General features: G+C 61.4%; 44 protein-coding genes, 3 tRNA genes, 3 rRNA genes and 1 riboswitch (2 of these 51 cut by a window edge). Of the genes, 22 read left to right on the top strand and 28 right to left on the bottom strand.

Translation table 11 applies throughout. The annotated features are described in order from the left end of the window. Nucleotides 1–502, bottom strand: the 5' end (the start) of a protein-coding gene (locus HJA_RS05550; protein ID WP_035579309.1) for a cytochrome ubiquinol oxidase subunit I. It extends 1103 nt beyond the left edge of the window; only the first 502 of its 1605 coding nucleotides appear in the window; the start codon lies at nucleotides 500–502; its stop codon lies off the left edge, out of view. 131 nt (nucleotides 503–633) lie between these two features. Between HJA_RS05550 and cydD the strand changes: the two genes are divergently transcribed. After that, complete coding sequence (gene cydD, locus HJA_RS05545; RefSeq protein WP_081814550.1) at nucleotides 634–2325, top strand: thiol reductant ABC exporter subunit CydD; 1692 nt, start codon at nucleotides 634–636, stop codon at nucleotides 2323–2325. Next, nucleotides 2319–3974 carry an ATP-binding cassette domain-containing protein gene (locus tag HJA_RS05540; protein WP_035579307.1) on the top strand — a complete coding sequence of 552 codons (1656 nt, stop codon included), beginning with the start codon at nucleotides 2319–2321 and terminating at the stop codon, nucleotides 3972–3974. The genes cydD and HJA_RS05540 overlap by 7 nt, the downstream gene beginning before the upstream one ends. Nucleotides 3975–3979: 5 nt before the next feature. Here the strand turns inward: HJA_RS05540 and HJA_RS05535 are convergent, their stop codons facing one another. Then, nucleotides 3980–5101, bottom strand: coding sequence for a PepSY-associated TM helix domain-containing protein (locus HJA_RS05535; protein WP_162177032.1), 1122 nt, complete (start codon nucleotides 5099–5101; stop codon nucleotides 3980–3982). A gap of 266 nt (nucleotides 5102–5367) precedes the next feature. Next, nucleotides 5368–5558, top strand: a riboswitch (cobalamin riboswitch). A 167-nt stretch (nucleotides 5559–5725) separates the two neighbouring features. On the opposite strand from HJA_RS05535, the gene HJA_RS05530 reads away from it, so the two are divergent. From HJA_RS05530 to HJA_RS05515, 4 genes are read left to right on the top strand one after another with little or no spacing between them, the layout of a single operon-like run. Continuing rightward, nucleotides 5726–7573 carry a TonB-dependent receptor plug domain-containing protein gene (locus HJA_RS05530; RefSeq protein WP_035579305.1) on the top strand — a complete coding sequence of 616 codons (1848 nt, stop codon included), beginning with the start codon at nucleotides 5726–5728 and terminating at the stop codon, nucleotides 7571–7573. 8 nt (nucleotides 7574–7581) lie between these two features. Continuing rightward, entirely contained in the window at nucleotides 7582–8424 is an 843-nt protein-coding gene (locus HJA_RS05525; RefSeq protein WP_035579302.1) for an ABC transporter substrate-binding protein, read from the top strand. Next, nucleotides 8421–9410, top strand: coding sequence for a FecCD family ABC transporter permease (locus HJA_RS05520; RefSeq protein WP_035579301.1), 990 nt, complete (start codon nucleotides 8421–8423; stop codon nucleotides 9408–9410). The genes HJA_RS05525 and HJA_RS05520 overlap by 4 nt, the downstream gene beginning before the upstream one ends. After that, complete coding sequence (locus tag HJA_RS05515) at nucleotides 9403–10164, top strand: ABC transporter ATP-binding protein (RefSeq protein WP_035579297.1); 762 nt, start codon at nucleotides 9403–9405, stop codon at nucleotides 10162–10164. Before HJA_RS05520 ends, HJA_RS05515 begins: the two co-directional genes overlap by 8 nt. A 135-nt stretch (nucleotides 10165–10299) precedes the next feature. Here HJA_RS05515 and HJA_RS05510 read toward each other — a convergent pair. From HJA_RS05510 to HJA_RS05470, 9 genes are all read right to left on the bottom strand, one after another. Further along, a tRNA-Met gene (locus HJA_RS05510) sits at nucleotides 10300–10376 on the bottom strand. 151 nt (nucleotides 10377–10527) lie between these two features. Continuing rightward, nucleotides 10528–10642: ribosomal RNA gene (rrf, locus tag HJA_RS05505) — 5S ribosomal RNA — on the bottom strand. 97 nt (nucleotides 10643–10739) lie between these two features. Beyond that, nucleotides 10740–13509 (bottom strand): 23S ribosomal RNA (locus HJA_RS05500). Nucleotides 13510–13773: 264 nt separating this feature from the next. Beyond that, nucleotides 13774–13849: transfer RNA gene (locus tag HJA_RS05495), tRNA-Ala, on the bottom strand. A 57-nt stretch (nucleotides 13850–13906) separates the two neighbouring features. Next, nucleotides 13907–13983, bottom strand: a tRNA-Ile gene (locus tag HJA_RS05490). A 224-nt stretch (nucleotides 13984–14207) separates the two neighbouring features. Next, nucleotides 14208–15662 (bottom strand): 16S ribosomal RNA (locus HJA_RS05485). The 16S, 23S and 5S rRNA genes sit together here with 3 tRNA genes alongside, the layout of an rRNA operon. Nucleotides 15663–16367: 705 nt before the next feature. Further along, entirely contained in the window at nucleotides 16368–16994 is a 627-nt protein-coding gene (locus HJA_RS05480) for a CBS domain-containing protein (protein WP_081814548.1), read from the bottom strand. Nucleotides 16995–17077: 83 nt separating this feature from the next. Continuing rightward, nucleotides 17078–17638: a rhomboid family intramembrane serine protease gene (locus tag HJA_RS05475; RefSeq protein ID WP_035579295.1), complete on the bottom strand. Its 561-nt coding sequence runs from the start codon at nucleotides 17636–17638 to the stop codon at nucleotides 17078–17080. Nucleotides 17639–17907: 269 nt separating this feature from the next. Continuing rightward, on the bottom strand, nucleotides 17908–20445 hold the full coding sequence (locus HJA_RS05470; protein ID WP_081814546.1) for a TonB-dependent receptor: 2538 nt from the start codon (nucleotides 20443–20445) through the stop codon (nucleotides 17908–17910). A 533-nt stretch (nucleotides 20446–20978) separates the two neighbouring features. Between HJA_RS05470 and HJA_RS05465 the strand changes: the two genes are divergently transcribed. Next, nucleotides 20979–21530 (top strand): PAS domain-containing protein, encoded by a 552-nt coding sequence (locus HJA_RS05465; protein ID WP_035579293.1) that lies wholly within the window; start codon nucleotides 20979–20981, stop codon nucleotides 21528–21530. On the opposite strand, the gene HJA_RS05460 is transcribed toward HJA_RS05465, so the two are convergent. From HJA_RS05460 to HJA_RS05450, 3 genes are all read right to left on the bottom strand, one after another. Next, nucleotides 21527–23635 (bottom strand): phosphocholine-specific phospholipase C, encoded by a 2109-nt coding sequence (locus HJA_RS05460; RefSeq protein ID WP_035579721.1) that lies wholly within the window; start codon nucleotides 23633–23635, stop codon nucleotides 21527–21529. The two genes, HJA_RS05465 and HJA_RS05460, sit on opposite strands and share 4 nt — an antisense overlap. A 164-nt stretch (nucleotides 23636–23799) precedes the next feature. Beyond that, complete coding sequence (locus HJA_RS05455) at nucleotides 23800–25014, bottom strand: aspartyl protease family protein (protein ID WP_035579291.1); 1215 nt, start codon at nucleotides 25012–25014, stop codon at nucleotides 23800–23802. 146 nt (nucleotides 25015–25160) lie between these two features. Beyond that, entirely contained in the window at nucleotides 25161–26804 is a 1644-nt protein-coding gene (locus HJA_RS05450) for a choline dehydrogenase (RefSeq protein ID WP_035579289.1), read from the bottom strand. Between the two features lie 130 nt (nucleotides 26805–26934). On the opposite strand from HJA_RS05450, the gene HJA_RS05445 reads away from it, so the two are divergent. Next, on the top strand, nucleotides 26935–27546 hold the full coding sequence (locus HJA_RS05445; protein ID WP_035579287.1) for a PilZ domain-containing protein: 612 nt from the start codon (nucleotides 26935–26937) through the stop codon (nucleotides 27544–27546). A 17-nt stretch (nucleotides 27547–27563) separates the two neighbouring features. Here the strand turns inward: HJA_RS05445 and HJA_RS05440 are convergent, their stop codons facing one another. Next, nucleotides 27564–28094, bottom strand: coding sequence for a gamma carbonic anhydrase family protein (locus tag HJA_RS05440; RefSeq protein WP_035579284.1), 531 nt, complete (start codon nucleotides 28092–28094; stop codon nucleotides 27564–27566). Nucleotides 28095–28347: 253 nt separating this feature from the next. Between HJA_RS05440 and HJA_RS05435 the strand changes: the two genes are divergently transcribed. Then, nucleotides 28348–29166 carry a PhoH family protein gene (locus HJA_RS05435; protein WP_035579282.1) on the top strand — a complete coding sequence of 273 codons (819 nt, stop codon included), beginning with the start codon at nucleotides 28348–28350 and terminating at the stop codon, nucleotides 29164–29166. 195 nt (nucleotides 29167–29361) lie between these two features. Here HJA_RS05435 and HJA_RS05430 read toward each other — a convergent pair whose 3' ends face one another. Together HJA_RS05430 and HJA_RS05425 are read right to left on the bottom strand one after the other, a co-directional pair. Continuing rightward, on the bottom strand, nucleotides 29362–30351 hold the full coding sequence (locus HJA_RS05430; protein ID WP_035579280.1) for a zinc-dependent alcohol dehydrogenase family protein: 990 nt from the start codon (nucleotides 30349–30351) through the stop codon (nucleotides 29362–29364). A gap of 88 nt (nucleotides 30352–30439) precedes the next feature. After that, nucleotides 30440–31186, bottom strand: a complete 747-nt coding sequence (locus HJA_RS05425) for an outer membrane protein (RefSeq protein ID WP_035579278.1) — start codon at nucleotides 31184–31186, stop codon at nucleotides 30440–30442. A 249-nt stretch (nucleotides 31187–31435) separates the two neighbouring features. Between HJA_RS05425 and HJA_RS05420 the strand changes: the two genes are divergently transcribed. After that, a complete protein-coding gene (locus HJA_RS05420; protein WP_035579276.1) occupies nucleotides 31436–32029 on the top strand; it encodes a hypothetical protein in 594 nt (197 codons plus the stop codon). Nucleotides 32030–32234: 205 nt separating this feature from the next. Here HJA_RS05420 and prfB read toward each other — a convergent pair. From prfB to HJA_RS05400, 4 genes are all read right to left on the bottom strand, one after another. Continuing rightward, nucleotides 32235–33351 (bottom strand): peptide chain release factor 2 gene (gene prfB, locus HJA_RS05415; protein ID WP_155839872.1). Its coding sequence is split into 2 segments (ribosomal slippage): nucleotides 32235–33281 and nucleotides 33283–33351, totalling 1116 coding nucleotides; the frame shifts between segments, so codons are not numbered across the junction. An 80-nt stretch (nucleotides 33352–33431) separates the two neighbouring features. Then, a complete protein-coding gene (locus HJA_RS05410) occupies nucleotides 33432–36089 on the bottom strand; it encodes a penicillin-binding protein 1A (RefSeq protein WP_081814544.1) in 2658 nt (885 codons plus the stop codon). Nucleotides 36090–36176: 87 nt separating this feature from the next. Further along, nucleotides 36177–38117 (bottom strand): tetratricopeptide repeat protein, encoded by a 1941-nt coding sequence (locus tag HJA_RS05405; RefSeq protein WP_035579271.1) that lies wholly within the window; start codon nucleotides 38115–38117, stop codon nucleotides 36177–36179. Nucleotides 38118–38336: 219 nt separating this feature from the next. Further along, complete coding sequence (locus tag HJA_RS05400) at nucleotides 38337–40019, bottom strand: electron transfer flavoprotein-ubiquinone oxidoreductase (protein WP_035579269.1); 1683 nt, start codon at nucleotides 40017–40019, stop codon at nucleotides 38337–38339. A gap of 93 nt (nucleotides 40020–40112) precedes the next feature. Between HJA_RS05400 and HJA_RS05395 the strand changes: the two genes are divergently transcribed. Both HJA_RS05395 and HJA_RS05390 read left to right on the top strand, forming a co-directional pair. Further along, nucleotides 40113–40898, top strand: a complete 786-nt coding sequence (locus HJA_RS05395; protein WP_035579267.1) for a uracil-DNA glycosylase — start codon at nucleotides 40113–40115, stop codon at nucleotides 40896–40898. Continuing rightward, the gene (locus tag HJA_RS05390; protein ID WP_035579265.1) at nucleotides 40898–41581 is read left to right on the top strand and encodes a TIGR04283 family arsenosugar biosynthesis glycosyltransferase; all 684 of its coding nucleotides are present in this window, start codon (nucleotides 40898–40900) and stop codon (nucleotides 41579–41581) included. Before HJA_RS05395 ends, HJA_RS05390 begins: the two co-directional genes overlap by 1 nt. Here the strand turns inward: HJA_RS05390 and HJA_RS05385 are convergent. Continuing rightward, on the bottom strand, nucleotides 41578–42153 hold the full coding sequence (locus HJA_RS05385) for a hypothetical protein (protein WP_035579262.1): 576 nt from the start codon (nucleotides 42151–42153) through the stop codon (nucleotides 41578–41580). The genes HJA_RS05390 and HJA_RS05385 overlap by 4 nt on opposite strands. 76 nt (nucleotides 42154–42229) lie before the next feature. Here HJA_RS05385 and HJA_RS05380 point away from each other — a divergent pair, with 76 nt between their 5' ends. The 3 genes from HJA_RS05380 (at nucleotide 42230) to HJA_RS05370 (ending at nucleotide 44549) form a co-directional block, all read left to right on the top strand. Next, complete coding sequence (locus HJA_RS05380) at nucleotides 42230–42835, top strand: TIGR04282 family arsenosugar biosynthesis glycosyltransferase (protein ID WP_035579260.1); 606 nt, start codon at nucleotides 42230–42232, stop codon at nucleotides 42833–42835. Nucleotides 42836–42909: 74 nt separating this feature from the next. Further along, nucleotides 42910–43314, top strand: a complete 405-nt coding sequence (locus HJA_RS05375) for a BLUF domain-containing protein (RefSeq protein WP_051597399.1) — start codon at nucleotides 42910–42912, stop codon at nucleotides 43312–43314. Between the two features lie 101 nt (nucleotides 43315–43415). Continuing rightward, the gene (locus tag HJA_RS05370; RefSeq protein WP_035579713.1) at nucleotides 43416–44549 is read left to right on the top strand and encodes a PA0069 family radical SAM protein; all 1134 of its coding nucleotides are present in this window, start codon (nucleotides 43416–43418) and stop codon (nucleotides 44547–44549) included. A 3-nt stretch (nucleotides 44550–44552) separates the two neighbouring features. On the opposite strand, the gene HJA_RS05365 is transcribed toward HJA_RS05370, so the two are convergent. The 4 genes from HJA_RS05365 to HJA_RS05350 all read right to left on the bottom strand — a co-directional run bounded on the left by HJA_RS05365 (nucleotide 44553) and on the right by HJA_RS05350 (nucleotide 48347). Continuing rightward, nucleotides 44553–44936: a DUF779 domain-containing protein gene (locus HJA_RS05365; RefSeq protein ID WP_035579259.1), complete on the bottom strand. Its 384-nt coding sequence runs from the start codon at nucleotides 44934–44936 to the stop codon at nucleotides 44553–44555. Between the two features lie 82 nt (nucleotides 44937–45018). Further along, nucleotides 45019–46542 carry an aldehyde dehydrogenase gene (gene adh / locus HJA_RS05360; protein ID WP_035579257.1) on the bottom strand — a complete coding sequence of 508 codons (1524 nt, stop codon included), beginning with the start codon at nucleotides 46540–46542 and terminating at the stop codon, nucleotides 45019–45021. A 142-nt stretch (nucleotides 46543–46684) separates the two neighbouring features. After that, nucleotides 46685–47551, bottom strand: a complete 867-nt coding sequence (locus HJA_RS05355; RefSeq protein ID WP_206741676.1) for a GAF domain-containing protein — start codon at nucleotides 47549–47551, stop codon at nucleotides 46685–46687. Nucleotides 47552–47732: 181 nt separating this feature from the next. After that, complete coding sequence (locus tag HJA_RS05350; RefSeq protein ID WP_035579253.1) at nucleotides 47733–48347, bottom strand: trimeric intracellular cation channel family protein; 615 nt, start codon at nucleotides 48345–48347, stop codon at nucleotides 47733–47735. A 248-nt stretch (nucleotides 48348–48595) separates the two neighbouring features. Between HJA_RS05350 and HJA_RS05345 the strand changes: the two genes are divergently transcribed. Further along, on the top strand, nucleotides 48596–49678 hold the full coding sequence (locus tag HJA_RS05345; RefSeq protein WP_035579251.1) for a site-specific DNA-methyltransferase: 1083 nt from the start codon (nucleotides 48596–48598) through the stop codon (nucleotides 49676–49678). A 27-nt stretch (nucleotides 49679–49705) separates the two neighbouring features. Here the strand turns inward: HJA_RS05345 and HJA_RS05340 are convergent, their stop codons facing one another. Both HJA_RS05340 and mutY read right to left on the bottom strand, forming a co-directional pair. After that, nucleotides 49706–50302 carry a LysE family translocator gene (locus tag HJA_RS05340; protein WP_035579249.1) on the bottom strand — a complete coding sequence of 199 codons (597 nt, stop codon included), beginning with the start codon at nucleotides 50300–50302 and terminating at the stop codon, nucleotides 49706–49708. A gap of 69 nt (nucleotides 50303–50371) precedes the next feature. Next, entirely contained in the window at nucleotides 50372–51424 is a 1053-nt protein-coding gene (gene mutY, locus HJA_RS05335; protein ID WP_051597398.1) for an A/G-specific adenine glycosylase, read from the bottom strand. 20 nt (nucleotides 51425–51444) lie between these two features. On the opposite strand from mutY, the gene HJA_RS05330 reads away from it, so the two are divergent. The 6 genes from HJA_RS05330 to HJA_RS05305 all read left to right on the top strand — a co-directional run. Continuing rightward, nucleotides 51445–52008, top strand: coding sequence for a DUF721 domain-containing protein (locus HJA_RS05330; RefSeq protein WP_051597397.1), 564 nt, complete (start codon nucleotides 51445–51447; stop codon nucleotides 52006–52008). Beyond that, a complete protein-coding gene (locus tag HJA_RS17895) occupies nucleotides 52005–52661 on the top strand; it encodes a thioredoxin domain-containing protein (protein ID WP_051597396.1) in 657 nt (218 codons plus the stop codon). Before HJA_RS05330 ends, HJA_RS17895 begins: the two co-directional genes overlap by 4 nt. A gap of 82 nt (nucleotides 52662–52743) precedes the next feature. Further along, a complete protein-coding gene (locus HJA_RS05320; protein ID WP_051597395.1) occupies nucleotides 52744–53499 on the top strand; it encodes a thioredoxin domain-containing protein in 756 nt (251 codons plus the stop codon). 15 nt (nucleotides 53500–53514) lie between these two features. Continuing rightward, entirely contained in the window at nucleotides 53515–56976 is a 3462-nt protein-coding gene (gene smc / locus HJA_RS05315; RefSeq protein ID WP_035579247.1) for a chromosome segregation protein SMC, read from the top strand. Between the two features lie 150 nt (nucleotides 56977–57126). After that, a complete protein-coding gene (locus HJA_RS05310; RefSeq protein ID WP_035579244.1) occupies nucleotides 57127–57492 on the top strand; it encodes an AtpZ/AtpI family protein in 366 nt (121 codons plus the stop codon). An 8-nt stretch (nucleotides 57493–57500) separates the two neighbouring features. Further along, nucleotides 57501–57671, top strand: partial view of a F0F1 ATP synthase subunit A gene (locus tag HJA_RS05305; RefSeq protein ID WP_035579699.1) — the 5' portion only. Its footprint extends 588 nt past the window's final position; 171 of the gene's 759 nt are visible here — the first part of the coding sequence; the start codon lies at nucleotides 57501–57503; its stop codon lies beyond the right edge, outside the window.

The raw sequence follows: 57671 nt of genomic DNA, 5'->3' as shown, positions 1-57671 counted from the left end.
TCCGCATCGTGTCGGGATTGAACTCAGAGCCCACCGGGTTCTGCATCCAGCCATTGGCGATGAGGATCCACAGGGCCGACAGGTTCGAGCCGAGCGCGACGAGGAAGGTGACCAGCCAGTGCGCCGGACGGGACAGCTTGTCCCAGCCAAAAAACATCAGGCCGACCAGCGTCGCTTCCAGGAAGAAGGCCATCAGGCCCTCAATGGCCAGCGGCGCCCCGAAAATGTCGCCCACATAGTGAGAGTAATAGGACCAGTTCATCCCGAACTGAAATTCCATCGTGATACCGGTGGCGACACCCAGAACGAAGTTAATTCCGAACAGATTGCCCCAGAACTTGGTGGTGCGTCGCCACACCTCCTTGCCGGTCATCACATAAGCGCCTTCCATGACCACCAGCAGCATGGAAAGCCCAAGCGTCAGTGGCACGAAAAGGAAATGGTACATGGCTGTCAGCGCAAATTGCCAGCGCGACAGGTCAGCAACTAATAATTCAGGCATGGTCGTCTCCTGACCGCATAATCCCGCGGTCTCTCGTCTTCATGTCGGCACATTTATGCCTGGCAGCTTTAACAAACGATAGCGCAAAAAGTCGCATGCAATATAACACTTATAAGACCTAACTGTGCGCTATGCCGGAAACCTCTGATATTTCTGACAAAATACGGACCCGAGCCGCCCTTAAGCGGTGGACAGCGCCGTCGCAGCGCGCTGTCAACTTGGGCCTGCTGTGCCAGCTGGCGGCCATGGCCGGCTGGATCGCGATCGCATGGGGAATTGGACACGGTGTCAGCGCCATGGCCGCAGGCCGCCCGCCAGGGATGGGCCTGCTGGTCGCCGCAATCGGGGTTCTGGTCAGAGGTATCGCCGCGTGGGCCGGGGATATCCTGCTCGCGCGCGCCGGGCAAACCATGGTGAATACGGCGCGGGCCGATCTGTTCGAAACCCTGTCCAACGCCGGAGCCGGCTGGCTGGGCGGCGCCGACACAGGCATCCGGACGGCACAGATCATCGACCGGACGGCGAAACTTGAAGGCTATACCGCACATTGGCTGCCAGGCATGCGTCTGGCGGTGGCCGGACCGGTACTGATCCTGATCGCCGTCGCCACACAGACGTGGCTCTCCGCCGTACTGTTAATGGTGTCGGTCATGGTACTGCCGCTGTTCATCTGGCTGACAGCGAGTGAGACCGCCGCCCGCGCTAGGGCGCAGCAGGCCGCGCTGGACAGTCTCTCCGGTGCATTCCAGTCCCGCGCCGCCCAATCCGGTCTGATCCGCGCCTTTCGCGGCATCCGCCGGGAAACGGCCGCGCTGGAGGAAGCATCCAACCAGTTGCGGGACCGGACCATGGCGATCCTTCGAGTCGCATTTCTCTCCACGGCCGTGCTTGAGTTTTTTGCTTCGGTGTCCATTGCCCTTGTTGCCGTCTATATCGGCTTCAAACTGCTTGGCGTGTTTCCGTTCGGCACCGGCGAAACCCTGACGCTGGCAGAAGGGCTGACTGCGCTGATCCTCGCGCCGGAATTCTTCAGCCCGATCCGCAAACTATCCAGCCTGCATCACGACCGTGCCGATGCTTCCGCTGCAGCAGGAATGCTCTCTGCCTGGCTGGACCGCAGCGATGCGGTCCCGGTGAAGAAGCTTTCACCGCTCCCATCTGCGCCTGCACTTATCTTTGAAGATGTATCGCTTGGCTGGGGCGACGGATCACCCGTGGTCTCCGGTCTCACCTTTGAAGCATATCCGGGCAAGGTCACCGCCCTGAGCGGCCCTTCCGGCTCCGGCAAATCGACCGTCCTGCTGGCCCTGATCGGCCGGGCGCGATTGGTCAGCGGCTCTGTCCGGATTGGGGCGGAGCACCTGAACACCGGCGAAAGCCTCGCAGAGTCCATTGCCTATATCGGCCAGACGCCGTGGCTGATGGAAGGGACCATCCGGGAGAATATCGCGATCGCGCGGCCGGGGGCGACCGATGCCGACATCGCCGATGCTGCGCGTGAGGCAGGCATTCTCGACTTTGCGGACGACAGCCGCGGCGGTCTTGACCAGAAACTCGCACGTTTCGGGGCTGGCCTCTCAGGCGGTCAGCGCCAGCGGATCGCGCTTGCCCGTGCCTTGCTCCGCAGTGCTCCGATCCTGCTGATGGACGAACCTACGGCGCATCTCGACCCCGACGCAGAAGCCGGCTTCCTGCAGAAAATGAAGGCGCTGGCCACTTCCCGCACCGTTCTTGTCGCCACCCACTCAGATGCGCTGATCAGGGCGTGCGATACAGTTGTCCGATTAACGCCTCAAAACGTGCCGGAGGTGAGCGAATGCTGACGCTCTGGCGCCTTCTAGGCCGTCCGGCGAAGCGCCGTTTCGCCCTTGCCCTGCTGCTCTCGGCCCTGGCGGGCGCCTCCAGCATCGTCCTGCTGGGTCTCTCGGGTTGGTTTCTCACCGCTGCCGCCATCGCCGGGTCGGCAGGCGCGGGCTATGTTTTCAATCACCTTTATCCAAGCGCCGGTGTCCGCGCCGCAGCCTTCTCACGTGTGCTGACGAAATATGGCGAGCAGCTGATTGGCCACGACGCGACGCTCAGCCTGTCCGCGCGGCTCCGCCCCCGCCTCTTCGCCGCAAGCGCCGCAACGCAGCGCGGCTTCACTTCCATGCCGGCCAATGAACTCAGTACCCTGATCGATGATGTCGACGCAGCAGAGGCCGGCTTCCTGCGCGTCTACAGCCCTGCCGCCGCTGTTGTGGCAGGCGTGCTCGTCGCGCTCTGCTTTGTATTCGCCAGTGACTGGATCAGCGGCCTGATCGCCCTTGGCGCCTTCCTCTGTACCGGCTGGGCCTTCCCGGCGGCTGCCGTGAGACGGTCACATCAGGCGGCTGAATCACACGCCCGACAGGCGGAACTCGCAAGAGAGCAGACGTCCCGCCTCATAGAAAACGCGATGGAGCTGGACATTCTGGGTGCGATTGGCCGCGAAGCGGCTACGGCACAGAACAAGCTGGAACAGCAAGTCGCAGCGCGCGATGCCATTGAGGCCCCTTACCGCAATCTTGGCACGTTGACCGCAACCGTCGGGCTGGCCCTCGCCCTGCTCGTCCTCTGGCGCGCGGGTGAGGTACAGTCCGGTATCGCGATGGCAACCGGCGCCGCGCTGGCGTTGATGGCCGCCTTTGAATCCATCGGCGCGATGCTGAAGGTTTTCGATGCCCGCGCCCGGTCCGGCGTGGCGGCAGACCGGCTCGCTGCGCGCCTCTATCCGGAGGAAGCCAGCTGGGATCCTCCACTGGAATCGGCCAAAGCTCCCAGCAGTCTTTTCCCTGTTACAGCAGAAGGCCTGATGGCCCAGGCCGCGCCAACGGCTCCCATCGTCGGCCCTCTGCGCTTCTCGATAGAGCCCGGTACGCTGCTGCAGCTGATCGGACCATCGGGTAGCGGCAAAACCACAGTCGCCGAAGCGCTGATGCGCCTGCATCCGGTATCTCCGGGCATGCTCCGCTATGGACAGTCGCCAGCCGAAACCGTGCGCATTGCGAGCGTCCTTGCGCATATAGCAATCAGCCCGCAATTCCCTGCTTTCCTGCCGGGGACACTCGCCGACCAGACGCGCCTCGCCGCACCGGATGCGACAGATGAGCAGATCTGGAACGCCCTGCAGACCGCCTGCGCGGATAGGTTCGTTTCTGCAAAACCGGAAGGCCTGGAGATCCTGTTCGGAGAAAACGACCCGCCATTCTCAGGTGGTGAACTCCGCCGCATCGGACTTGCCCGGGCCCTTCTGGCCAAGCCGGAAATCCTGATCCTGGACGAACCCTTTGCCGGGCTCGAAGCCGAGCTTGCCGGCCGGCTTGCAGGCAACCTCACCGACTGGGCACAGGAAGCACCTCGCGCCCTTGTCGTTCTGGCTCACAAACGCCTCGACATGTCGTTCGATGGCTTACGACAGGAAGTTGTCCGCGTCGGCGGCGAGCCAGCCTAGCCCTTTCACGACCGCGCAGCGTGCTTCATCCGGAGGAGCCGCCGGACCGCCAGCGAAATACCTGTGTAGACCAGAACGATTGCAGCGATCGACGCCAGCCCCGCAAGAGTTTGACCGATGAAGCCATAGACCTCACCGGTGTGCACAAAGCGCAGGTACCGGCGCATTTTCTGGGCCGGGCTGGAAACATCACCGACCGGCGCGCCGATAAGACCGGAACCATCCCGCGCCACGGTCACATTGCGCTTCTTCGATGACTGCGTGCCATTCCCCCAATCGACGGAGACATCCAGCGTCGAAGCATCCGGTTCCGGCAAGGTGATGGTCACCCGGCGCCAGTTTCCGAAGCTTTCCGTCGCCTGTTCGATCAGCGGGTCCAGCGGCAGCACGTCGCCAGCCAGTTCCGGTGGCGGCGCAACAACCACGGCCCGTCCCTTGCCTTGTCCGCCTGGCGTTTCGCCAAAAGCGGCATAGACGAGCTTGTTCGCCCAGCCATAGGAAAAGACCGCGCCCGAAATGATGATGAGAAACAACGGCAAGAAACTCCACGCGGCCAGCACATGGTGCCAGTTATAATGCCGCGCCTTTGCGTTCGGCAGGCCACGGCGGAAGAAGAGCTGGGTCTTGACCAGCGGCCACTTCCACTTGCGCGGCCACCAGAGAACAACGCCTGAGATCAACAAAGCCCCGAAGGTCAGATTGGCCGCCCCATTGATCGCCGCGCCAACATCATTCCGTCCGCCCGTGAAGGCCAGCCAACGGTGGATTCGCATCACTCGCCCGAAGAACGCTTCCGCCCCCTCACCGGCATGCTCCAAGACTTCACCCGTATACGGATCAAGAAGAGAATTGTCCCGGCGGCCTTTCGAAAGCGTCGCGACATGGGTCGGATTGCGCTGGACCGTGAGCGTGTTCCCCGGGGTACCACCAGCGGCAAAGGCTGCTTCGGCGAGCGCTTCAACGGAAAGAGGCTCGGCGCCTGCAGGGGCCTCAACCGCCGCGTTCTGCGCAGCCGAGACCATCTGGCGCTCATATGTTAGCAGCACGCCCGTCACGGACATCAACAGCACGAACACACCAGCCGCGAGCCCCATCGCAAAGTGTGCCCAAAAGAATATACGCCGCATGACTAAAGCCCCTTTTGTCCGTCTGACCATTCCAACGATTCGGAAGGGAATTTCCGTCGGTGCTTTTTCCTGCGCGTCCAGCGCGGGTGAAACCAGAGGACAAATAACCCCGGAGACAAAGCGCCGCGATTTTAGTCGCCAAGCACATCCGACGCATATCTGCACACCGTCCGAACGGCCTTAGCCATGCCGAGTGGACCGGAATTCCTGCACTTTTCCAGTCCCTTACCCAACGCGACACCTATTGACAGGTCTTCGCGCTTGCAACATCAGACACAGTAGATGGTGCCTCTGTAACAGGAGGCTAAGAGGGAAGCCGGTGTAAATCCGGTGCTGTACCCGCAACTGTCAGCCAGGAGCTGATGGCCAATTAAGTCACTGGAGTCTCTGACTCTGGGAAGGCGGCCAGAAGCATTGATCGGTGAGCCAGGAGACCTGCCATCGCGTCGTTCGTCCGGAGACCGGGACCAGTTCTCAGCGGGCGGGAAGGCATAAGCCTCTCCTTTTGTAACGACATCCGAAAATCCGGCCTGGCCGCCCGCATGGTACGTCCATGTGGCCAGTAATTGTCGTTATAAAGCGCACCTGTCTTTCGGGCGGCGGGGTGCCATAAGGGGAATACCCATGTCGTATAAAACGGCTTTACTCGGCGCAGCGGCTGTCTGCCTTGTCCTGCCGGGCGTAGCGCAGGACTCCGATTCGGGGGAAAACAGGCTTGAAGCGATCACTGTCGAAGGCTCCCGCCTAAATCAGACCGAGGCAGAAATCGGCTCCAGCGTCAGCATCATCACCGCGGAAGACCTTGAGAAACTGGACTTCGATTTTGTTCTGGACGCGGTCGCCTCGGCGCCTGGCGTCACGATCAACCAGAATGGCAGCTATGGCGGCGCAGCCAGCGTCCGCATCCGCGGCGCCTCAACCGGCCAGACCCTCGTCCTGATCGACGGCGTGCCTGTCGGCGACCCGTCCCTGACGGACGGCAGCTTCAACTTCGCCTTTCTCGACACGTCGGACATCGAACGCATCGAAGTCCTCAAAGGCCCGCAATCTGTCCTCTGGGGTAGCGATGCAATCGGCGGCGTCGTCTCCGTCACGACGAAGGATGCAGAGGAAAGACTGGGCGGCAGCGCATTCGCTGAATACGGCTCCTTCAACACGCTGCGCGGTGGCGCCTCTGTCGGCAATGCGAACGAAACCGGCGACTTCCGCCTTTCCGCCAGCGGCATCTCGACCGATGGCATCTCCAAGGCGGATGAAGCCAACGGCAACAATGAAGACGATGGCTACGACGCCACCACGCTCTCTGCCAAAGGCGGGCTCAACCTGCCGTCCGATACCCGTCTGGAAGCAAGCCTTCTGTGGAACGATGCCGAGGCAGACTATGACAGCTATGTCTTCGGCGCCCAGGGCAGCGTCGGCGATGGCGACGAAAGCACAAAGAACGAGACACTGTCCGGCAACATCACCCTCAAGGCCCCTCTATTCGACAAGCGGTTCGAAAACCTGCTGATGATCGGCTATTCCGACATCAGCCGTGAGAACTTCACCAATGCCGCATCCAGCTACTCCGCAGACGGCGATCGCCAGATCTACCGCTACCAAGGTACATTTACCGTCGACGACCGGAACAAGCTGTCCTTCGGCGCCGAGCACGAGGACACATCGGCGGATGGGCAAGACTCGTCTATCGACGGATACTTTGCCCTATATGAAGTTAAACCCGTAGAGACGCTGACGCTGACAGGTGGCATCCGGCTGGATGATCACGACAAGTTCGGATCGGAAACGACGGGGCGAATCGCGGCAGCCTACCAGCCGACCGAACAGATCGTGATGCGGGCCAGCTGGAGCCAGGGCTTCAAGGCACCGAGCATCTTCCAGTCGACCTATATCTGTACCTTTTGTGGCCTGACGGAACCGAATGCCGACCTGAAACCGGAAACCTCCGAAGCCTTCGACATCGGCATCGACTGGACATCTGAAGACGGCCGCGCCAGCGCCGGCATTACCTATTTCGACCAGGATACGGAGAACATGATCGATTTCTCCTATACGGCCGGATACGACAATATCGCTCTGGTGAAGTCGAAAGGTGTCGAACTCTTCGGATCCTATGAATTCACCAACTGGCTCGGTATCTCGGCGAATTATGCCTATATCGACGCCGAGGATGGTAACGGGAGCCCGCTTTACCGCCTGCCCGAAAACTCCGGTGACGTCACTGTCTCCCTCGACCCGGAAGGCCCCTTCTCCGGTGCCGTCCTGGTTCGTTACAATGGCGACGAAAGCAATACGGACGGCACCACGCTGGACGGCTGGACGCGTATCGACCTGACCGGCGGCTACGACCTGACCGATAGGATCGAACTGTACGGACGGATCGAAAACCTGTTCGACGAAGACTATCAGCAAGTCCTTGGTTACGGCACTCCCGGCCTGTCCGGGTCTGTCGGCATCCGGTTGCGTTACTAGGTGACGCAATGTCGAGACTGATGATCCTGCTTGTGTTGACCGGCCTGGCGGCCTGCGGCGTCCCCACCCAAACGCAGGCACCAGGCACTGCCCGGCCCATGCGGATCGTCAGTCTCGACTACTGTGCCGACCAATATGTCCTGAAACTCGCCGACCGCGAGCAGATCCTCGCCATCTCTCCCGATGGGGACAAAGAATTTTCCTACATGCACGAAGCGGCTGAAGACGTGCCGACAGTGCGCCCCATCGCAGAGGATGTGCTCGTCCTGAAACCGGACCTCGTTGTCCGCGCCTATGGCGGCGGCCCGAATGCCGAAGCATTTTTTGAGCGTGCCGGCATTCCTGTTCTGACCGTCGGTTGGACATCAAATGTCGATGATGGCGAAGTCGGCTCGATCCCGGCACTGATCCAGCATATGGCCGACGGCCTCGGCCAGAGCGAGCGCGGCCGCCAGCTGATCGCGGAATTCCGCACGCGGCTTGCAGCGATCAGCAAGCGGACGGATCATAAGTCCGCCCTTTATGTCACCCCCGGCGGGGTCACCTCCGGGCCGGGGTCCATGGTCGACGAGATGCTGAAAGCCGCCGGGCTTCAGAATTTCGAGGAGGCCCCCGGCTGGCGCGATATTCCCCTTGAAAAATTGGCCTATGAGCAACCGGACATCATCGCAGCGGCCGTTTTCCGCCGTTTTGAAAACCAGCCCGGATCGTGGAGCCCGATGAATCACCCTATGGCGCGGCATCAGCTGGAACGTCAGAATGTGGTCCAGCTGGAAGGCGCATGGACCGCGTGCAGCGGCTGGTTCATCATGGACGCGATCGAAGCACTGGCGAAAGGCGGTGAAGAGTGACTGGCCGCCTGCTGATCCCGGGCCTGATTGCCGCGTCAGCGTGCGCGATCTTCACCGCCTGCCTGCTGGGGTCGACCCTAATGCCAGCTGACCGGGTCCTCTCGGCCTTTTTTGGCGGCGCAGACGCCGGCGACCGTCTTGTCATCTGGCAGATCCGCCTGCCGCGCGCGCTGGCAGCCTATCTGACCGGAGCGGCCCTCGGCATCAGCGGTGCGGCGCTTCAGGGCCTTTTGCGGAACCCACTCGCAGAGCCTGGTGTGCTGGGCGTTTCAGCCTCAGCCTCCCTCTTCGCAACCTTTTCACTTTATTATGGTCTGACGGCACTTTCTCCATGGGCCCTGCCGGTTTCTGCGATACTCGGAGCATTAGCGGCAACGGCGCTCATCGCGCTCGCAGCGATTCGCACCCGCTCCGTTGTGACGCTGATCCTGATCGGCGTCGGCCTGTCCAGTTTCGCCGGGGCAGCGATGAGCCTTCTGATGAACCTTGCGCCCAACCCGTTTTCCCTGTCCGACATGATCAACTGGATGTTGGGCTCTGTCGCGAACCGCAGTTTCGAGGATCTGGCCTTCGCTTTTCCGTTCCTGCTCGCCGGAGGGGGTATTCTGCTGGCGTCCCGGCGCGGGCTTTCGGCGCTGACGCTTGGCGAAGAGGCCGCCAGCGGGATCGGCCTCAACCTTCGCAACCAGAGAATCCTGACCGTCCTCGGCGCGGGCCTGGCAACCGGCGGATCGGTTGCCCTTGCCGGCGCCATTGGCTTTGTCGGTATTGTCGCCCCGCATGTCATCCGGCCTTTCGTAAAACATGATCCGGCACGGTCGCTTGTTCCTTCCGCCCTGCTGGCCGGGCTTTTCCTGGTTGTCGCGGACATTGGTGTCCGCATCCTGCCCACGCCGTTTGAATTGAAGCTTGGTGTTGTTGCTGCGCTGTTCGGTGCGCCGGCCTTCGTCTGGATTGCTATGCGGAGGCGCGCCCTCAATGGCTGAACTCCTGACCAAGGATCTCTCTGTAAAGGCAGGCGCCACCACGCTGGTGAACGGAGCCAATCTGCGTCTTGTCCCGGGAGAACTCGTCGCCCTGCTCGGCCCGAATGGCGCCGGCAAGACCAGCCTGCTGAAGGCAGCGCTCGGGCTGGAGAAGCGCTCTGCGGGTTTTGCGAGGCTTGACGGATCCGACAGCGCGAAACTCTCCCCAATTGAACGGGCGCGCCGCGTAGCCTACTTGCCCCAGCAACGTCCGCTGGCCTGGCCCAATACAGTCCGCGATGTCGTCGCCCTTGGCCGGTACGCCTATGGCGCTGCGCCGGGCCATTTGAGCCCGGAAGATGCTGCCGCAGTCGACCAGGCCATAAAGCGATGCGACCTGACAGAGCTGACAGACCGCCAAACAGACACACTATCCGGCGGCGAACTGGCTCGCGTTCATTGTGCCCGTGCCTTTGCGGCCGATGCCCCACTGCTTGTGGCAGACGAGCCCGTGGCGGCGCTCGATCCCCGGCATCAGTTCCGGATCATGGATATTGTCAGGGAATATGTGGACGGCGGGTGCGGTGCCCTCGTTGTGCTACACGACATCTCACTCGCCGCCCGTTACGCGACGCGCATCGTATGGATGAAGGATTCCCGCATCGTCGCTGATGGTGCGCCGGAAGATACGCTTACGCCAGAGCGGCTCGCCGACATATACGGCGTACGAGCGACCGTGTCCGGTCGTGCCGTGGAAATCCGGGGAACGTTCTGAGTAAGAGACTGCCTGATAGGCGCTCAGCAGGCTGATATTCCTGCAGCAATACGCAAGCACTCAGCATCCTCCGGGTTGGCTCCAGAGCCCAAACACAAAAAACCCCCGAATTCCGCGAGGAAATCGAGGGTTCAATGGGTGCGGGAGTAGGATTTGAACCTACGACCTTCAGGTTATGAGCCTGACGAGCTACCGGGCTGCTCCATCCCGCGTCAAACTGGTGTCTGCACTCTAGGCGTTGCCCCCTAAAATGCAAATCCGGCCCGCCAGAGGCTGAGGCCGGAGCAACTGCCGGCTTGCGGCAGATGTCGTCGTAAAGGAAAGAAATGTCTGCAAGATGCTTGCGTTGTCTGGGCTCTGCGGACCCGGCAGCGACCTACTCTCCCACGCCTTAAGACGTAGTACCATTGGCGCAAGGGGACTTAACGACTGAGTTCGGGATGGGATCAGGTGGGGATCCCCTGCCATAACCACCGGGTCGGCGGAAACCAGACTGTTGCAAGTTTTGAAACCAATATGTCTTGTTGAGATCAGTGGAGTTGAAGCGGATGCGCTTTCAACTACACACGAGTTTCTCGATCAAGCCGATCGAGCAATTAGTACCGGTTAGCTTCACGCCTCGCAGCGCTTCCACACCCGGCCTATCGACGTGCTGGTCTTGCACGGCTCTCAGGGATACCTGGTTTTGAGGTGGGTTTCCCGCTTAGATGCTTTCAGCGGTTATCCCGTCCACACATAGCTACCCTGCAATGCGGCTGGCGCCACAACAGGTCCACCAGAGGTGTGTTCATCCCGGTCCTCTCGTACTAGGGACAAATCCTCTCAAGTATCCAACACCCACGGCAGATAGGGACCAAACTGTCTCGCGACGTTCTGAACCCAGCTCACGTACCACTTTAATCGGCGAACAGCCGAACCCTTGGGACCTGCTCCAGCCCCAGGATGTGATGAGCCGACATCGAGGTGCCAAACGATGCCGTCGATATGGACTCTTGGGCATCATCAGCCTGTTATCCCCGGAGTACCTTTTATCCGTTGAGCGATGGCCCTTCCATTCGGGACCACCGGATCACTATGACCGACTTTCGTCTCTGCTCGCTCCGTCGAGCTCGCAGTCAGGCAGGCTTATGCCATTGCACTCATCGAGCGATGTCCGACCGCTCTGAGCCTACCATCGCGCGCCTCCGTTACTCTTTAGGAGGCGACCGCCCCAGTCAAACTACCCGCCACACAGGGTCCCGGCCCCATCCAGGGGCGCGGTTAGACATCAAAGAAATTAAGGGTGGTATTTCAAGGTTGGCTCCACTCCGGCTGGCGCCAAAGCTTCAAAGCCTCCCACCTATCCTACACATAAGTTCTTTAATGCCACTGTGAAGCTGTAGTAAAGGTTCACGGGGTCTTTCCGTCTGACCGCGGGTACCCCGCATCTTCACGGGGAATTCAATTTCGCTGAGTCTATGTTGGAGACAGTGGGGAAGTCGTTACGCCATTCGTGCAGGTCGGAACTTACCCGACAAGGAATTTCGCTACCTTAGGACCGTTATAGTTACGGCCGCCGTTCACCGGGGCTTCAATTCAAGGCTCTCACCTCTCCTTTTAACCTTCCGGCACCGGGCAGGCGTCAGACCCTATACGTCGCCTTGCGGCTTCGCAGAGCCCTGTGTTTTTGATAAACAGTCGCAACCCCCAGTTTTGTGCCCCTCAGACCTGGTTGCCCAGGTTGAGGCCTCCTTCTCCCGAAGTTACGGAGGTAATTTGCCGAGTTCCTTCAACATAGTTCTCTCAAGCGCCTTGGTATGCTCTACCTGACCACCTGTGTCGGTTTCGGGTACGGTCTTAGTGGGAGGCTATTTCCAGGAACTTCCAGGCTGCAGACCCAATCCAATAAGGGGCTACAACTTTCGAAATCCGTCACTCATCCCTTGGCCCACGAATATTAACGTGGTTCCCATCGGCTACGCCTTTCGGCCTTACCTTAGGGGCCGGCTAACCCTGCGCAGATTAGCTTTACGCAGGAACCCTTGGTCTTTCGGCGAGAGGGTCTCTCACCCTCTTTGTCGCTACTCATGTCAGCATTCTCACTTCCGATACCTCCAGCAAACCTCACGGTTCACCTTCGCAGGCTTACGGAACGCTCCGCTACCACTCTTTCGAGTCCGCAATTTCGGCGAATAACTTTAGTCCCGTTACATTTTCCGCGCAGAGGCGCTAGATCAGTGAGCTGTTACGCTTTCTTTAAAGGATGGCTGCTTCTAAGCCAACCTCCTGATTGTCTCAGCACCTCCACATCGTTTCGCACTTAGCTATTACTTAGGGGCCTTAATTGGCGGTCTGGGTTGTTTCCCTTTTCACGACGGACGTTAGCACCCGCCGTGTGTCTGCCACGCATAACTTCTGGGTATTCGGAGTTTGAGAAGGTTTGGTAATCCGGTGAGGACCCCTAGCCCATTCAGTGCTCTACCCCCCAGAGTCTAATCGTGACGCTCTACCTAAATAGATTTCGCGGAGAACCAGCTATCAGCAGATTTGATTGGCCTTTCACCCCTAGGCACAGGTCATCCGAGAGCTTTTCAACGCTCAACGGTTCGGCCCTCCAGTGCGTGTTACCGCACCTTCAGCCTGCCCATACCTAGATCATCTGCCTTCGGGTCTAATGCTACGTACTCGGTCGCCCTATTCAGACTCGCTTTCGCTGTGCCTACACCTAACGGCTTAAGCTTGCACGCAACACTAAGTCGCTGACCCATTATACAAAAGGTACGATGTCACTCCGAAGAGCTCCATCAGCTTGTAGGCATCCGGTTTCAGGATCTGTTTCACTCCCCTCATCGGGGTTCTTTTCATCATTCCCTCACGGTACTTGTTCACTATCGGTCGGTAAGGAGTACTTAGGCTTGGAGGATGGTCCCCCCATGTTCAGACAGGATTTCACGTGTCCCGCCCTACTCTAAAAGGTCTTCATTGCACGGATACGGGGCTATCACCCACTATGGCGTACCTTTCCAGATACTTCTCCTTATTTCAGACCAGGCCTGGTCCGCGTTCGCTCGCCACTACTAACGGAGTCTCAATTGATGTCCTTTCCTCCGGGTACTTAGATGTTTCAATTCCCCGGGTTCGCTTTTTAACCCTATGTATTCAGGTTAAAATACCTCGCTATTGAAATGTCAGATACATCGTCCGCGAACGGAAGATTTATCCAACATCTCGGAGGTGGGTTTCCCCATTCAGAAATCACCGGATCAAAGGATGCTCTCGCCTCCCCGGTGCTTATCGCAGAGTGCCACGTCTTTCATCGCCTCTTACCGCCAAGACATCCCCCGGATGCCCTTTTGACGCTTGATCGTTTTTGAAACCCATGTGCAGTGGAAAACGCATACGCGAACCCACCACATGGATCTCGATCAGACATGTTGGTTTCTTGCAGACTGACCCTTTGGATGAATGCCTTACGGCAATCATTTTATCGGCTGAAGCAACCAGGCCAGACCCAATGGGTCGAGCGGCATGGCTGCCGGATCAATCTTTCCCTTACGATAACAAATATCCCGGAGCTTGCTCCGGAAACGGACGTTCTTCTTTCGATCGTTGTGCCCGCCATAAAGGCGATGGTGGAGCCAGACGGAGTCGAACCGACGACCTCCTGAATGCAAATCAGGCGCTCTCCCAACTGAGCTATGGCCCCGTAACCCCGGCTTCCCGCCAGGTCGCATGCCCTGCCCTGCGTTGCCGCAGGCTTCGATGGTGGGCCGAGGAAGAGTTGAACTTCCGACCTCACGCTTATCAGGCGTGCGCTCTAACCACCTGAGCTACCGGCCCATGACTGGTCAGGGCCAGGCCCATCGCGGTCAAAGTCGAAGACAGGCGATAAAGCGCCCGCGGGGCTCGCTTAGTGCTCGAACCGGCAGATGCCAGTTCAAACAACGAACGAAGGAAGAGAAACGGAGACGGCGCGATAGCCGCATATGTTTTGCTCCTCAATGGGAGCTATTTTAAGAAGCCTTGGAGCTGAGCGTGAGCGCAGCAATCCAATGCATCCTTAGAAAGGAGGTGATCCAGCCGCAGGTTCCCCTACGGCTACCTTGTTACGACTTCATCCCAGTCACTGACCCTACCGTGGCCGCCTGCCTCCGAAGTTAGCACAGCGTCTTCGGGTAGAGCCAATTCCCATGATGTGACGGGCGGTGTGTACAAGGCCCGGGAACGTATTCACCGTGGCATGCTGATCCACGATTACTAGCGATTCCACCTTCATGCCCTCGAGTTGCAGAGGACAATCTGAACTGAGACAGCTTTTTGGGATTATCCCATTGTCACTGCCATTGTAGCACGTGTGTAGCCCTACCCGTAAGGGCCATGAGGACTTGACGTCATCCCCACCTTCCTCCGGCTTGCCACCGGCAGTTTCCTTAGAGTGCCCACCCAAACGTGATGGCAACTAAGGATGAGGGTTGCGCTCGTTGCGGGACTTAACCCAACATCTCACGACACGAGCTGACGACAGCCATGCAGCACCTGTCACCGATCCAGCCTAACTGAAGGAATCCATCTCTGGAAACCGCGATCGGGATGTCAAGGGTAGGTAAGGTTCTGCGCGTTGCTTCGAATTAAACCACATGCTCCACCGCTTGTGCGGGCCCCCGTCAATTTCTTTGAGTTTTAACCTTGCGGCCGTACTCCCCAGGCGGACAGCTTAATGCGTTAGCTGCGTCACCGACAGGCATGCCTGCCAACAACTAGCTGTCATCGTTTACGGTGTGGACTACCAGGGTATCTAATCCTGTTTGCTCCCCACACTTTCGCACCTCAGCGTCAGTATCAGTCCAGTTAGCCGCCTTCGCCACTGGTGTTCCACCGAATATCTACGAATTTCACCTCTACACTCGGTATTCCGCTAACCTCTCCTGAACTCCAGACTTCCAGTTTCAAATGCAGTTCCGAGGTTGAGCCCCGGGATTTCACATCTGACTTAAAAGTCCGCCTACGTGCGCTTTACGCCCAGTAATTCCGAACAACGCTAGCCCCCTTCGTATTACCGCGGCTGCTGGCACGAAGTTAGCCGGGGCTTCTTTACCAGGTACTGTCATTATCATCCCTGGCGAAAGAATTTTACAACCCTAAGGCCTTCATCATTCACGCGGCATGGCTGCATCAGGCTTTCGCCCATTGTGCAAGATTCCCCACTGCTGCCTCCCGTAGGAGTCTGGGCCGTGTCTCAGTCCCAGTGTGGCTGATCATCCTCTCAGACCAGCTATAGATCGTAGGCTTGGTAGGCCATTACCCCACCAACTACCTAATCTAACGCGGGCCGATCTTTCGCCGATAAATCTTTCCCCCGAAGGGCGTATACGGTATTACCACTCGTTTCCAAGAGCTATTCCGTAGCGAAAGGTACGTTCCCACGCGTTACTCACCCGTCTGCCACTATGTCGTTCGACTTGCATGTGTTAGGCCTGCCGCCAGCGTTCGTTCTGAGCCAGAATCAAACTCTCAAGTTGAGTGTTGATCTGACGAAACCATCCATTGGAATATGGACGGTTACTCAAGCTGTTAAGCATAAGTATTGCGTTCTTTTGACGAGAAACCCTTTGTCACAAAGAACGGGCCGAAACCCATTCGATGGATAAAAGAATTTTCTCTCAAGAAACGCATCCGTCGTGATCGTATGAACCTGCCGTCGATTGCTCTCTGGCGAGGTTCGCAAGCCATCACGCCGCCTGCGTTTCTCTTCCTTAATCTCTTACGATGTCAAACAGCAGGAACCGGAGTTCCGAAGCCCTTCAGAAGCCGGTGGGCCCGTCCGGAAGTGGCGGCTTATATGGGCCGCCGAATTGCCCGTCAACACTCTTTTTTGCGCCTTCTGCAGTTTCCGGTGTGAACCGTGTAACCGCCGATTTTCCAGCACAAGAAACACTATGGACCGACATGCGGCCCGGCGTGTCCGAGCGATCAGGTGGAACCGAAGTTCCGGATCCGTCAGAAGGTCGAAACCTCATCAGGAAGCGGCGGCTTATATGGACCGCCGTTTTTCCCGTCAACACTCTTTTTTACGCTTTCTGCAGATACCGGTTTGAGCCGCTAAACTGCCGAATTTTCAGCGCAAAAGACACTGTGGGCCGGTAACCGGCCCGGCATGTCCGAGCGTTTCGAGGAACCGCATATATAGCCCCTGTTCGGTGAAAGGCACAAGCCTTTTTCTCATCTCAGGGGCGCCATTCGCGGGCGCCGCGTCCGAAGCCCGAGGGCGTCTTCAGCGGAGGCCGGGAGATACTCAAGGCACGCGGAGGCCGCAACCCCCTTCTGCAGCAAATCGCAGGAAATAATGCGATTTCACTGCAGACCGGCCATGCATTCCTGCCGAACTTCCGGCTCTGAAAAGCTAGAGCCTTGAAAAATAAGTATTGTGCCGAGAGGTACGATTTCATCGCTTCGGCTTCAGCCTCTGTCTCAGCGATCTTCCATTTTACAAGATCGCCGATGGAAACAACGCCAATCAGCCGATCCTGGCGCAAAACAGGCAGATGTCTGACGCGCCGGTCGGTCATCAATTGCATCGCATCATCCACTTTTGTGACTGACTCGATGGTGATGACGTCACGAGTCATCGCATCTCCGACCTGAATCTTGAGGGCGGCTTCTCCATTTCGGGCGACATGACGAACAATATCGCGCTCCGAAAGCACACCGACGATCTCTCCGTCGTCACCCAAAGCCACCACAGCGCCGATTCTTTTCTCGTCCAGGATACGGGCAGCGTCCGACAGGCTCGAATCGGCCTTGATCGAAATAATTTCGCGCCCCTTGTCATTCAGGATCTGGTCTATTGTCATGCGCGTCCTCCGTTTTAGCGGGCCGCTGACCGGCCTCGCCGTTACGGAAAGCTATCATAAAGGCTTCTATCTAGCGACCAGAATCACAAAACACGTCGCCGGGCCCGGTAAAACTGGAACATCAAAGCCCCTGCGAGGAAGCCCCCCAGATGGGCCTGCCAGCTCATGCGCACACCGATAAGAGACGGCCCCATCAGCCACAGCGCCAGATTCACCGCCGCAAAGAAAAGAAAAACGACCAGGAATCGCTTCGACAGGATCTGCCCGCCCCGCCCTTCCTGGATCAGCACCCAGGCCGCAAACAGACCGCTGGCCCCGCCGGAAGCGCCGATCAGCCCGCTTCCGGCCGGGTATTGCGTCAGAAGATGCAGGAGCGAGCCGCCCATCACGGCCACCGAGAACACAATAAGGAAGGGAATCGCACCGCTCCGCCTTCCTATAGAAAGGGATGCGTGCACCAGACGGCCGAAAATCACGATCAGCGCCGCATTCAGAATCGCTGCTGCCCATCCATCATGGAGGAAAGCCTCCGTCAGAAACGGCACCAGCGCCTCCACAGGAGACGTATAGGGCACTGCGCCCGGCGCCCCCTGCCCGGCCCAGGCCCAGAACCGGTCCGGCTGCAGGCTAAGCAGAGACAGCATGTGCCCCTGCCAGCTGATAGGAGAGAACACCCGCAACGCATGCGCCAACACGATAAAGGCGGCCAGACCCGTCACTGCAGGCGGCGCTTCTATGATAGGGGGCGTTCGGGATGCACGCATCAGTGGGTCGGTTCGGGCCTTGTCTGCAGAACACTCATCCCGGCAGGCTAGACGCCCGGCCTGAGAATGGCCAGCGCAGCCGACCGCCCGACATAAAAAAAGCCCCGCCGGTCTGGCGGGGCTTTCCTGAATTACATAAGCAACAGACCTTAGAAGGTCTTGCGCACGGTGACGCCATAGGTCGCCGGCTGACTCGGATAGCCGGAGAAGGATCCCAGCTGTGCCACCGACGGGAAGGCCGCCATGATGTACTGCTCGTCGAAAATATTCCGTCCCCAGAAGGTAAAGCTGATGCCGCTTTCCGACGTGAAGCCGACCGAGGCGTTGAACAGATTGTATTCGCGTTCCTGGCCGATAATGGCCTGCTCGGCGGGGTCGTCGCGATAGGTCGACGGGCCTTCATACTGCCAGTCGCCGCGAATGAACGCATCCAGACCTTCGAAGTTGAAGGTGTAGAGTGCCGAAGCCGAGGTCGAGACTTCCGAGATGCCAGCGGGTTTGGCACCGGAGATGTCCCCTGCCGACGAGTTCTCGAAGCTGTCATAGACCGGATCGAGGAACGTCCCGGCAAAGCCGAGGGTCAGATTTTCGGTCGGGTTCCAGGTCGCATCGACTTCAAGCCCCTGCGTCGACTGCTCCCCCGCATTCGCCAGCGCGAAGCCGGTACCCGTGAAGATGTTCGACTGGAAGCCTTTGATCTTCTGGTCGAAGACAGCAAGGTTCACAGCAAACGTATTCCAGGCGCCTTTCATTCCGATCTCAAACACTTCCGATTCTTCCGGACCGGCGAAACGGGTACCCGTGGTCAGGTTGGGCGGATTAAGCCCGGCGGACACAAGATTGGCGTAGCCGACAGCGGTCGGGCGGCTATCACGCGACAGGTTCCAGGACGATGCCTTGAAGCCCGTGGCGTAGGATGCGTAGACATTCACATTGTCCGTCGCATCATAAGCAAGACGCAGCGTGTAGGTTGTGTCCTCATCATTGGTCGAACCGCTTTCCACCGCATTCGGGAAATTCACGAATTGCGGGAAGAACTGGAGCAGCTGAAGCTGGGACGTTGCGCCGGCTGCCGTCGACTGGATCAGGGCGAACGCGTCCGGATAAGCTGCAGCAAATGCGCCGACCGCTGCCGGGTTCGTCGGGTCCACGCCAGCCTGCTGCAGGAGCGCGCCAGCCGCAATCTGGGAGATGTAAGGCGACAGCGGATCAAGATCGATCGCCGAGAATGTGTCGGTCGAAACGACGTTGCCGTACGCGTCCTTGTTATCCTGGGTGTAGTTCAGGCCAACGGTCGCGGTCAGGCGGTCGGTCATATGATAGTCGACGGTGCCGAACAGCGAGAACGCCGTGTTGTCCTGCCCGTACGCTTCGGTCATGCCCTGGCCCGGCTGGAAGAAGAAGCCTGGCTGAACGCCGAAGACGAGCGGCTCAAGGCCCGTCAGAAGGCCCTGGGACAGGAAGTCGATATAGCCACGGATGTCGTCGCCATAGAGGATCTGGTTCTCAATATCGACGGACTCATCGAAGTAGAAACCGCCGATCATCCAGTCGACAGCGCCGTCGCCATTCGAGGTGAGACGGACCTCCTGGGTGAACGTGTCGATGTCAGTGTCGTTCGAGTTGCGGGCCAGCAGGTCCGCGCTGGTGAAGTCGGAATCCTGATTGGTTTTCAGCTTCGAGGAACGATAGGCCGTGATCGAGGTGAGGTCAGCGAAGCCAAACGCATAGTCGGCCTGAAGCGACAGACCGGAGTTCTCCACATCATTGGAAGAATCCAGGTTGTTGTAGACTTCATAAGAGAACGGCGCTTCCGGATCGAGCTGGCCGCCAAGCGCGAAGATTGCAGGTCCGGTCATGCCGTTGACGACGTTCGCAGCCACACAGCAGGTTTCATCGATCTTGTCGAAATCGCCGATGATGCGGAAGCTCAGGTCTTCAGTCGGTTCAACCAGCAGCTGGCCGCGCACGCCCCAGCGATTGCGATCATTGATGTCGGAACCGGTGTTCAGGTCGTCGGCATAGCCGTCGCGCGTATTGTAATTGGCGCCGAGGCTGAAAGCGACTTTGTCCGTAATCGGGCCGGTGATGTCTCCAGCCACGCGGAACATGTTGTAATTGCCGACCGTACCTTCAGCCGAACCGCCCCATTCATATTGGGGCTTCTCGGTGATGATCGAGATCACGCCAGCTGATGCGTTCTTGCCGAACAGGGTCGACTGCGGGCCGCGCAGGACTTCAACACGCTGGATGTTCGGCAGGTCGGAGATCTGCGCTGCAGAGCGCGAACGGTAGACGCCATCAATAAAGACACCGACCGACGGTTCGATACCGGCATTGTTGTCGCCATTGCCGAAGCCGCGAATGATGAAATTGGTGTTGGCCGAGGTCTGGTACTGGCCGATGCGCAGCGACGGAACGATCGACTGAAGATCGTTCAGGTCGACGATTTCAGCCTGTTCGATCACCGAGCTGTCGACAACCGACACAGCCACCGGCACGTCCTGCAGCGTCTGTTCACGCTTGGTGGCAGTGATCGTCACGGTCTGCAGGGTCCGGGACGAATCTTCGTCGCCGGCTTCCTGAGCATAGGCCGGAACTTGGCTCGCTGCGAGCGCAGACAAACCGACACCGAGGCTGAGAACGGCTTTGAAGCCGGCACGGGAATAGGATTTGGATGTAGACACGAGGTCGCTCTCCCTTGGACAATTAATTTTTGAAAGACTGCTGAAGTGAGTGGAGGAAACGCCAGTCTTTGCGAGTTTTCTCGCACGTCTTTCGTATCTTTAAGGTTAGCAACGGCAAGTCATTCGCCCACAAATTGTGTCCAAATCGGAAATCCGTTGCTGGAAAGCCACGAATGGCAGAAGAAGCGCCGCGCTTTTAGGCCGAATGCAGCCCGTTTTGCCCCATTAATCCTCTCAAGCCGAAACCTTTATCCAACAAAACTTCGCCACCGAGGTGAAACGAGCGGGCGAATCGCGGGCGAGTCCCGTCGAGAGACACGTTTTGGAAACCATACGCACACGCTGCGCGGGAGCCAGCGGCACCGGTTCGCGTGAATTGGCAGATTCATTCCCTCACAGGGGAAAAGCCGGGCGGGTTCGGCCCCGGAATTCTCCAAGCGAGAGAAAAGCCGCTTCTGGAACAGTTATTGCGCAAGAGAGCCCCGAAGCGGCCCGCGGGGGGCCAGGAAGCAAATTCGGAGTTCCACCCAGCTATGAATGATCGGTCCATTCATCCCAACACCAAAGTCCTGCTGGACGCCTGGCGCCGCATGAACGCGAACAGCGCGCCCGGCACCATCGAATCGCCGCGCGTTGAAGACCATCCGGGTCTCATCGATCGCCTCTTCGTTCTCGAGAACAAACGCGACGGCGCCTGGCTGTTCCGTACGGCTGGCGGATCATTGACCGACCTGCTCGGCCGGCCACTGGTGGACCATGACTTCCTCAACCTCTGGAGCGGGCCGGACAAAACGATGATGTCCGCCTTTCTGGACGCCGTTCAGCTGGACGGCGCACCGGGCGTCATCCGGGGCCGTGGGGAAACCCTGACCGGTCAACGCGTCGAGCTTGAACTAACGATCATGCCGCTGGCAAAGCAGACCGAACGCCCCGACAGCAACCGCCTTCTGGGTCTTTACCAGACGCTGGGCGGTGAGCCGCTGCTGAAGGGCCGCCCGGTCTGGCGTCACCGCGTCTCGATGCTCGTGCCACCTGACACCCGCGTCAGCGAACCCCGCATGAAGCTGGTGGCCTCGAACGCCTAGACGCCCATTGCCGGGTCGCTGATGCCGTGACGTCCGGTTTCGATCCGGCCAGCCAGACGCCTCTCGAAGCCATCGGCTGACACGGTGATGTCGTACCAGGCGCCGCTGTCGCGGGTCTCGACTTCCCGCTTCAGCGTCCGGCCGGCACCGACGGACACCTTGACCGGTTCCGAGCCATCATAGACACCTGCGTATACGGACAATTCCTGCTTCGTCCGTCCCTTGTTCCGGATCATAAGGGTAACGATCCCGGTACGCAGGTTCATTTTTGCCGAGGTTTCGATCGCTTGCGATGCGTCGCCGCGGAAGGTGCGCAGGAAGCCGTTCGGCCCCAGCACCCACAAATCATACTGTCCCGCATCCGCCTCAGGCTGCCACGTATCCGAAATCGCCTTGCCTGCTTCGACCGTATAGCGGCGAGGAATGCGTTCAGGATGCCGCTTGTCATAGACGTGGAACACCGCGCCTGCCTTACCTGTATTGGAAAACTTCAGCGAAACAGCGCCGTCTTCGGTGCTCGCGGTGACATCCAGCGCATAGGGCAGCGCCCGCGACGGCCGCGCGCCCGGCTCCTGCGTCAGCTGCTGCGGCTCGGCCGGCGGCTCGATACGCTTGCGGTGGATTTGCGCCAGCACGGCCTTCTGTGAGCCTTCCGCTGACGGAAGATCCGGGAAGACCGGCGCGTTCGGCGTCTGGAAATCGAAACAGGATGTCAGGTCGCTGCACACGGCACGGTGCCACGGGCTGATCGCCGGCACGGTGACGCCGAAGCGCTGCTCCAGAAACATGCCGACCGACGTGTGATCGGCGACCTGGCTGTTCACCCAGCCGCCACGGCTCCACGGAGAGACGACATAAAGCGGCACACGCGGCCCGAGCCCCCAAGGGCGAACCGTGCCGCTAATCGTGTCGTCTTCCTCCAGCAGCTTCCTCTCCGGATCGGAGAAGTAAAAGCCCGTCACGTCCACCGTCGACTTGCCTGCAAGTTCGCCCTCTGCCGTATAGGATGGGGGCGCGGCCGGCGGCAGGTGATCGAACAGGCCGTCATTTTCGTCAAATGTCTGGAAGAACACCGTCCGGCTCCACACCTCCGGATTGGCCGTCAGCGCCTTCAGGATGCGCGCGGTGAACTCGGCCCCCTGCAGCGGCGTCGACGCGCTCGGATGCTCCGACCAGTCCTTCGGCGGCAGGATCCAGGAGACTTCCGGCAGCGTGCCCGCCTGCACATCGGCAGCGAACCGTTCCAGCGAATAATCCGTCATGCCTTTTTCATAGAGCGGTGAGCCGGGCTGGGCCTCGCGGAAGCTCTTGAACGCCAGACCGCCATGCATGGCGCCAGTCCAGTTATCATTCGTGTCCTGATAAATCCGCCAGGACACCCCACCCTCTTCCAGCACGTCCGGAATGGTTTTCCATGGCAGTGCCGAGCCCTGATAGGTATAGCCCGGTTCCGGCAGGGCGCCCTTGATCCAGCAGCGCAGATTGTTCGGCTCACTGTCCGCTTCGGTGCCGTTGATGCCCCGTGCGCGCAACTCAGGATCATGGTTGGAACCGGACCAGAACACGATCCGGTTCGGGTCGGTGCCGGTAGTGATCGAGCAGTGATAGGCGTCGCAGATGGTGAACGCCTCGGCCAACGCGAACTGGAACGGGATGTCCTCGCGCCTGAAATAGCCCATCGAGTAGGGGTTCTTGTATTTCGGCCAGGAACCGAACTTGCCCTGGTTCCAGGCGGCCTGAGAATCCCCGAAGGAATGCGGCGTGCCCGGATGCGCAATCGCGTTCGTTGTCTTGGTATCGAGGTGGAAGGGCGGCACGTCTTTCTGCCCGTCCGACTGGAACCAGACCGGCTTGCCACTTTCCATCGGGATTATGTGCCGGTCACCAAAACCGCGAACGCCGCGCAGCGTTCCGAAATAGTGATCGAAGGAGCGGTTCTCCTGCATCAGGATAACGACGTGTTTCACGTCCCGGATCGTTCCGGTCTCACTGGCAGCCGGCGTCGCCAGCGCCTCGGCGATGGCTTCCGGAAACGTGCTGGAGGCAACGCCTGCGGCGGCCCCTGCCCCCATGATACGCAAAAACTCGCGGCGGTCCGTCGTCATGATCTGCTCCCGGATGTTTACAGCACCAGCCAACGGCACCTTCGCCGCCAGCCAATACTTACGTGTGAGATCATCTAACCGGGCTGTATGACAACGAAATGAATACTGCTCAATTTTTTAGGAATATTTTATGAAATATTTTTAGGCGCACCTGTGACGCCCGACTAATCACCGGAAATTTTGATTTCGATCGCCTTACCGCTGCGACGGATCGTCAGTGTTCGCGCGGTCTCTGCCGGTCGGCCCTCGGCGAGCCAACGTGCTGTGACGCACGGATCCTGCGCCCCGGTAAGAGGCTGTCCGTCAATCGCGACGACTTCATCGTGAAGTTTCAGCCCTGCTTTTGCTGCCGCCGAGCCCTTGTATAGCTGCAGTACGCGCACGCCATCCGCTGTCTCCTGTAGCGCATACCCCGGATGGACGCGGCCCCGCGCCGGCTCTTCGCGCAGCTCAAACAGGATACGCCCGCCCGGATAGTCCAGCGTCACACGATAGTTGTCGAGAATGCCGAGCCCCAGCAACGAAGGCGGCACCTGCCGCAGCGTGCCGGACTGCCGGCCAAGATCCACCTCGCCGATTTTCATGCCTTCAAGGTCGAACCGCGCGAGATCGGTCTCTTCGCCCGCACCGCCCGCAGAGATACCCTCTGACCCCCTGCCCGTGCGCAGCGTGCCGCGCACCATCGCCTTCTTCACCTGCCGGTTTCCGGCCGCCTGACTGAACAGCGTTACGCTGTCCGAACTCCCGGTATCGAACAGCCCACGATCCTCGAAGCCGCCGATCGAATAGCGGAAGACAGGCGCGTGCGGATACCCGAAATCCTCCAGCGGACCGGCCACCGGCGGCTCTGCGCCATCCTCCGGCATCAGCAACGCAGCATCGCCAGCGATTTCCAGCACCTGCCGCCCTGCATCCATCCGCCATGCACTACCGGGAAAGATCTCCGAGCCGATGACACCGTCCCGGATAAAGCACCCATCCGGATCGACAGCCGTGAAGTCATGGATCAGCACCGGAACCGAGCGGAAGCTTATCCCGCCAATATCCAGCCGGTCGACAATGGCCACATCGGTTACCACTTCGGCGCCGTTCGCATCACGTCCCCGGTTCTGTCCGACGAGCTCCAGACCCAGTTCGTCCGCAAGGGCGCGGGAGATCATGCTGGGTGAGCCCGTATCGAACACAAATTCCCGCTCCGCGCCATTGAGGCTCGCCATGATCGCGACCTTGCCCATATGCGGACGCAACGGCACCGAAGTCACGTCTTCACGGCGCTCGATCCCGACCGGCGCCGTCAGCACCGAAGCAATATCCGGTGACGTCTGCGCCTCCGCAGGTACGAACAGCATTGCTGCGGCGAAAAGGATATAAAATCTCATGTCCGGTCTCCCTTGCCTGGGACTATGCGTTCAGCTCATCGATCAGAATGCCGACCAGTATAGCGAATGCATATCGCGATACCGGCCAAGATCGGTGAATTTGAGGCGGGAACGGCCCGTTTTCGGACCGGCCGGATAAACTGTCGTCAGACAGCGTCTGCCAGCGATGGCAGGTCCGCCCGCGCCAGAAGCGGCTTCTTCAGGATCAGGTCTGCGGCCTTCTCGGCGATCATGATGGTCGGCGCATTCGTGTTGCCGCCGATCAGGGTCGGCATGACCGACGCATCGATCACGCGCAGGCCTTCGGTGCCCTTCACCCTCAGATCGCCGTCCAGCGGCTGGCTATCGCTGACGCCCATCGCAACCGTACCCACCGGGTGATAGATCGTCTCGCCCGTACGGCGGATGAAGGAGTCGATGTCATCGTCTGACGTCGCGCCCGGCCCCGGCAACATTTCTGCCCCGGTAAAGGGCTTCAGCGCATCCTGCTGGCACACTTCGCGCACCATCTTCACCGCCTCACGCATCGCGCGGCGGTCTTCTTCCGTAGCCAGATGGTTCGGGTCAATGCTGGGATTTGCGAACGGATCGTCCGAGGCAAGGCAGACCGTGCCCCGGCTTTCCGGGCGCAGCTGGCAGGCGTGAACCGTATAGCCATCCTTTTGCGGGTCGTGCTTGCCATGATCCATCATGATGGCATTGACGAGGTGCAACTGAAGATCCGGCATCTCAAGGCCGGGGCGGGATTTCAGGAAGGCGCCCGCCTGAAGGAAATTGTCGGCGCCCGGCCCGGTCTGATTATAAAGATAGCGCAGGCCAACCCCGAGTTTCTTGATGCCTTTCTGCATGGAATAGGCAGAGATCGGCTGCGTCATCTCGTGAATGACCGTCACATCCAGATGGTCCTGCAGGTTCTGGCCGACCCCTTTGGACTCGACAACGGTCTTGATGCCGAACCGGCCGAGATGCTCCGGATTGCCGATGCCGGACAGCATCAGGATCTGCGGCGACTGGACCGCCCCGGCACAGATGATCACTTCCCCGTCGGCGAAGATCGATTGCGGCAGACCGCCCTTGCCTTCCACGACTTCCACGCCAGTTGCGCGGGTGCCGTCGAACAGGACCTTGGTGACCCGGCCGGTGGAGATGACGGTCAGATTGTCCCGAACATCCACGATCGGGCGCAGATAGGCATAAGAGGCGCTCCAGCGCTCACCCTTGTGAATGGTGCGCTGGTAAGGGCCGAAGCCTTCCTGCCGGGCGCCATTGAAATCGTCGGTCGTTGCATAGCCGGCCTGCTCACCGGCCTGAATGAAGGCACGATAGAGCGGGCTGGACAGCGGCGCGGACGACACGCGCAGCGGGCCGCTGCCGCCATGATAGGTGTCCTCGCCCTTGTCCAGGGTTTCGGATTTCTTGAAGTAAGGCAGGACGCTCGCATAGTCCCAGCCCTTCAGGCCCATCTGGCCCCACTGGTCATAATCGCCGGCATGGCCGCGGATGTAGATCATGCCGTTGATGGACGACGATCCGCCCCAGCCCCGGCCGCGTGGCCAGTAGAGCTTGCGGCCATTCATGTGCTTTTGCGGCTCGGTCCAAAACCCCCAGTTGAAATCGTTCTCCTCTTTAATGAGGCTCCCGACACCCGCCGGCATGCGTACCATCAGGGATTTGTCTTTTTTGCCTGCCTCAATAAGACATACCTTCACCGCCGGGTCAGCGGAGAGCCTGTTGGCAAGGGTACATCCGGCGCTTCCTGCACCAACGATTACATAATCATAGCGTTCCATGAGGTCTCGGTTTCTTCGTCTGACGGTAGAATTTTGACGGTTCGGGCAACACTTTGTGAACGAAAGCGTGCTAAGTAAAGAGCGTGGGGAGAAGTAGTCCGAAAGGACGGGTCAGCTCAAGGAGTGATTCATGACCTTCTCCACTTCTCAGGCTCTGATGACATCAGAAACGCCAGAAGAATACTTCGACCGCCGCCGTCACAAACGCGTCGACCTGCGCCTGCCCGGGCGATTCCTCACTCAGATTGGCAATGACGAGTCGCTTTCGACGATCAATCTGTCGTGCTCAGGTGCCCTCGTCCAGTCCAGCAGCCTGCCCGATCCCGGCGCCGAACTTGTCTGCTATTTCGACGATCTGGGCCGCGTGGTCGCCACCGTCGTGCGCCACACCGGCGAAGGCTTTGCCCTCAAATTCAACGTCGCTTCGCACAAGCGCGAGAAGATTGCCGACCGTCTGACCTGGTTGCTCAACAAGGACTTGCTCAATCTTACCGAGGAGCGCGAAGCCCCGCGCTATGCCGCCGATGTGCCGGCCCAGGTGCTGCGCGCCAATGGCATCACGCTCTATTGCCGAGTCCTCGACATCTCCCTCACCGGCGCCAATTTCGAGTGCAAGGGCGTCGCCGCACCGAAACTCGGCGAGATCGTCAGCGCAGGCTCCATCCCGGCGGAAGTTGTCCGCACCGGTATCGGCGGCTTTGCTGTGCGCTATCTCCAGAAAGATGAACGCGGCGAGGCCTGACCCGGCGTCAGGGCGGATCAGTCGATCCGCTTCAGTCCGCTTTTGTGGCGCTTCCAGTTTTCAACATAATGCACCGCCGACATTTTGATGACCTGGATCTGATGATCCGAAACCTGCTTCACGACCTTGCCCGGTGCGCCCATCACCAATGAATTATCGGGAATTTCCTTACCCTCCGGGATAAGGGAATTCGCCCCGATAATGCAATTTTTGCCGATCTTCGCGCCATTGAGAATGATCGAACCGATGCCGATCAGCGTCTCATCGCCGATCGTGCAGCCGTGCAGCATCACCATATGACCCACGGTCACATCGCGGCCGATGGTCAACGGCATGCCAACGTCCGTATGCAGAACGCAATTGTCCTGGATGTTTGAGTTCTCGCCGATTGTGATCGGGTCATTGTCCCCGCGCAGGACCGATCCATACCAGATCGAGGCATTTTCCTTGAGGATGACATTGCCCATCACCTGGGCCGTCTCGGCGACCCAGTAATTCCCGCTTTCAGGCAGGTCTGGTCGTTTTCCATCCATTTCGAAAATTGCCATGCCGGTGTCCTTTATTTCGCTTGCGGATTTAATGTTTACCACCTGATAACTCTGGTAATGTCTACTCATCAACAGATTCGGACGTGGAGTACGGTCATCCTGAGACTGTGTCATACCCCGCCGCCCGGAAGATACCGGGTTGAGGTCCTGCCGCCCATCGGGCGTGTTGCCTCCCCTTCCCCCCAAGTTTCCAGCCAGCCGCTGCGCATTCCTGCCAGCGGCTTTTTTAGTCCCTGCAGCAAGGAGACCTCCCATGGGAAAACGCAACGCAGCCAAGCGCATGAAAACCGCTTCGGAAGTGAACACCTCTGCCTGGTTTGAAGAAACCGGCCGTGTAAGGGGTCCGCGGCTGCAGGCTATTGATGGAGGTCGGTCCTGGCATCCCGACGATGCTGACCAGAAACAATACAAGCGCGCCGCGACAGCCCCCGAGGGCGACCGTGCCCAGCGCTATCAGAAGAATGTAAAGCCCCGCTCCGAGAATCAGGCACGCCTGATGGAGGCCATGGACGAATACGCCCTCGTCGCCGCCCTCGGCCCGGCGGGCACGGGCAAGACCTATCTCGCCATCTGCAAGGCGGTCGAGGCGCTGCAGAAGGGCAAGGTCTCCCGCATCATCCTCTCGCGTCCTGCGGTCGAGGCGGGCGAGCAGATCGGCTTCCTGCCCGGCGCCATGGAAGACAAGCTCGCGCCCTATCTGCGCCCGCTTTACGACGCGCTGTCCGACCGGCTCTCGCCCGGACAACTGAAACACATGCTGGCAGAAGGCGTCATCGAGATCGCACCGATCGGTTTCATGAGAGGACGCACGCTCAACAACGCCTTCATCGTCATCGATGAGGCCCAGAACTGCACCTACACGCAGTTGAAAATGCTCCTGACGCGCCTTGGCTGGCACTCCACCATGGTGATCACCGGCGACCCGGCCCAGTCGGACCTGCTGCCGGAATTCTCCGGCCTCGCCAAAGCGGGTGAGCGGCTGGAGAAACTGGAAGGCGCCGCCGTGGTGACGCTCGAAGGCCAGGACGTCGTCCGCCACCCGCTCGTCGCCGACATGCTCGGCGTCCTCTGAGATAAAACTGCCTCATCCCTGTTCAGCCCGCCGGAATGCCCTCCGGCGGGCTTTTTCTTTGGGGCAGCGCCGAGCCTGATCGCTCATGATCCGCCATAGTCCGGTATAGTCCGGGATGATCCGGTATCGTCATGTCAGGTCATGCTGAAGCAATCCGGAGGGCACCGGCGCTGCCTGAACCTGCCCCACCCTCCATTAAAGGTCCATCCGCAACACAGCCGCGCCTTCGAAACGCCCGGCGCGCAGATCGTCCAGCGCCTCGTTCGCGCGCTCCAGCGGATAGGCATGGGTCGAGGTCTTCACCATCGCTTCCGGCGCGATCTTCAGGAACTCAACCCCGTCCTGCCGGGTGAGGTTCGCAACCGACTGGATGCGCCGCTCCTCCCATAGGTCCGCATACGGAAAGGAGGGAATGTTACTCATATGGATACCGGCGCAGATCACCGCGCCGCCCTTGTCCACCGCTTTCAGAGCGGCGGGCACCAATGCCCCAACTGGCGCGAAGATGATCGCCGCGTCCAGTATCTCCAGCGGAATATCCTCGCTGCTGCCCGCCCAGACGGCGCCGAGCGAGCGGGCAAATGCCTGCCCCTTCTCATCGCCGACCTTGGTGAAGGCATAGACTTCCCGCCCCTGATGCACGGCCACCTGCGCGATAATGTGCGCCGCCGCGCCGAAGCCATAGAGGCCGAGCCGCTTGCCATCGCCTGCCATCCGGTAAGAGCGGTACCCGATCAGCCCCGCGCACATCAGCGGCGCGGCCGCCTCGTCGGAATAGGTGTCCGGGATCGGGAAACAGTAATGCGCATCGGCCACCGTATAATCGGCAAAACCGCCATCGCGGGTGTAGCCGGTGAACTCCGCCGCCTCGCAGAGATTCTCCTGCCCGCGCTTGCAATAGACGCAAGTCCCGCAAGTGTGACCAAGCCATGGCACACCAACCCGGTCGCCCACAGCAAATCCTGCCGCGCCCGGCCCCAGCGCATCGACGACGCCGATGATCTCATGGCCCGGAATCAGCGGCAGCTTTGGCTGCGTCAGGTCCCCATCGACCACATGCAGATCCGTCCGGCACACGGCGCAGGCCGTCACCCTGATCCGGATCTGCCCTTCTGCCGGCACAGGCTCCGGCAGCTCTTTCAGCACAAGCGGCGCACCGGGTTTCTCGAACACCATTGCACGCATGAGAAGCTCCCGTGATTACCCGGCCATGCTTCGCCAGCTGGCGCGCAAGGTCAAGCTCACGGGAGCCTCTGCGTGTTGGCGCAGAATTCTAGAAGCGATAACGGACGCCCACTTCGATCAGGTTCGCCTTGTTCTCTACTTCGAGGTTCGCCGGGAACAGGTCGACCTTGTACTTGCCGTCCTCAACCGAGCGGTAGGTATACTGACCGAAGACATCCCAGCGCTCATTGAAGCTGTAGGTGGCCCCAGCCATGACCTGATAGGCCAGGCCGCTATCATCATCATCGATAATGCCCACGCCGGACGGCTTGAACGTCACATCCGTCTTCGCATAGCCGATGCCTGCACCGACATACGGTGTGAAACCGGAGTCATTGACGAAATCGTAATAGCCGTTGACGAAAAGAGCCGTGGTCTTGGTGTCTCCGCGGCCGTCGGCCACGACATCAGCAACCGTCACGCCCAGCGTGTCGGCAGAGCCGGTCAGTGCGCCCGCATCGAGCGCATCGATGGAACCGCCGCCCAGCGTCACGCTCTTGTGCGTGTCGACATCGGCCTTCGACATGGCGAGCTGGACCTCACCACGGAATGCCGGAGAATAGCTGTATCCGACGGCAGCCGAGTAGGACATGCCATTGTCGAATTCCGTTTTCCAGCCAACCGGCGTGCCGGACGCAATCGGCGTCCCGGCCGGCAAGGCGCCGCCGTTCCCGGTCAGGAAATCGGCGCTGGTTGCGCCCGTATTGTCACTGTCTGATTGCATGGCTGCACCAACCGTACCCGACACATAAAATCCCTGTGCATGGCCCGGGGCAGCCAGAAGCGCAGCAATCATTGACGCTGTGGCTAAAACTCCAAGTCGCATAAGATGATCCCTTTTTGTTGACCGGTCCTCCTGACCGGTACCTTGCTTACGGCCCTTCAACCTATGCAGATGAAACAATCACAAGAACGTGATCTGCGGGGATAGCGCGGCGTCAATCCGCAGGTCCGCCAATGGAAATTCCTTCTGATTTCAAGGCATATAAGATGCATACGGAGGTCTTTAATCCACCGTGAAAGTACCTGCGCCACACTCTCCGCCATGACAGACCTCACCGTTTTCATCCTTCATGCCTTTCGCACGATCGCCCGCGCCGTCGCAGAGACCGGTGTGAATGCGGGTCTGTTCAGGCATCCGGAACTGATTTCGAAGACACTGAAGCGCCGCGTCTCGGCGGAGCTGAAACGCCTCGCCGTGCTGCTCCGTCGTCTGATCTTTCTCATGGCGCTGCAGATGGAGCTGGCGCCCCTGGTGCCGCGCCCGGTGAGCAATTATTTTGAAAAGACAGAAGGCGAACCGAAGCCGCGCAAGGCGTTCTTCTCCGTCCTGCCCGTGCCCGCCACCGAAGCGCCGGACTTCCTGCATGGCCCGATCATTGTGCCGACGCGTGCCCCCGTGCCCGCTGCGCCGCTGATCGCGCGCTGGGAAGCCATGCTCGACACGCTGAGATACCGCCAGCGCCGCGCGAGATGCCTTGCCCGCACGATCCAGCGCTGGAAGGCGGCCGGCGAAGCACGGCCGCATGTGCCGCCGGTTCCGGACACGCACCGCTTGCCCGCAGCCATTGCCCTCGTTTCCGGCGGGCTGACGGTTCAGTTGATCGAGGCGCTGAAGGCTTGGCCGGATTCTAGCTGAGTTCCCTCACAATCAGAACATTTGCCGGAACGCGAACCGCGTTTCCGGTCGCAGGTGCTGCATCCCTCCTCCGCTTCGCTGCGCTCAGCACCTCCCCCGCAAGCGGGTCGGAGGGGGGAGGCTGAGTCTGCCACCCCGCGCTGGGTCCCGGAGATTTGCTGCGAAAATTCCGGGATGACACTTCAGTGCAAGCGTAGAAAACCTGCTAGGCCTCTGCGTCGTCTTCGCCCTTTGCCACCGAAGCGGCCAGCGAGGCCGACAGGAAGCGGTCGATGTCGCCGTCCAGCACGCCCTGCGTATCGGAGGTTTCCACCTCGGTCCGCAGGTCCTTCACCATCTGGTATGGCTGAAGCACATAGGAGCGGATCTGGTGGCCGAAGCCGATGTCGGTCTTGCCGGCATAGCTCGCATCGGCGACTTCGCGGCGCTTCTGCAGTTCCAGCTCATACAGGCGGGAGCGCAGCATCTGCCAGGCCTGGTCGCGGTTGCGGTGCTGGGAGCGGTCGTTCTGGCACTGGACAACGATGCCGGTCGGCTCGTGCGTCAGGCGGACGGCGGAGTCGGTCCGGTTGACGTGCTGGCCGCCCGCGCCGGAGGCCCGGTACGTATCGGTGCGAACGTCAGACGGATCGATCTCGATCTCGATATTGTCGTCGATCACCGGCGTCACCGTAACAGAGGCAAAGCTGGTGTGGCGGCGCGCGGAACTGTCGAACGGCGAAATCCGGACGAGGCGGTGCACGCCCTGCTCCGACTTCAGCCAGCCATAGGCGCTGTCGCCCTTGATCTGGAGCGTCGCGGACTTGATGCCCGCTTCCTCGCCTTCGCGCTCGTCCATCTCCTCGACCTTCATGCCGTGCTTTTCGGCCCAGCGCACATACATGCGCCGCAGGATCGAGGCCCAGTCCTGGCTCTCGGTTCCGCCTTCGCCGGCATTGATCTGGATATAGGCATCATTGCCGTCGGCCTCACCCGACAGCAGCGCGGCCAGTTCGGCCTTCTCGGCCCGCTCGGCAGCGCGTGTCAGCGAGGCTTCAAGGTCGGCGACCATGTCATCGTCGCCTTCGGCCAGCTCCAGCAGCTCACCGGCGTCTTCGGCTTCCTTTTCGAGGGCTTCGACGGTTTCGATCCCGTCTGCCAGTTTCTGGCGCTCACGCATCATGGCCTGGGCGGCCTGCGGATCGTCCCAGAAGTCCGGTTTCTCGGAGAGCGCGGTCAGTTCATCGAGGCGTTTTGTGGCTGTATCCCAGTCAAAGACGCCTCCGTAGCAGAGCGGCCGAGGAGCGGATCTGGTCAATCAGAGACTTGATTTCTGCGGACATGGGGTCGGCCTTTCGAAAGAATAAAAACTGCGAGGCGGGCCTATAGCGCAGCCGCCCCGCAGGGTCAAAACGGATTGAGGTCAGTATGTGCCGTCGAGATCCCCGGTGACAGCCTGCTCCTGCGGCTGCATCGGGTCTTCCGGCACGACACCGGCATCGCGTTCGGGGTCGAAGCCGGACACGCTGCCCGAGCTGCTGCCTGCGCCGCAGCTGCCGGAGATCGACAGGCAGTCATCGCTGCTGTTGAAGACCGAGAGCCCCGGCTCCGTACCCGGACGGAAGGCCTCGTCGATGATGACGCTGGTATCCGGCCCCGGCAGCTCGCCGGTGCGGGCATCGATCTTCACCAGACGCACGCCGGGCGGAATACGGAACGGGATGGCAGGCTGGTCCGCCAGCGCCTTTTCCATGAATTCGGTGAAGATCGGCGCAGCGACCGAGCCGCCGGCTTCGCCTTCGCCGAGGCTGCGATTGTCGTCAAAGCCGACCCGGACGCCGACCACGAGGTCAGGCGAGAAGCCCATAAAGATGGCATCGCGATAATCGTCGGTTGTCCCGGTTTTGCCGGCCAGCGGCTTGCCGACGCGCAGCGCCCGGCGGCCAGTGCCGCGCTCCACCACGCCTTCCAGCATATGGGTGATCTGGTAAGCGACGATCGGGTCCAGCACCTGCTCGCCGACTTCGGCCAGCTGCGGCGGTTCCTGACCATCCCACTCCTCGGCCTGGCAGCCTTCGCAGACCCGCTCATCGTGCCGGAACAGGGTGCGGCCATGACGGTCCTGAACGCGGTCGAGCAGTGTCGGCGTGATCTTCTTGCCGCCATTGACGAAGCCGGCATAACCGCGTGCCATGTCGATCAGATAGGCATCGCCCGCGCCGAGAGACATGGCGGCATAAGGCGGCAGGTTTTCATAGACGCCCATACGCACGGCAAGGTCGCTGACCGCTTCCATACCGATGTCCTGCGCGACGCGCGCGGTGACCTGGTTCAGGGATTTCTCCAGCGCGATCCGCAGCGTGACCATGCCGTAGGAGCGGCCTTCGGTATAGTTGGACGGGCGCCAATAGTCGCCGGTCGACACATCGAACGACACGAACGGCGCATCCAGCATCCTCGTCGCCGGCGTATAGCCTTTCTCAAGCGCGGCCGCATAGACGAACGCCTTGAAGCTGGAGCCCGGCTGGCGCTTCGACTGGGTGACGCGGTTGTAGCTCGACTTGAAGAAGGAGTAGCCGCCCTGCATCGCCAGGATCCGGCCGGTGTGCGGGTCGAGTGCGATCAGCGCGCCGTCAACCTCCGGCACCTGGCGCAGCGTGGCATTGCCCACCGGCACCAGCATCGGCTCGATCTCGCCTTCGTCGATCTCGTTGCCTTCCGGGTCGAGCTCGACTTCTTCCGACCGCGGTGCGAGCGTTTCATCGGCGTTCAGAACCTGCCGCTTCAGCTCTGCCAAAATGACCTGACCGACCTGAAGACCGGTTTTCCCATCTTCGGATTTGTAGGTCTTCGCCCATTCGACTTCCTCGGCCGGCAGCTTGATCGTTGCCCCATCCGTCAGAAGCAGCGTCGCACCGGATGATGCCACCTTCTGCACCATGGCCGCTTCCCAGGTGCCGTAGCCGCCAGGGAGCTTGACCTCTTTCAGGGCGTCCAGCGCGCCATCGCCCGTATCGATCGTGGTGACCGGGCCGCGCCAGCCATGGCGGCGGTCATAGGCGATCAAACCATTACGCAGCGCCTGCTGCGCGGCGAGCTGCAAATGCGTATCGATGGTCGAGCGGATCGAAAGCCCGCCCTGTTCGAGGGTTTCCTCGCCATAGGACTTGATCAGGTCCCGGCGCAATTCCTGAACGAAATAGGTCGCAGCCGCATATTCCGGCCCTTTCAGGCGCCGCGTCGTGGTCAGCGGCTTGCTCATGGCCTCGTCGGCCTCTTCCTGAGTGATGTAGCCATCCTCGACCATGCGGCCGAGTACATAGTTCCGGCGGGCAAGGAGCCGCTTCGGGTTTGTGTACGGATTGACGGCGGAGGGCGCCTTTGCCAGCGAGGCAAGGACAGCCGCCTCCGACAGGTCCAGCTCCGGCAGGGATTTGTTGAAATAGTTGAGCGCGGCAGAGCCGACGCCATAGGACCGACCGCCGAGATAGATCTCATTGAGGTACAGTTCGAGGATCTGCCCCTTGGTGAATTCCTTTTCCATGCGCTGGGCGACGATGGCTTCCTTCGCCTTGCGGGTCAGGTTCTGATCACGCGTCAGCAGCATGTTCTTGGCCACCTGCTGGGTGATGGTCGAGCCGCCCTGCAAGCCGCCCTTGCCGGTGATCTTGTTCTTCACCGAATTGATGCCGCCCCGCAGGATGCCGACATAATCGAGCCCGTGGTGCTTGAAATAGTTCTTGTCCTCAGCCGCGACGAAGGCCTCGACCACATGGGTCGGGATCGATTCATATGGCACAAAGACCCGGTGCTGATCGGCAAATTCCGCGATCAGTGTGCCGTCGCCGGCGTGAACGCGGGAGGTGATCGGCGGCTCATACTGTTTCAGCTTGGCAATTGAGGGCACGGTCCGCCCCAATGCCGCGAAATACAGCCAGAGGGCGATGATCCCGATCACACCCAGAACAAAACCGAGCACAATCAAACGGCGCAGCCAGATCCACACCCAGCGTGGCCCTGGCAGGTAAAACCCGTTGATTCCGAAGCGGTTTTCGACGCTTTCGTATCTGCCGTCAGTCATGAACACTTTCCCTGCCGTCTGCTGACGGAATCGCAGCCTTTTCAGGCGATAGTAAGGCGCACCGCAGGCGCGTTAAAGAGGCGGGTGTCAGATGTCCTGACGGTCGACTTCGCCATCGGTCAGCGACACGTCCGGCAATGGCTGGCGCTCAGGCTTCGGTTCGCTGAGGCCGTTTTCCAGCCGGTCGGTCAGGGCAGCCTTTTCCGCAGCGGGCGGGCCGTTGTCGAGCGCGGTCTGCCAGGCGGCTTCAGCAGCCTCCTTGTCATCCAGATACCAGTAGATGTCGCCGAGATGGAATTCGATCTCCCAGTGCTGGTGCGGGGCGAGTTCCTGGCGGGACAGTTCGATCAGGCGCTTGGCCTCATTGATATGGCCGAGCTTAAAATAGGCCCAGCCAAGCGAGTCCGCGATATAGGGATCGCGTTCTGCCATGGCGCGGGCGCGGCTCAGCACTTTGAAGCCCTCGTCCAGCTTGTCCGTCCGCTCAATCAGGAAATACCCGAGCGTATTTAGCATATAGGGGTCATTCGGACGGGTCAGGCGCTCGGTACGCAGGATCGCCAGCGCCTCATTGATCTGCCCATTGCGGCCGAGGGCATCGGCCAGGACGACCCGCCGGTCATGCGTATCGTCCAGCGCCCGGGCCTGTTCGGCATGGCTGACCGCCTGTTTGTAATCCCCGAACTGATTGTAGATGCTGGTGGCGAGACCGTGGGCTGCCGCCTGCTCCGCCGGGTTCTCCGACAGGGCGATGACCTTCTCGATCAGCTCCTTCGAGGCCTTCTCGTCATTCATCCGCGAGTGCAGCTGAAGCGCGCCGTAGAGCGTCGACAGGCGGTTGTCGTCATCGGTCAGGCTGAGGGCCTTGTCGATGGCGGCGCGAGCGGCGTCTTCCTGCCCCGACATGAGCTTCGCCTGCGCCGCGGCGATCTGCAGGGACGCTGTCGCCTCCGGCGCCGTGGTGGCGACGTGGGCCACGCCGTCATAGAGGGCGCTGGCATACATCTCGTCGATGATGGCAGAGCGCAGATCTTCATTTTCCGGCGAGATCAGCAGCGCCACCTGATCGAACGCGGAGCGCTGGTCGTCGAACCCTTCGATCCGTCCGCCCATCATGATGCGGCGGATGACGCGCTGCTCCTGCATGGTGCGGGACACATCGGCGAGCGACTGGCTGAACGCTTCGGCTACGGACTGGGGCTCATTCTTCAGGTTCTTCCCGGTCTCCAGGCTGTCCATGGCGGCGGCATAGCTGATCGCCTCTTCCGGCTCGGCATCCGCCAGTTGCTGATAGACCGCCTTCGCCTCGTCGATCCGGCCCAGCCGCTGCAGCAGCAGGGCATGGCGGGAAATCACCGTCCGGATGTGACTATAGATCAGGCCCTTAGGGTCGAACTGGTGTTCGGGGGCCTCGATCTTCGAGGGGGTCATTGCCTCATACACGGCAAGGGCCTGTTCCGGCCTGCCGAGCGCATCCAGCATGGCCGCCAGAGACAGATCGCCGGTCAGGCCGGGCATGCCGCCGGCGGCGCCGCGATGCCGGTTGATCGCCTCATCGGCCTTGCCTTCCATGGCAAGCAGCCAGGCGTCGAGATAGATGTAGAAACTGGTTTCGCCGTCTTCGCCCGAGCGGGCGCCGGCATCGGCGAGGGTCTGGCGTGCCTCTTCCAGCCGGCCGGCGGCGGCTTGGTCAAGTGCGATGAAGGCGTCAAACAGTGGACTGACGTCCCGGTCTTCCATATCCAGGTCGCGCGTCTTGGCTATAAAGGCGGCCATATCGCCAGCTTTCACCGCATCTGAAGGCACATCATAGGCATCCGGACCGACCGGCTTGCCGCGCGCATCGAGGACCGAGGTTGCCCGCGCCGCATCCGACAGGCTGGCATAGGTTTCTGCGATCACTGCGTCTTCGGCCTGGGTTTCGACAAGCGCCGCAGACGGCGGCGCCGCAGCGCATGCGCCCAGCGAGACAGACAGGGAAAGGGACAAGGCAAGCACGCTTGCCGCGACAGAATTCTTCAGGCGCATGGACTCTCCGGTCTCCAGCTTCGCAGGTGGCGCCGAGTGAAGCAGCCCCATACGGCAAGAGCAAGGCGGCCACGTGTTGTAGAGGACAGGTTTGCTGCCTTGTTCATAAACATGGGCTTAATCTGCCCTGTTTGTTGCATCACTTCGCCGTGTGCCGATGCAGAACAGCCCGCTCCTGAAAGGGAACGGGCTGTACCATGATCGCCAGAAACGGCCAGATTACATGTTCGGATAGGCCGGACCGCCGCCGCCTTCCGGCACGGTCCAGTTGATGTTCTGGTTCGGATCCTTGATGTCGCAGGTCTTGCAGTGGATGCAGTTCTGCGAGTTGATCTGGAACTTCAGTTCGCCGCCTTCCTCGATCCACTCGTAGACGCCTGCCGGGCAATAACGGGCAGACGGACCGTCGAAGACGTCGTGCTCAGAGGATTTCTGCAAGGCAAGGTCAGCGACCTTCAGGTGCACTGGCTGGTCTTCCTCGTGATAAGTGTTGGTGAAGGAGACGTTGGTCAGCTTGTCGAAGCTGATCACGCCATCCGGTTTCGGATAGTCGATCGGCTTGAAGTTCTTCGCCGGCTTCAGCGATGCCGCATCGGTTTTGCCGTGCTTCATCGTGCCGAAGAAGGAGAACCCGCCGAGCAGGCTGGAAATCCACATCTCGATGCCGCCCATCGGGATACCAATGGCGGTGCCGAGTTTCGACCAGAGCGGCTTCACGTTCCGGACGACCTTCAGCTCCTTGTAGACCGAAGACTGGGTGTAAGCCTCTTCATAGCTTTCCAGCGTGTCGCCCTGACGGCCGTCCTTGATGGCGGCAAAGGCGGCTTCTGCGCCCATCATGCCGGTTAGGATGGCGTTGTGGCTGCCCTTGATACGCGGCACGTTGACGAAGCCTGCGCCGCAACCGATCAATGCGCCGCCCGGGAAGGCCAGCTTCGGAACGGACTGGAAGCCGCCCTCGGTGATCGCCCGCGCGCCATAGGCCACGCGCTTGCCGCCTTCGAGATGCGGCAGCACGGCCGGGTGGTGCTTGAAGCGCTGGAATTCCTGATACGGCGAAATGTACGGGTTGGCGTAGTTCAGGTGAACCACGAAACCGACCGAGATGAACGGCTCGCCATTATCGCGGAAGTGATAAAGGAAGCTGCCGCCGCCGGTCTTGTTGTCGAGCGGCCAGCCCATCGTGTGCTGGACATAGCCTTCCTTGAAATTCTCTTCCGGCACGGACCAGAGCTCTTTCAGGCCGATACCGAATTTCTGCGGCTCGCGGCCTTCATCGAGATTGAACTTCGCGATGAGTTCTTTCGTCAGCGATCCGCGGGCGCCTTCTGCGAAGAGGACATATTTGCCCAGCAGTTCCATGCCCGGCTGGTAGTCGCCCTTGTGGCTGCCATCGGCGGCGATACCCATGACGCCGGAGACGACGCCCTTCACGCGGCCGTCTTCGCCATAAACGACTTCAGACGCGGCAAAGCCCGGGAACACTTCCACGCCGAGATTCTCGGCTTCCTGGCCGAGCCAGCGGGTCACGTTCGCCAGCGAGCCGGTATAGTTGCCATGGTTCTTCATGAAGCCCGGCATCGGCAGCAGCGACATGTCCGCCACGCCCTCCGGCCCGAGGAACAGGAATTTGTCCGCCGTCACTTCCGTTTTCAGCGGACGGTCGTCGCGGGTGCGCCAGTCGGGAATCAGCTTGTCGAGGCCGACCGGATCCATCACGACACCCGACAGGATGTGCGCGCCGATCTCGCCGCCTTTTTCCAGAACGACCACAGACAGGTCTTCGCCTGCCTCGTTCGCCAATTGTTTAAACCTGATGGCGGCTGACAGACCGGACGGGCCGCCGCCCACGATCACCAGGTCGAACTCCATCGATTCCCGTTCCATAGCGTCATCCGCCATTGGTTTCTCCTCGCTTCGGCCTTAGACTTGCCGCCCATATCTGCAATTACTTAAGCACTTACAATGTCTGCCGCGAAGGTCCAGAGCTTCTGAATGCCCGCCCCTGCGTCAATCACTGCCATCGATGCCCTCACTGACTGGTGGGAAGAAATGGGCGTGGACGTCGATCACGCCCGGGTCGATGCCTTCCTGAAGGCCGCAGACACTGCAGATCCTGCTGCACCGCAGCAAACAGCACCTGTCCGCCCGCGCCGCCGGAAGCCGACGAACTGGGTCGAGGAGGCCCGGTCTCAGGCCGCAGGGTGCGACACTCTGGACGCCCTGAAGGCTGCCATCGAATCATTTGAGGGCAGCCCGCTGAAGGCTGCGGCGCACTCCACCGTGGTTTACGACGGCACGCCGGAGGCCAGCCTGATGGTGATCGGCGAGGGTCCCGGCGCCGAGGAGGACCGCAAAGGCCTGCCTTTCGTCGGCAAGGCCGGGCAGCTGCTGGACCGGATGCTGGCCGCCATCGAGCGCAGCCGTGAGACCAACGCCTTTATCACCAACGTGAATTACTGGCGCCCGCCCGGCAACCGGAACCCGGACCAGGAAGAGCTGGACGTCTGCCGCCCCTTCGTCGACCGGATGATCGAGCTGACAAAGCCGAAGCTGATCGTCGCCGCCGGCGGCGTGCCGGCCAAAGCGCTGCTCGACACGCAGGACGGCATCATGCGCCTGCGCGGCTCAGAGCATGTGTTCACAACGGCAGGCGGCTATTCCGTGCCGCTGATCCCGCTGCTGCACCCGGCCTATTTGCTGCGCCGCCCGCAGGAAAAAAGCCGTGCCTGGCGGGATTTGCTGCTGGTAGAGCAGCGGCTGGGCGAGCTCGGCGGCTGATGCCTGCCCCCCTTTCAATCATCATTCCAACGCTGAACGCAGAGGCGGAGCTGCCGCTTTGCCTGGAGAGCCTTATGCCGGGGCTGGAGGCCGGGCTGATCCGGGAGGTCATCGTGGCCGATGGCGGATCTGAGGATGCGACCGCGAAGATTGCCGGGGCAATGGGCGCCAATCTGGTGACAGGCGCGCGCGGACGCGGGGCGCAGCTGGCGGCTGGCGCAGCGGCCGCGCGGGGTGACTGGCTCATGTTTCTGCATGCCGATACCGCGCTTTCCCGTGACTGGGCCGAGCGCACATCGGATCATGTCATGACTAAACCGGACTATGCCGCGTTCTTCGAATTGCGTTTCCGGTCCGATGCGCGCGCAGCCAGGACTTTGGAGAAGCGTGCGGGTCGCCGCGCCCGGATGCTGGGCCTGCCCTATGGCGACCAGGGCCTGCTGATCAGCCGGAAGCTCTATGACGAAGTTGGCGGCTACCCTGACGTGCCGCTGATGGAGGACGTGATGATTGTCCGCGCCATCGGCAAGCCGCGCCTCGTCCAGCTGAACGCCGAGGCGCGCACCTCCGCCGCCAAGTATGAGCGCGATGGCTGGCGCAAACGGTCATGGCACAACGCCGTCCTGCTGACCCGCTTCCTGCTGGGTGCGAGCCCGGAAGACCTGGCGAAGCGCTACACCTAGTCGCCGTTCCACCATTCGGGATCGTCGAAATAGGCTTTGTGCGCCGCGCGCAGATAGTCCGCGATCGAGGCTTCTGACGGCAGGCTGCAGGTATAGGAATCAAGCTTTTCGATGCCCCAGGTTTCCCGCTCTTCCTCCGGGACATCGCCGCACCAGGGGAGTTCGACATCGAAGCCCTTCAGGCCATCGGCGTCGAATTCCGGGGCGCGGCGGGTGACGCCGACGACATAGGCCGTCTCGTCATCCTCCACCATCCGGATCTCGGTCAGCCAGACCGGCCCAACCGCCGTCTCCATCAGGGGTGCGAACCGGACGGCCACCGGCTCTTCGTCCTCGTCCTCATCTTCCGGCGGCATCATGAAATAGCCCTTGTTGCCCCGGTTGGGCACGGTGCGGGCGCAATCGTCCTCGGCGCTGCAAACCAGGATGACCGCGGCCTCATCCAGCCGGACGGCATCGTCCGGTGAAATGAAGGGCGTCTCGCTCATGAAGCAGGCTGGCAGCAGGGCAAGGGCGCTGACCGCCAGAACACGTTTAAGTCCGGAATTCAGGCCGGATTTCAGGCGTTGCATCGGAAAGCCTCCTTTTTGGCCCCGGATTTGGTGCCGGCATCTTTCACCGGGCACCAGACGAAAGTAAGGCATTGGCATGCGACATCCAACTCTTCTCGTCTTCGCCAAGCCACCGCGCATGGGCCTGTCCAAGACACGGCTCGCCAAAGGCATCGGGCCGGCGGCCGCCCGGCGCATCGCCAGCTTCACGCAGGCCCGCACCTTCCGCGCCGCCACGCAGTCCGGCTGCGACACGATTATCTATGCCGCGCCTGACAGTGCGCTGCGCGCTGTCACCACAACAGGATGGCCCGCTCACCTGCCACGCCGCAGCCAGGGTCACGGCACGCTGACGGAGCGGCTGGAAAAAGGGCTGAACGAGGCCCCACCCGGCCCGGTCCTGTTCATCGGGACGGACGCGCCGGACGTTTCCGCCGCCTTGCTGCGCCAGGCCGTGCGCCTGCTGGCCCGGCACGACGCCGTGTTCGGCCCGGCGGAGGATGGTGGCTTCTGGCTGTTCGGCATCAACAAGAGCGGCCGCACCCGCTCGCCCTTCCGCAATGTGCGCTGGTCCGGCCCGCATGCGATGCAGGATGTCTGGTCGAACCTGCCCGGCCATGCCGACATCGGCCTTCTGCCCATGCTGATGGACATCGACCAGCTGAGCGACTGGCGGGCCTGGAACCGCAGGCGCCCTGCTTGACCTGCAGACAAAAGTCGCCTCTCTGAAAAGCAACCGGACAACAGAGCCGAAGACCATCCAATTCAAGGATTTACATGTTCCGGCTCATTTATGTCAGCACGGCCAATGATGGCCTGACCGAAACCGATCTGTCCGACATTCTGACGGAAGCAACCGCCACCAATTCCCGGCACGGGATCACCGGTGTCCTGCTGTTTAACGGGCTGAACTTCCTGCAAATGCTGGAAGGTGTGCAGCGGGACGTGCTGGATGTGTTCAATCGCATTGTCCGGGATCCGCGCCACACATCTGTTGTGACAGTCCTCCAGGAAGCTGCCGAGGCCCGCGTGTTCCCTGACTGGTCGATGCAGCTGAAGACACGCCCATCCACCGCCAATCCGGACTTCGCCTCCGGGGCAGACTTTTCCGACGTGATGAACCGCGCCATGCCGGACCACCTGTCCCGCGTCTTCGGAAATTTCGACACGCTCAAAGGCTGATCGTCCTACCTGACGTCCCGCGGACCTCCATCCACAGGAAAGGGCTTTCTCTTGCCAATTTTGTTCTTGATTTGTTCTGTTTGTCGTGGCTTTCTTGGCACATGCGAACCGGACAGAAACTCTCCCCAAGGGGCCGCGTCAGCCTGATCGATACAGCCGCCGCCGCCGAACGCGCCACCCAGCGCGGACGCGGCGCCGTCTCGAACCAGACCGGCCGGTTCGAACGGGAAACCCGCTTCGCCTTCGATGATGGCTGGGACACGATCGAGCAGGACGCTGTGCGGATCGAGACGCTGCTGATGCCGGAAACGGCGCGGACAATCATCACCTTCAACCGCTCACCGGACATCTCTTTCGACCGCTCCATCAACCCGTATCGCGGGTGCGAGCATGGCTGCATCTATTGTTTTGCCCGGCCGACGCATTCGTATCAGGGGCTTTCTGCCGGGCTCGATTTCGAAAGCCGGCTTTTCTACAAGTCGAATGCCGTGGAACTTCTGGAGCAGACACTGTCACGGCCGCGCTATGTCTGCCGGCCTGTCGCCCTCGGCATCAATACCGATGCCTTTCAGCCGGTGGAGCGGACCCAGCAGGCAACGCGGCGGATCCTCGAAGTGCTGGCGGCACACAACCATCCCGTAACGCTGTTGACGAAATCCGCCCTGATCCAGCGCGATATAGACCTGCTGGCCCCGATGGCCATGAAGGGCCTTGTGCGGACAGGCGTTTCGATCACGACGCTGGACCGCACGCTCAGCCGCAAGATGGAGCCGCGCGCCGCCACCCCGCAACGGCGGCTGGAAACCGTGCGCGCCCTCAGCGAGGCCGGCATCCCGGTGACCGTGATGACCGCGCCGATCATCCCGGCCCTGAACGACCATGAAATTGAGGCCCTGCTGGAAGCCGCCGCCGCACATGGCGCAACCGGTGCGGGCTATGTGCTGCTGCGCCTGCCATATGAGATCAAGGACCTGTTTCATGAATGGCTGGTCCAGCATGTACCGGACCGGGCGGCGAAGGTTATCAACACGATGCGCGACATGCGCGGCGGCAAGGATTATGATGCCAACTGGCACGAGCGCATGCGCGGACGCGGCCCGGTGGCGGAGCTGATCGCGCAGCGTTTTGCCCGCGCGGCAAAACGGTTCGGGCTCAAAAACACACGCCCACCCCTGCGCACGGACCTGTTTGCCCCACCGGTCCAGCCGGGCGGCCAGATGGCGCTGGACCTCTAGGTCTCAATCCGGCGCAATGCCCAGCGCAGCCAGTTCAGCGGCATCGAAGACACGGCTGCGCGACAGGAAGCGTTGCTCGCGCCCATTATCCAGCGAGAACATGCCGCCGCGGCCGGGCACGACATCCAGGATCAATTGGGTATGCTTCCACGCCTCGAACTGGCTGGCCGAAATATAGACGGGCACGCCGTCAATCTCGCCCAGCTTCACGTCCCGCTCACCAACCTTGAAGTCATCCGCCGGATAGCACATCGGGCTCGACCCGTCGCAGCACCCGCCGGACTGATGGAACAGGATGTCCGGAAAGTCCTGCCGGATGTCCGCAATCAGGCGCCGGGCGGTATCCGTCGCGGTCACACGCGGGGGCATTTTGTTTTCATCTGTCATCGGATTACCTCCGAAAGGAAGCGGACGGCCCCGGCCTAAGCTGCCACCGGGACCGCCCCTCTGCCGTCACACCACGGCAGGATCAGAAGAAGCCAAGCTTCTTCGGAGAGTAAGAGACGAGCATGTTCTTCGTCTGCTGGTAGTGATCCAGCATCTTCGAATGGTTCTCACGCCCGATGCCGGACTGTTTGTAACCGCCAAAGGCCGCATGGGCCGGATAGGCGTGGTAGCAATTGGTCCACACGCGCCCGGCCTGGATGCCGCGGCCGAAGCGGTAGCAGGTGTTCGCCTCGCGGCTCCACACCCCGGCGCCGAGGCCGTAGAGCGTGTCGTTGGCGATGGCGAGGGCGTCGGCTTCGTCCTTGAACGTCGTGACCGAGACGACCGGCCCGAAGATTTCCTCCTGGAACACGCGCATCTTGTTGTGGCCTTTGAGGACCGTCGGCTTGATGTAATAGCCGCCGGCGAGATCACCGCCGAGATTGGCTGCCTCGCCGCCGATCAGCACTTCGGCGCCTTCCTGACGGCCGATGTCGAAATAGGAGAGGATCTTCTCTTTCTGCTCCGAACTTGCCTGCGCGCCGATCATCGTGGCCGGGTCCAGCGGGTTGCCCTGCTTGATTTCCGCCACGCGCTTCAGGGCACGTTCCATGAAGCGGTCATAGATGTTTTCGTGGATCAGCGCGCGCGACGGGCAGGTACAGACCTCGCCCTGGTTCAGCGCGAACATGACGAAGCCTTCGATCGCCTTGTCGAGATAATCATCGTCCGCACGCATCACATCCTCGAAGAAGATGTTCGGCGACTTGCCACCCAGTTCCAGCGTGACCGGGATCAGGTTTTCGGACGCATACTGCATGATCAGCCGGCCCGTCGTCGTCTCGCCGGTAAAGGCGATCTTGGCGATGCGGTTGCTGGAGGCGAGCGGCTTGCCCGCCTCCAGGCCGAAGCCGTTCACGATGTTGAGCACGCCGGGCGGGAGGATGTCGGCGATCAGTTCTGCGAACACCATGATCGTGGCCGGGGTCTGTTCGGCCGGCTTCAGCACCACACAGTTCCCGGCGGCCAGCGCCGGGGCGAGTTTCCATGCCGCCATGAGGAGCGGGAAGTTCCACGGAATGATCTGTCCGACCACGCCGAGCGGTTCATGGAAATGATAGGCGACCGTGTCGTGGTCGATTTCGGAAATGCTGCCTTCCTGCGCACGGATGCAGCCTGCGAAATAGCGAAAGTGATCGATGGCCAGCGGAACGTCTGCCGCCATCGTCTCGCGGATCGGCTTGCCATTGTCCCAGGTTTCGCAGGTGGCGACGAGTTCGAGATTCTCCTCCAGCACATCTGCAATCTTGTTCAGCATGTTGGCACGCTCGGCCACCGACATGCGGCCCCAGCCATCCTTCGCAGCGTGCGCGGCATCCAGCGCCATATCGATGTCGCTGGCATCGGACCGGGCGATCTGGCAGATCACCTTGCCGTTTACGGGAGAGGTATTGTCGAAATAACGCCCGCCATTCGGGGCGACGAACTTGCCGCCGATGAAATTGTCATACCGTTCACGGAACGGTGCCTTCATGTCGGACGTGTCGAGAATCTGTGTGTCGGCCATGTCATTTCCTCCAGATCATTGGCGCTCTTCGTCGGGTGCGAAGACTGGGAGGAATGTTCTGCCTGCTGCGGGTCACTGTCAGCCCGCGTCAATCCGGTGAAATGCGGAATGTGTCTCAGGAATGAGACACATCTGGTGGAAATCAGTCGCGGGACAGGCCCAGCTGATCCATCCGGCGGTAAAGCGTCGCCCGGCTGATGCCGAGGGCTCGGGCCGCGGCGGCCATGTTGCCATTGGCCCGGGCGATGGCCCGGCGCAGCTCGCGGCGCTCTGCCCCTTCAAGGCCCACACCGCGGGATTCGGAGTCCCCGAACAGGTCACCGGCCGGGCGTGGATCAATCCGGTTGTCATGGCCGAGACCATAAATCGCCCGGGCCGCGCGTGTTGCGCCGACGACAAGATCGTCCCCGTCCACGGCCAGCAGCACCGCGCCTTTCTGCCCGTCGCCGGACCCGCGCAGGATACGCCGCGAGGCAAATGCACTCTGGAAATGATCGGCCTCGATCTGGCGGGCCGCGTCGGTCACCGTCTGCGCGATCAGTGTCGCAAATGGCTGGGTCAGGTCATCCCGGCAGGACGAGACGTCGAGCACTGCGGCAATGGCGCCATGCTCGTCAAAGATGGGCGCACCCATACAGCTCATCACCGTGTTGCGGTCATGGAAGTGCTGGTCGCGATAGATCGTGACGGCGCGCTGCTCGGCGATACAGGTGCCAATGCCGTTCGTGCCCTGCACCGCTTCGGACCAGACGCCGCCTTCGCAGAGCCCTGCCGACCGGAACAAAGCCCCATCGCTGTCAGCCATGCGATGGTCGATCACCACACCTTCGGTATCTGAGAGAAACACGCTGCAGCCCGCGAGGCCGAGGCTCGCATAGAGACGGTCCATCACCGGCGCGGAGGTGGCAAGGATACGGCCGAGCCCGTCGCGGCGCTGGTGGAGTTCGGTCTGTTCAAGCCGCGCGTCGGAATTGCCCGGCGCATCCGGCTCCAGCCCGTAGGTCTTCATTGACCGCGCCCAGGAGGCCGCAAGGCTCGACTGCGCCGCCGCGCTTCGCGACAGGGCCACAGAGCGCACCTTTTCGGCGTGCCTGACCGGCGGATCATCCCTTTTCATGTGAAAGAGATTATCACGAGCGCCCGGCAAACGCACCTTACCGAAAGGTTGTATGCCGGTTCTGCAGCAAATGTTACGGCTGGCTCTTCGGCAGGTGCCAGCCGAAGATCAGCGCGGCGCCGCGCAGAACGAACGCCACCAGCATGCCGGAGGCGAACGCCCAGCTTTCCGGAACGCCCGAAAAATGCAGCACCGCATATAGCCCCGCGCCGACCAGTGCCGCAGTCGCGTAGATGTCCTCTTTCAGCAGCAACGGATCGCGGTTGGCGACGACATCGCGCAGCACACCGCCGCCCGTTCCGGTCAGCACACCCATGATCACCACGAACAGCGGGTCGTGCCCGAGGCTGGCGGTCTTGGCCGCGCCGGCGATGGCGAATATGGCGAGACCCACAGCGTCTGCCCAGCGGATCGGTTTGAGCGCATCGACCAGGCTGTGAAGGAAGAACGCGATCACCCCACCCGCGATCGCGCACCAGATGGTCAGCGGGTCGCTCAGCCAGAAGACCGGCTGGTTCAGGATGATGTCGCGGATCGTGCCGCCGCCGACCGCCGTGATGATCGCCAGCACAACCGCGCCAAAGATGTCCATCTTGTTGCGCACGGCAACGATGCCGCCGGACAAGGCGAACACGAATGCGCCGACAGGATTCACGAGCGTGAGGATGAGATCGAGGTCGAGTGTCATGGGCCGCTTCCTAATCCGATTTCGTGCCGACTTCCAATCCCGGGACGCAACACGGATTTTCCACCCCGATTCACATCAAATTCCACAGATTTACCCACAGCTCTATCCACAGCGCGAATCACCAACTAGTTTCGCCTCCGGAACGATTCGAAGCCGGAACGAAGCGGCGCGGTTAGGAAATCACTAACCGGTGCAACGCACTGATTCGGGCTTCTGTCTTTCACGCGTTGCGTATTCGGGGCTGTACTATGGAACTGCAAAAGAACGTCATCATGCAGGGCGACTGCATCGACATCCTCTCCCGCCTGCCAGACCGGTCGGTGGATCTCGTCTTTGCCGATCCGCCCTACAACCTCCAGCTCGGCGGCGGGCTGACCCGTCCGGACCAGTCGACCGTGGATGGTGTGGACGATGAATGGGACAAGTTTGACAGCTTCGACGCCTATGACCTCTTCTGTCATCAGTGGCTGGAAGAATGCCGCCGCGTGCTGAAGGATGACGGCGCGATCTGGGTCATCGGCTCGTATCACAACATCTTCCGCGTCGGCGCGATCCTGCAGGATCAGGGCTTCTGGATCCAGAATGACGTGATCTGGCTGAAGTCGAATCCGATGCCGAACTTCAAGGGCACCCGTTTCCAGAACGCACACGAGACGCTGATCTGGGCCGGCAAGTCCGAACAGTCCAAATGCACATTCAATTATGACGCCCTGAAAGTCTTCAATGAAGACAAGCAGATGCGGTCCGACTGGATGATCCCGCTCTGCACCGGCGGCGAGCGCCTGAAGGACGAACAAGGCAAGAAGGCCCACCCGACACAGAAGCCGGAAGGCCTGCTCCACCGCGTGCTGCTGGCAACGACCAATCCGGGCGACACGGTGCTCGACCCGTTCTCCGGCACCGGCACCACGGCCGCCGCCGCCAAGCGCCTCGGCCGCAACTATATCGGCATCGAACGGGACGAGACCTATGTCCGCCTGTCCCGCGCGCGCCTCAAGGCCATCGAGCCGATCAATGGCGAAGACCTCGAAACCGAGAAGAGCAAGAAGTCGCTGCCGCGCGTGCCGTTCGGCGCCCTGCTGGAAAGCGGCTGGCTGAAACCGGGCGACCGTCTGTTCAGCCCGCAGCGCCGCTACCAGGCCCGCATCCGGGTCGACGGCTCGCTGACCACCGGCAACCATTCGGGGTCGATCCATCGCCTCGGCGCCCACGTTCAGCAGGCCCCAGCCTGCAACGGCTGGACCTACTGGCACTATGAGACCGAGAAGCGCGACCTTGCGCCGATCGACCTGCTGCGCCGCCGGTACCGGGAAGAAATGGGCCTGAACTAAGCGCCGCAAGACCGCCTGCAAACGGCGTCAGCCCACCATCATCCAGATGGCGACACCGGCCAGGACAAGGCCGAACAACCTGTTCAATAGGTGCGCATGGCGTTCCTCACTGAACTGCGCCGCAATCCTGTCTCCGATCAGCGTCCACACCGTGAAGGCGACGAGATTGTTGAGCGTGAATACTGTTGTGATCCACAGCACGGCTCCAGTGTAGGGACCGCCTGACCCGTTCAGGAACTGGCTGAACATCAAGGCAATGATGACATAGGCTTTCGGGTTGAGGACCAGCAGAACCACCCCGTCCATGAACCCCGCCGGCCGCGCGTCTTCGGCGGTCTCGACCGCGCCAGCCCGGAACAGCTTCCAGGCGAGATAGAGCACATAGGCCGACCCCGCCCATTTGATCGCCATGAACAGGCCCGGCAGACGTTCCAGCGCTGCCATGAACCCGAATCCGATGGCCGCCGTCACGATCCATGTCGCGAGGTGATAGCCGATACTCGCCGGGATGGTGGCCCGCACACCAAAGCGCGCGCCATTCGCCGCGAAGAACATGTTGCCCGGGCCGGGGCTGTAGGCGAGCGGAAACAGGAAAACGAGCAGTGCCAGCATCGATGCGATCATGAAGGAACCTCCGGGAGTGTTCCCGGGTTCTCCCGATCCGCGCCGCCGCCCGCGACCCGATTCTTGCGATCAGCCTGCAGTCGCCAGCCGGAAGGCCTTGGCAAAGACGCTGGGCAGGCCCTCAACCTCGTCCAATGGCACCCAGACGCCGTCCGCGTTCGGGCGGCGGGAGACATCAGCCCGCTGCACGGTGAGGCGCAGGTCGAAATGGGTGAAGACGTGACGGACGTCGCCGATCTCTTCCCAACTCGCCTTGAAGGGCGGGCTTGGCTCTGGCCGCTCGCCTTCCACCCAGTCACTTGTGGGCAGGCCCAGCATGCCGCCGAGCAGGCCTTTGTCTGGCCGCCGCTGCAACAGAACTTCGCCCTTGTGGACCGCCACATAGGCCGCACCGCGCCGGATGGGCTTCGCCTTTTTGGGCGGTTTGATCGGGTAGCGCTCCGGTTCGCCTTCCGCTTTGGCGAGGCAATAGTCCGAGACCGGGCAGATCAGGCAGTTCGGCTTTGTCGGCGTGCACACCGTCGCGCCGAGGTCCATCAGCGCTTCGGCGAAATCGCCCGGGCGTTTTGCCGGAACCAGCCGTTCCACTTCAGCATGGAGGCGCTTTTTCTCATCCGCCCAGTTGCCCTTCAGGGCCAGGAGGCGCGCAAAGACGCGGTCGACATTCCCGTCCACCGCCGCAGCCGGCTGATTGAACGCAATCGCGGCGATGGCGCCCGCTGTGTAGGGTCCGATGCCCGGCAGCTTTTTCAGCTCCGCTGCCGTTTCCGGCCAGCTGCCACGTTCCGCGATTTCCCGCGCGCATTTCAGCAGGTTCCGCGCCCGGGCGTAGTAGCCGAGGCCGGCCCATGCCGTCATGACCTCCTCATCCTTCGCCGCCGCCAGCGCTTCCACCGTCGGCCAGCGTTGGGTGAAGGTCAGGAAATAAGGCGTGCCGTGGGGAATGGTCGTCTGCTGCAGCATGATCTCCGCCAGCCAGACACGGTAGGGGTCGCGCCGCTCGCCCAGCGCCGTGCGCCAGGGCAGGTCCCTCCCATGCCGGTCGAACCAGGCCAGCAAGTCTGCAGGCAGTCCGTTCAAATCCCCGTGTTTCGTCACAGCCTGCCTTTTCGTCGTCTTCATTCCCGTGCAATCTCAGATCAATGGTCACGAGATCAAGCATCGATCCCATTGAGGAGGCCCGCGCGCGGGTCCGTCTGCGCTATATGCGCGGCCGGGCGGTCAATCCCGGCATGCCGAAGATCGGCGTTGCAGCCGAGCGCCTGACCCGCAAGTCCGGTGCGAAGAAGCTGCCGCCGATCCAGGTCCTGAAAGCCCGCTGGCGGGAGATCGCCGGGGAACAGCTTTACAAATTCTGCCGGCCCGAACGGCTCAGCGGCGGCAAGGATGGCCGGGTGCTGACCCTGCGCGTGCTGCCTCAGGCGGCCCCGATGGTACAGCACCAGTCCGAAACCATCCGCCAGCGCGTCTCGGTCGCGGCGGGCGGGGATGTCGTCTCCATCAAGCTGGTTCAGGGACCGCTGACCACAAGCGAAGCCCCGCAAAAGCCGCGCCGCGTGATCCGTCCGCTCACGCCGAAAGAGCGCGCCGAGCTGGAAGCAAGCACGGCGGGCATTCAGGACAAGCGGCTGCGAGAGGCAATTGTTGCGCTCGGCGCGGCCATGCTAACCGCAGAAGACACCGACAAAGCACCGGAGAAATCATGACGGGACTGATCCGACGCATCGCCATCGCCGCGCTCGCCTGCGCCGCCATGTCCGCCCCCGCCATTGCAGAAGACAACTGGAGCGAGTGGGCGCCGGAGAATGAACTCGGCTGGGTCGAAGGCTCTGCCGATGCGCCAGTCACCGTGATTGAATATTTCTCGCCCACCTGCAGCCACTGCAAGGAATTCGCTGAGGAAGTCCTCCCGGTGATTGAGGAGGCGTACATTTCAACCGGCAAGGTGCGATTCGTGATGCGCGAATGGGTCCGCAATTCGGTCGACATGACCATCCTGACCCAGGCCCGCTGCCTGCCGGATGAAGACGGGCTCGCCTATCTGAAGGACATCTTTGCGCGCCAGGACGAGATCTTCGTCGCCGCCCAGATCGGCACACTGCCCGGCACACTGATCAGCGCCAGCACCCCCTATGGCGTCGCGGACCGCGAGGCTTTCGATGCCTGCTACAAGAATATGGATACGCGCTTCGACATGATCGAAGTCGAAAAGTCGGCCGAGCACTATGACATCCACGCCTCGCCGACCTTTATCGTCGACGGCGTCAGCCATGCGGCCACCCTTACAATGATGACGCCGGAAGGCTTCTCCGCCTTCCTCGATGAGGAACTGGCCAAAGCCACCCCGCCAACCAACTGAATGCGCGCCAAAAGTTAACAGCAGCCCCCGCTTCCGTTAACCAGTTGGCAACCCAATCGACTCAATTCTTAACGCGAAAGCCATGACCATGACCCTTCTCTCGAGACGCTCCGCCCTGGCCGCCGTTTCGGCGCTGATGCTTGCTGCCTGTGGCGGCAGCGATAACGGCTCCACAACCGGCGTTGCCGCGATCACCAAGGGCGATCATGTGAAGGGATCGGAGAACGCCCCGGTCACGATCATCGAATACGCCTCGCCGACCTGCCCGGCCTGCCGCTATTTCCATGACGACATCCTTCCGGAACTGACCGAGAAATATGTGAACACCGGCAAGGTGAAATTCGTCTTCCGCGAATACCCGATCCACGAGCCGGACGTGCCTGCCTATGTGCTGGCGATGTGCGCCGGAGAGGACAAGTTCTTCGACGTTCTGGATGATCTGTTCGCGAACCAGGTCGGCGTTGTGACCGCTGCCCAGAACGGTACGCTGAAAGGCGCGCTCCAGACGATCGGCAAGCGCCATGGCATCGAGACCACGGCCCAGTTCGACGCCTGTATGGAAAACCGCGAATACCGCACGGCGCTCGCCGACAAATACCAGGTCGCCACCGAGAAGTGGGGCGTCGACTCGACCCCGACCTTCATCGTGAACGGCGAGAAGCATTTGTTCCAGGGCGAGACCAGCTCGGCAGACGCGTTCTCGAAATATATCGACCGCCTGCTCGGCGAAACGGCCCCGGCTGAAACCGAAGCTGCCGCTCCGGCGGAAGATGCGGCCCCGCAGCCGACCGCGGCCGGTGACGATGCCGGTGTGCCGGAAACAACCGACCAACCATAAGACAAGGGAGCCGGAATGCAGATCACTGAACTCCGCATTGCCGGCTTCAAGTCGTTCGTCGACCCGCAGGACTTACCCGTCGAACCCGGCCTGACCGGGATCGTCGGGCCGAATGGCTGCGGCAAGTCGAACCTCCTCGAAGCGCTGCGCTGGGCCATGGGCGCCAGTTCCGCCCGTGCCATGCGTGGCGGGGAGATGGATGACCTGATCTTCTCCGGTTCTGCCGGACGTCCGGCGCGGGAGACCGCAGAGGTCTCGCTGATCCTCGACAATTCGAAGCGCACCGCGCCGCCGGAGTTCAATGGCTCCGACACGCTGGAAATCGTGCGCCGCATCCGCCGCGGTGCGGGCACATCCTACAAGCTGAACGGACGCACCGTTCGCGGGAAGGACATCACCCTCCTGTTCGCAGATGCCTCGACGGGCGCGAACTCTCCGGCGCTGGTGCGTCAGGGGCAGATCTCTGAACTGATCGGATCGAAGCCGCAGAACCGCCGCCGCATCCTTGAGGAAGCCGCGGGCATTGCAGGCCTCAACACCCGCCGCCACGAAGCGGAGCTGAAGCTGAATGCGGCAGAGGCAAACCTCGAACGCCTGTCCGAAGTGTCCGCCGAGGTGGAGCGCCAGCTGGCAAGCCTGAAACGCCAAGCTGCCAAGGCCCGACGCTACAAGAAACTCTCCGAAGAGATTTTCGCGCTCGACGCGCTGGTTGCCCATCTGCGCTGGCACGAGGCAAAGCTCGCGTGCGAAACGGCACGGGCAAAACTGGAAGAGACCAAACGCCAGGTCGAGGATGCCTCCCGTCAGGACGCCACCTGCGAAGCGGCCCGCATCGAAGCTGCCGAGGGTCTTGCCCCACTGCGCGAAGCTGAAAGCATCGTGTCAGCGAAACTTGGCCAGGCCCGCATCGCGCTGGCGAAACTGGAAACCGAATGCAAGTCCGCCTCAGACGCCCATGCCCGCCTCGAGGCGGAAGCGACGCGCCTGATGGAAGACATTGAGCGCGAACAGACGGCAAAGACTGAAGCTGAAGACGCGCTGGCGCATGCAAAGTTCGAGCTCTCCGCGCTGCCGGTCGAAGACGACGCCGCCAATGCCGAGACCGAAGCACAGACCCGCGCTGCGCTGGAAGCGGCCCGCGCCGAACTGGTCAAAGCCGAACAGGCCGCTGACGATGCTCAGGCGCGCCTGTCCGAGGCCCGCGCCCGCCGTCAGGCCTCGGAAGATCAAGCGGCTGCCCAGACCCGTCGCAAGGCCCAGCTGATGTCAGAAGTCGAACGCCTCCGCGCCGACATGGCCGCGCTGGAAGATGCCGTCACGCTCGTCAGTAAGCTGAAGGCTGCAAAGGCCGCAGAGGAAGAGGCCGAAGCCGCGCTACAGGCAGCGGAACGCGCCGTAGAAGAGGCTGAGCAGCGTCTGGCCGCCGCGCGCGATATGGAAACAGCTGCGCAGCCGCCACGCGACGAAGCGACAAGCGCCGTCCGCGAGCTGGAAGCGGAAATCGGCGGACTGCGGAAACTGCTGCGCAAAGCCGAAGGCCCTAGCGCCCCACCGGTTGTCGAGCGTATCCGGACACGCGACGGATTTGAAAAAGCCGTTGCAGCGGCCCTCGGGGACGACATCGAAGCCTCGACGGACAAGGCCGCTGCGATGTATTGGGGCGGCGCCGATGCTGTTGCCCAGACGCTGCCTGATGGCGCAACGCCGCTCTCTCAGTATACAGACGCACCGGGTGAACTTGCTGCCCGCCTGTCGCAGTGCGGCCTGGTCGATGCGGCGGACGGCCCGCGCCTGGCAACCCTGCTGAAGCCAGGCCAGCGTCTGGTTTCCTCCGAAGGCCATCTCTGGCGCTGGGACGGATTTGCCCGCACACCCGATGCGCCGGTCAGCGCGGCAGCACGCCTGGAACAACAGGCCCGCCTCGAAGCGGCCCTTGCCGAACTCGGCCCGCTGCAGGAAACGCTGGAAGCGCGCGAAGCGGACTTCGCCTCGGCTCGTGAGGCCCGGGTCGCTACCGAAGAAGCGCTGCGCAACTGCCGCTACGAGGTCGCCCCGGCCCAGCGCGCCCTGAACATTGCTCGCAGCACGGTCGCCGAAGCGGCGCAGGCCTCCGAACGCGCCGCGATGAAACGCGACACAGCCGGCGAAGCGCTGTCCCGCGCCGAGTCGGAACTCTCCATCGTCAATGAAAACCTCGCCCTGATCGCCCCATCCGACAGCCGCGAGCAGGAAAGCCAGCTGGAGGCCCGCCTCGCCGAAGCACGCGCAGCCGTGGCCGAAGCCCGCTCTGCCGAGATCGAAGCCCGCGGCCGTCTCACAGACATCACGCGCGGCCGGGAACAGGCCGCCGCCCGCCGTCAGGGCCTGGAACGGGATGTGCAGACCTGGACCAGCCGCATCACTGCGGCCTCCGAACGGGTCGGCCGCCTGCTGGAACGCCGCTCTGCCGCTGCTGCTGAAGCACTGGCAGCAAAGGTCCGCCCGGAGCAACTCGCCGCCGAGATCGAGACGCTCTCCGCTGAAGTGGCCGGTCTGGAGACCGAGCGTCAGAAATCCGCTGACCGGCTCGCCGAAAAGGAAGCCGCGATCCGCGAGGCAGAGTTTGCTGCCCGCCGCGCCTCCGCCGCCGCTTCTGAAGCGCGCGAATCCCTCGCCGGCTGGAAAGTGAAGCTCGAAACGGCCGAAAGCCGCCTCGAAGAATCGGTCGAAATCGCCCGCAACAATTTCCAGCGCACGCCGGAAGGCCTGCTGGCGATTGCCGAGGCCGGCCTCGATGAAGAGGACATGGGCGAGTTCACGCCCCGCGACATTGAACGCCGCGTCGAAGACCTGCGCCGCACCCGTGACCAGCTGGGCGGCGTAAACATGGACGCCGAGGAAGAAGCCGCGGAGCTGGAAGAGCGCCTCGGCGCACAGATCACCGAAAAGGAAGACCTGACCAAGGCCATCGCCAAGCTGCGCCAGGGCGTCGAAGCCCTGAACGAAGAAGGCCGCGACCGGCTCGTGAAGGCGTTCGAACAGGTCAACGAGCACTTCAAGGCCCTTTTCACGGCGCTGTTCCGCGGCGGCCAGGCCGAGCTTCGCCTCGTCGATGCCGATGATCCGCTGCAGGCCGGCCTCGAAATCTTCGCCCAGCCGCCCGGCAAGAAGCTCGGCACGCTGAACCTGATGTCCGGCGGTGAGCAGGCGCTGACGGCAGCGGCGCTGATCTTTGCCGTCTTCCTGTCCCGCCCGGCCCCGATCTGCGTGCTGGACGAGGTGGATGCCCCGCTGGATGACGCAAACGTCGACCGTTTCTGCAATATGCTCAACGAGATGCGCCAGCGTACCGACACGCGGTTCGTGGTCATCACGCACAATCCGGTCACGATGAGCCGGATGGACCGGCTTTTCGGGGTTACGATGCGCGAACAGGGCGTTTCAAAGCTGGTTTCCGTGGACCTTCAGGCCGCCGAAGAGCTTGTTGCGGCGGAGTAGCGCACACATCCGCAACACAAACTTAATAAAATCAGGGATGTAGCGTTCTGCATATCCGGTTGACTTGCACAGCCTGCCTACATAGTTTGCGCCGAAATCCGGGGGGAAGCCCCGTCGTCAAGGATTCGCGGCTGCGGAGCATCTGAAATCATGTCCAGCGAGGGACCGAACGACCTCGGCGAACGCATCGCCAAGGCAAAGGCGGCCCGCGATGAGCGTGAGGCTAGAAAGCGGCGCGATGAGCAGGCAGACGGTGTCAGTCTCTCGGCAGGGGGCTATGCCCTGCGATACGGCGCCGAATTCGTCGCCAATGTCTTTGTCGGAGGCTTTTTCGGCTTCTGGATCGACGAATTCGCAGGAACAAAGCCCTGGGGATTGCTGATCGGCGGAACTCTCGGGTTCGCTTCAGGAATCCGCTCCATAATGCGCGCCTACCGGGAGCTGAATGCCCGGGCGCTGGAATTAGCTGAGGGGCAAGCCGCCCCGAAAAAAGAAGACGGGACCAAGGACGAATGACCTTCCTGATGCCGAGCGCCGCGATCGATCCGATTCACCAGTTCCAGGTCAGCAAATGGCTTGAGCTGAATATCGGTGGTGTTGACCTGTCCTTCACCAACGCTTCCGGCTTCATGCTGCTGGGCGTTGTGCTGACCATTGCCTTCTTTGGCGTGGCCGCTTCGAAAGGCCTGCTCGTA

The organism is Hyphomonas jannaschiana VP2 (genome assembly GCF_000685215.1).
GTDB classification, from domain to species: domain Bacteria; phylum Pseudomonadota; class Alphaproteobacteria; order Caulobacterales; family Hyphomonadaceae; genus Hyphomonas; species Hyphomonas jannaschiana.
Note: the sequence above shows the minus strand (reverse complement) of the source record. Positions and strands in the feature narration are given on the sequence as shown.

What these genes read in the sequence shown, in the direction of transcription:
- cydD (WP_081814550.1), top strand. Translation starts at nt 634, where the DNA reads ATGCCGGAAACCTCTGATATTTCTGACAAAATACGGACCCGAGCCGCC.
- HJA_RS05540 (WP_035579307.1), top strand. Translation starts at nt 2,319, where the DNA reads ATGCTGACGCTCTGGCGCCTTCTAGGCCGTCCGGCGAAGCGCCGTTTC.
- HJA_RS05535 (WP_162177032.1), bottom strand. Translation starts at nt 5,101, where the DNA reads ATGCGGCGTATATTCTTTTGGGCACACTTTGCGATGGGGCTCGCGGCT.
- HJA_RS05530 (WP_035579305.1), top strand. Translation starts at nt 5,726, where the DNA reads ATGTCGTATAAAACGGCTTTACTCGGCGCAGCGGCTGTCTGCCTTGTC.
- HJA_RS05525 (WP_035579302.1), top strand. Translation starts at nt 7,582, where the DNA reads ATGTCGAGACTGATGATCCTGCTTGTGTTGACCGGCCTGGCGGCCTGC.
- HJA_RS05515 (WP_035579297.1), top strand. Translation starts at nt 9,403, where the DNA reads ATGGCTGAACTCCTGACCAAGGATCTCTCTGTAAAGGCAGGCGCCACC.
- HJA_RS05480 (WP_081814548.1), bottom strand. Translation starts at nt 16,994, where the DNA reads ATGACAATAGACCAGATCCTGAATGACAAGGGGCGCGAAATTATTTCG.
- HJA_RS05475 (WP_035579295.1), bottom strand. Translation starts at nt 17,638, where the DNA reads ATGCTGTCTCTGCTTAGCCTGCAGCCGGACCGGTTCTGGGCCTGGGCC.
- HJA_RS05465 (WP_035579293.1), top strand. Translation starts at nt 20,979, where the DNA reads ATGAATGATCGGTCCATTCATCCCAACACCAAAGTCCTGCTGGACGCC.
- HJA_RS05460 (WP_035579721.1), bottom strand. Translation starts at nt 23,635, where the DNA reads ATGACGACGGACCGCCGCGAGTTTTTGCGTATCATGGGGGCAGGGGCC.
- HJA_RS05455 (WP_035579291.1), bottom strand. Translation starts at nt 25,014, where the DNA reads ATGAGATTTTATATCCTTTTCGCCGCAGCAATGCTGTTCGTACCTGCG.
- HJA_RS05450 (WP_035579289.1), bottom strand. Translation starts at nt 26,804, where the DNA reads ATGGAACGCTATGATTATGTAATCGTTGGTGCAGGAAGCGCCGGATGT.
- HJA_RS05445 (WP_035579287.1), top strand. Translation starts at nt 26,935, where the DNA reads ATGACCTTCTCCACTTCTCAGGCTCTGATGACATCAGAAACGCCAGAA.
- HJA_RS05440 (WP_035579284.1), bottom strand. Translation starts at nt 28,094, where the DNA reads ATGGCAATTTTCGAAATGGATGGAAAACGACCAGACCTGCCTGAAAGC.
- HJA_RS05435 (WP_035579282.1), top strand. Translation starts at nt 28,348, where the DNA reads ATGGGAAAACGCAACGCAGCCAAGCGCATGAAAACCGCTTCGGAAGTG.
- HJA_RS05430 (WP_035579280.1), bottom strand. Translation starts at nt 30,351, where the DNA reads ATGCGTGCAATGGTGTTCGAGAAACCCGGTGCGCCGCTTGTGCTGAAA.
- HJA_RS05425 (WP_035579278.1), bottom strand. Translation starts at nt 31,186, where the DNA reads ATGATTGCTGCGCTTCTGGCTGCCCCGGGCCATGCACAGGGATTTTAT.
- HJA_RS05420 (WP_035579276.1), top strand. Translation starts at nt 31,436, where the DNA reads ATGACAGACCTCACCGTTTTCATCCTTCATGCCTTTCGCACGATCGCC.
- HJA_RS05410 (WP_081814544.1), bottom strand. Translation starts at nt 36,089, where the DNA reads ATGACTGACGGCAGATACGAAAGCGTCGAAAACCGCTTCGGAATCAAC.
- HJA_RS05405 (WP_035579271.1), bottom strand. Translation starts at nt 38,117, where the DNA reads ATGCGCCTGAAGAATTCTGTCGCGGCAAGCGTGCTTGCCTTGTCCCTT.
- HJA_RS05400 (WP_035579269.1), bottom strand. Translation starts at nt 40,019, where the DNA reads ATGGCGGATGACGCTATGGAACGGGAATCGATGGAGTTCGACCTGGTG.
- HJA_RS05395 (WP_035579267.1), top strand. Translation starts at nt 40,113, where the DNA reads ATGCCCGCCCCTGCGTCAATCACTGCCATCGATGCCCTCACTGACTGG.
- HJA_RS05390 (WP_035579265.1), top strand. Translation starts at nt 40,898, where the DNA reads ATGCCTGCCCCCCTTTCAATCATCATTCCAACGCTGAACGCAGAGGCG.
- HJA_RS05385 (WP_035579262.1), bottom strand. Translation starts at nt 42,153, where the DNA reads ATGCAACGCCTGAAATCCGGCCTGAATTCCGGACTTAAACGTGTTCTG.
- HJA_RS05380 (WP_035579260.1), top strand. Translation starts at nt 42,230, where the DNA reads ATGCGACATCCAACTCTTCTCGTCTTCGCCAAGCCACCGCGCATGGGC.
- HJA_RS05375 (WP_051597399.1), top strand. Translation starts at nt 42,910, where the DNA reads ATGTTCCGGCTCATTTATGTCAGCACGGCCAATGATGGCCTGACCGAA.
- HJA_RS05370 (WP_035579713.1), top strand. Translation starts at nt 43,416, where the DNA reads ATGCGAACCGGACAGAAACTCTCCCCAAGGGGCCGCGTCAGCCTGATC.
- HJA_RS05365 (WP_035579259.1), bottom strand. Translation starts at nt 44,936, where the DNA reads ATGACAGATGAAAACAAAATGCCCCCGCGTGTGACCGCGACGGATACC.
- adh (WP_035579257.1), bottom strand. Translation starts at nt 46,542, where the DNA reads ATGGCCGACACACAGATTCTCGACACGTCCGACATGAAGGCACCGTTC.
- HJA_RS05355 (WP_206741676.1), bottom strand. Translation starts at nt 47,551, where the DNA reads ATGAAGACCTACGGGCTGGAGCCGGATGCGCCGGGCAATTCCGACGCG.
- HJA_RS05350 (WP_035579253.1), bottom strand. Translation starts at nt 48,347, where the DNA reads ATGACACTCGACCTCGATCTCATCCTCACGCTCGTGAATCCTGTCGGC.
- HJA_RS05345 (WP_035579251.1), top strand. Translation starts at nt 48,596, where the DNA reads ATGGAACTGCAAAAGAACGTCATCATGCAGGGCGACTGCATCGACATC.
- HJA_RS05340 (WP_035579249.1), bottom strand. Translation starts at nt 50,302, where the DNA reads ATGATCGCATCGATGCTGGCACTGCTCGTTTTCCTGTTTCCGCTCGCC.
- mutY (WP_051597398.1), bottom strand. Translation starts at nt 51,424, where the DNA reads ATGAAGACGACGAAAAGGCAGGCTGTGACGAAACACGGGGATTTGAAC.
- HJA_RS05330 (WP_051597397.1), top strand. Translation starts at nt 51,445, where the DNA reads ATGGTCACGAGATCAAGCATCGATCCCATTGAGGAGGCCCGCGCGCGG.
- HJA_RS17895 (WP_051597396.1), top strand. Translation starts at nt 52,005, where the DNA reads ATGACGGGACTGATCCGACGCATCGCCATCGCCGCGCTCGCCTGCGCC.
- HJA_RS05320 (WP_051597395.1), top strand. Translation starts at nt 52,744, where the DNA reads ATGACCATGACCCTTCTCTCGAGACGCTCCGCCCTGGCCGCCGTTTCG.
- smc (WP_035579247.1), top strand. Translation starts at nt 53,515, where the DNA reads ATGCAGATCACTGAACTCCGCATTGCCGGCTTCAAGTCGTTCGTCGAC.
- HJA_RS05310 (WP_035579244.1), top strand. Translation starts at nt 57,127, where the DNA reads ATGTCCAGCGAGGGACCGAACGACCTCGGCGAACGCATCGCCAAGGCA.